The organism is Mucilaginibacter galii (assembly GCF_014635825.1).
Lineage (GTDB): Bacteria > Bacteroidota > Bacteroidia > Sphingobacteriales > Sphingobacteriaceae > Mucilaginibacter > Mucilaginibacter galii.
The window spans coordinates 1-57671 of sequence record NZ_BMDO01000005.1 but is presented as its reverse complement, the minus strand read 5'-3'; the positions used below and the strand labels follow the sequence as shown (position 1 = coordinate 57671).

Here is a 57671-nt window from a genome sequence, read left to right as displayed (position 1 = left end):
GCTTTTACAAATTGTTGAACTTTTTTCATGGTGTAAAATTTTTAGTATTATAGATATCCATACGTAAGTGCTAACTAAAACGCTACTACCGGTTAAAGAAATTAACTAAATATTTTTATTTTGGTTGATTGGGAAGTCTCGGACACCATTAAAAAAACAATTTAACAATAACGTTGCTTGTTATCATCAAACCTTTACAACATGAAGATCCTCGGAATTGTATTCATCATTTTAGGCGCCGTCATGCTGGTATGGACCGGCTTTACTTACACTAAAAAGGAAAAAATTGTGGATGCGGGCCCTATCCAAATTTCGGCCGACCGCGAAAAATCGGTTAACTGGCCGCCCTATGCGGGTGGTATACTACTGATAGGCGGCATAGCACTGGTAGCGCTCGATAAAAGAAAATAACCAGTAGATCAATTAGTTATGAGCAATAATAACACTATAGGATTTTCGTACAAAGTAGAAAACGTAACCCTGCAAACCATAGACGATACCCTGCGCACCACCACCAGCTTTGTAACCAAAGACATTATTGAAGAGATCAACCAAAAACTGAAAATCCAGAACTTTAAAGTAGACGAAGCCTCGCTCCGGTCGAAGTATACCGACGATCAGTTGTACATTGAGGGCTTTGCCGTAGAGATCAAAGAACCTAAAAGTATGGGCTTTATGACGGGCAGATAAGTACCTTTTTCTTCAGCATTTTACCATAAAACTTCATATTTCTTCATTTTTCTACAAAAAATGAAATTTATAGTTAACTGCTCGCAACGTATTTTGAAAGATAACCCAGGTGAAGTAAACTTTAATCTTTGCCCCATTTGTAATAAGCTTGCCCTCAAGCCACAAGCAAAGCAGTGCCGGTAGTATGGTTACGATTGGCATTGATTGGAAATTTATTGATAAATATAAATGAAGGAGCAACAACCGGCAGGTGCGTATTGGGACTCGAACCCGGATTCATGTATTACTACATGTTTTCAACCAGCGAAGTATCACCCGCCTACGGCATCTTTCATTTGTATTTGAAAAAGGGCAAAAAGCAATGGGTGTGTTTTTTTCTGAATTACTTGTGAAATTAATCACTGGCTGGATTTGAACCAACGACCTTCCGCCAGCGGCGGATGTTCTAACCGATGTAACACCTGTTTACGGCACCTTTTTATATTTAAAGAAGAGCAATATTCAACCAGCATTTATATAAAGCTTGACAGGCGAAGTAACGCTGATCTACGGCATCTTCTTTATTTCTTAAGGGCGATGAGCAATATGCGCAGAGCCAAAAGGCTAACTGCTCTACCAACTGAGCTACAATGGATTGCTCCAAAGACCGGGATCGAACCGGCGACACGAAGTAGCGCATATCTACGGCACCTTAATATTTTAGTTTATTTTAAAAAGGGTAACAGGCTATAAGTGAAATACACCTTGCGGTGTTCCTGCTCTAACCAACTGAGCTACACTGGCCAAAACCAATGGCCGGAATCGAACCGGCGACCTGGGCGGTGGATGCGAAGTAACACTTATTAACGACACCTTTTTTAAAGAGGGGCAACTATCTCAAAGTTACTTTACCCTGCGTTTTATTTAAACTACCCTACGGGGCCGGATTGAACCGGCATTTCAGACCTGAAACGAAGCAATACTTTAATACGGCACCCTCTTATTTCAATTTCTTTAAAAAAGAAGGGTAAAAAGCAATAAGCCAATCTGCGCTGTGCTCTATCCCGTTGAGCTACCCTTGCGGGGGCGGATTCGAACCGCCAACCTCAGCGTCCAATCGAAGTAAGACTTATTTACGACACCTTCTTTGTGATAAGGAGCAACAGGCGAACGCGGGACGGGGGCTCGCTTGTGAGGACTCGAACCTCCAGCATAACTTGCGCTACACTGCCCACCCCCTTCATGAGCGAAGTAACCCGTTTCTACGGCATCCTTATTTTTTTAAAAGTATGGGGCGTTAGCTTCCCCATACTTGGTTTTACAGTTCTATGTTATTGATAGCATCCAAAGCCGAGCCTCCGTTTTCCAAAGCAGCTAACACTTCGAAAACTTTATCGCTCCAGCCGGCCACCAGGTGAACATCGTTGCGTAATATTTGCAATGGCGCTTGTCCGTAACCTTTCAGGTCGAACAGGTAGAGCTTTGCATTTGGCGATACCTCTCCCTTGTAGCGCAACCATAAGGTTTGGATATGGTCGGCTGTATTATTGCTGTTCCATAACTGGGCATCGGTAAATAGAAACACCTTGTCCATTTGTACCTTACGCTGCAATATATCCTGAATAACCAGGTAGCCATTGGTGCTGTAACCCACCTCGCCCTCGCGGCGATAAAACGCCTGAACGTTACCTAAGATATTATTACGCGGTACCGTTATCGTTCTCCAGATATCGCCAAACATACCTACCTCCACATTTTTACAACGCGATTGCAGCAGCATGGCCAGCATCAAGCCTACATCGTATAGTAAGATCTTACTCTTAGCCGATACCGGTGTTTGCATCGATCCTGAAACGTCGCACGCTAACAGCACACGGGTTTCATGACCGAAGCCTTTTATATTGGTAGCGCTTGCCTGTACTGCTTTTTCCAAAGCATCCAGCAACTCGCCGGTGTAACCTTTGTTTTGACCGTGCACTAAAGCGGTTAGCTTTTTAACCAAGCTTTGGGCAGGAACTTTGGTAACTACCGGATTCATTAACTCGCGGTAAGCCGCCAGATAACGGAATGGGAACTGCTTTGCCTTTGCTACTTCAGCGGCATCGGCTAAACGGGCACATACTTTTTCAAAGTGCGCATAGCTTACGCCGGCTTCCTGTATGTTTCGCAGGTTACGTAGCAGGGCCATGTAGCCCAGTTTGCCGCTATCTATCAGTTCTTCCCACTTAGCGCGGAATGCTGTGGCCTTAGCCTCGTCACTGTCAAAATTAAGCTGACCTAAAGCCGACAGCTCAGTTTCCCAGGTGTAAGGCATTTGCAGGTTGCCGTTCACAATTTTGTTGAACAGTAGTTGCTGCAATTCGTCTTTTGCTTTTGGGTGAACCAAAAACAAGGCATCGCGCAGTTTAATGGCACCATCGCGATTGTATTTGCCAAACTGGTACTCGTCGAACCGGTTAAAGGCTGTGCTCAAACCTTTTTGTAATTGCTTGCTCAGGCGGTTAAGCTTTTTAGTGCCGGTACGCTTGTTCAGCGTTTCATAGCAGGCCAGCAGCTCGGTGATCTCATCGGCGCGGTTAATTACGCCATCTGTAACGCGGGCTACCAAATTATCGCCGGAGTGCAGCGCAGCCAGTTCGGTAACTAATACCAGCGGTACCGAACGCATGTACATTTTGGTACGGGCATATACAGCCAGCTTACCCACAAACTCAGGTTTGCATTCGTATATCAGTTTGCGCAAACGTACTAAACGCGCTTCGTCTTTTTCATAAAAGGAATCGTTTAAGCTCCAGGTAACTACGGCAGTATACAATTCCATTTCTGGGGATAGCCTAAATGCTTTGGCACCTGCGTGGTTAATGGTCTGGTTTCTTGATTTGCTTAACAGGTTGAATTTCATGGTGAACCTCCTTTTTTCTTTATGTTGATACAAAGAAATAGGGCTCCTGCGCAGTGTATTTGCGCAGTGAAAAATTTTTTAATTTTTTTTCACAAGTAGAAGTTTTATTCAACAAACTACAAATAAGCAGCTACAATGATGAATACCGCATAAACTAATCAGGCAAAGCTTAAATTACTGGTCATCACCCTGATCACAAGCTGTGCGCAGGGTGCGGTAATAGTAAACCCATATGGCTACAGAAATAACGGCAAAGCTGCCCAGCACTATAAAGGCCGAATGATAGCCTGTGCTTTGCGCCAGCCATCCCCCTATAGCCGGACTAAGTGCTGCACCTATTCCCTGCACCGTCATTACCGCGCCCTGGCCTACGTTAATGCGGCCCGTGCCGTTTAAAATGTGGGCCACCAGTCCCGGTACGGCCACGCTTTGCAGCCCGGCGCCAATTCCGTCTAAGGCTTGCACGGGGTATAAGCCTAAATGGTAGTTCATGCTGGCGGCAATAATACCGCGCAGGGGCAACGCTAAAAACGACAATAGCAGCACTAACCAATACCCGTTCTTATCTACCATACGCATGGCTATAAGCGATGCACCTATCATTACCAGTTGTGCTATTACAATGGTCATGGCTACAAATATTTCGGCACTGCCGGTGCCCTTTGTGGCGGCGCCTAAGCCGTAAAGGGGCAGCATGGCGCCGTTGCCCAAATGGAAACAGGCCAGTGCCGCAGCAAGTAGCAGCAGTGGTTTACATTCGAGCAATGCTTTAAAGCTGCTGGCGTTGCTTGTGGTGTCATCATCTTTCATTCCGCGCGAGGCACGGTCGTCAATAGCCGAAGAGGGGATCATGCTTACCGAGATGATGGAAAAGACCCCGAAAAGTGCAGAAAGATAAAATATAGCGGGCATCCCAAACTTCATTCCCAAAAAGCCCGATAAGCCTGCACCCACCAAATTGCCGGCATGGTTCCAGGCCTGGTTTCGTCCGTTTTGCCGATTAAAGCCTTTTTGCCCAACCATGCCCAGCGTTATGCCCATTACGGCCGGTACGATGGCTGCGCCCGCAATGGCCGTTGCCACCTGCGATATGCCCACCACCCAAAACTGCTGTGAAAACAAGATAACGGCCGAGGCCAGCACGGTACATATGCCGGGGATGATTACATATAGCTTCTTGCGTTTGGTTTGATCTATAAGTGCACCTGCCGGCACGGTAACCAGCACACCGGCAATGCCGCCAAGTGTCATTACCGTACCTATGGCTCCGCTTTTCCACTGGTGTGCAAGCAAAAAAATGCCTAAGAACGGGCCTATACCGGCCTGCATATCGGCCATAAAAAAATTTAAAGCCTCAAGCGGGCGTTTAAAATCTTTACCAGGAACTTTAACAGGGTTATCGGCTATGTTTAACATCGGCATATCGTCAAAACACTTATAACCCGTTTTAACTTAAATTGTTAGCTTGCAGCTTTACAACCATTTGGAGTTGTGCAATAAACTGTATGCGTTATGTTGTTTGGTGTTTTTATGATCATTAGCACCCAAACAAGCCCCGGTAAAACAGGGAGTTGTAAAACAAAAATGGTTTAAACAGGTTGAAATAAGATATTTAACCTGTTCAATCACCTTATATTCACTTCGTTGCCATGATCATTATTATCATTCTTGTTATTGCCGTATTGGTGTTTGTTGTAGGCATGTCGCTTTACAACGGTTTGGTTAAAAAGCGGAATATGATGCAGGAGGCCTGGAGCGGTATTGATGTGTTCCTGAAAAAACGGTACGACCTTATCCCTAACCTGGTCAATACCGTTAAAGGCTATGCCAGCCACGAAAAGCAACTGCTGGAACAGGTAACCACTTTGCGCACGCAGGCCATGCAATCGGGCAGTGTGGAGCAAAAGATCAGTGCCGAAAAAGAATTGGGCCCGGCTTTAGGCAGACTCATGGTATCGGTAGAAGCCTATCCAGATTTAAAAGCCAACCAAAACTTCCGCGATTTGCAAGCGCAGCTTACCACCATTGAAACCGAACTGGAAATGGCCCGTCGCTATTACAACGGCACCGTGAGAGAAAATAACATTGCGGTAGAAAGCTTTCCAGGTAACATCGTAGCCGGTTCGTTTAAGTTCGAAAAAGGCACGTTCTTCGAGATTGATAATGCACAACAGCGCGAAACCCCTAACGTTTCCTTTTAAAACCTTGTCTCATGATGCGTAAATTTTTATGGTTACTATGCAGTATAGTTAGCCTTAGTGCCGCCGCGCAAGATACCGGCCATATTAACCAAGGGTTGATAGCCCAGGAACCGCAGTACACCGAGCGCATTATTAACTTTGCCTCGGACATACGGATAGACAGCAGCGGACTGGTTACCGTAACCGAACACATTAAAATATATGCCAATAACGATAAATTTGTACACGGCCTGCTGCGCTTTATCCCCATGTACCGTTCCGATATTTACGGAAGCCACAAAAAGGTGGACTTTGAAATTGTAGCCGTAGAAAAGAACGGCCAGCCTGAAGAGTACAAAGCCGAGAAAGATGGCGACAACCGCAAGATATACATAGGCAGCGGTTCTACCACGCTGGAACCCGGCACTTACACTTACGATATTACTTACCGTAGCCGCGGCCACGTTGGCTTTTTTGATACTTACGATGAGTTGTACTGGAACGTAACGGGCAACGAGTGGGATTTTGAGATAGAAAAGGCTTCGGCCACTATTCACTTCCCGGTGGGTGCACAACTGGGTAACACCTCGTGTTATACCGGCCCGGCGGGTTCTAAAAATCAGGCGTGCAGCCATGTGGTCAATAACGATCAGTCGGTTACGTTTACGGCCAACGGCAGCCTGCAGCCCAGTGAGGGGTTCACGGTGGCGGCCGCCTTTACGCCCTTTATTATTAAGCGCCCCGGCATGGCCGAACGCCTGTTGAACGAGTATAGCAGTATAACGGCGGGTATAGCTTTAATTGGCTTTTTTGCCCTGCTGTATTACCTGCTATGGCGCAAGTATGGCCGCGACCCTGAAATGCCGGTAGTAGTGCCTACTTTTCATGTGCCCAACAACTGGTCGCCCGCGGTGCTGCGTTACTTTTATAAAAAGTATTATGATGATAAAGCTACGGCTGCCGCCCTTATTAATATGGGGGTGAAGCGGGCTATCAAAATTACCTCGCCCGAAGCGGAGCGCAAGGCCTACCAGTTTGACAAGCTAAATGCCGATACCGGCAACCTGGCCGCAGAAGAGCAGGCGCTGTTTGAGCAATTGTTAGGCAAGCGCGACTCTATTAAAACCACTGAAACCAATGCCGAAACCTTTGTAAAAGCACGACGTAAGTTTGAGGCGAGCATTAAGTCGCAGCTTAAAATTTCCGACTATTACAAAAAGAACCTCGGCCTTGCCATTTGGACAAGCGTTCTCAGTTTTATAGGGCTGGTGGCGTACCTCATCATCGTGGGCGATCCTCATTACATTGCCTTCTTTTTCATGTTGCCCTTTATAGCCATTGGCATAAGTTTGCTCGTAGGGAGCTTTAAAAAGTTTAAAAAAGCAGCCATTGGTGCAGGTATCTTGATGCTTATTTTTGGAGGGCTGGCTACCGTAATGCCGCTCATCGTAGCCATAGTGGTGCTTAAGTCGGCATCGTTTGTAAGTATTGTGGTGATGGGCGTTATGGTAGCGTTGTACATGGTTTTCATCCTCAGTATTACAGCATATACACAAGCCGGTATTCAAATTCAAAGCCAGGTTGAAGGCTTTAAACTTTACCTGAACACGGCCGAAGAGCATAGGCTTAACCTGCTTAACCCGCCCGAGCTTACCCCACAGGTATTTGAAAAGTTTTTACCCTACGCCATCGCCTTAGACCTGGAAAACGCCTGGGGACAAAAATTTGAAGAGATACTGCGTGAAAGTGATTACGAACCCGATTGGTACAACGGCGATAAAATACCTTACCGCACCTTTGCCACCAGTATGCCCAGTACCTTTTACAGCTCGGTTAGCGTATCGCCAACACCTAAAGATACGTCTTCGGGTTCCTCCTCAGGCTCGTCCGGAAGTTCGAGCTGGAGCAGTGGCAGCAGCGGTGGAGGTTCGTCTGGCGGTGGCGGCGGCGGAGGAGGCGGCGGCGGCTGGTAGCCGCTTGCCACGTTTAAGCCGCGACTTGATACAATATTTGAGCACAGGAAGCGTATTTCTGTGCTTTTTTTTATTACATGATGAAGTATGACACAGGCGGCTCTATCTGGTTAACCGGCGGTTCGCCTACAATTTCCATCAGGGTGTTTTCAATGGTTTTGGCTAACTGCGTCATCGGGGTATCGGTAGGGCGGTTCTCAAACGGATCCTGCATCAGGATGGCGGTTTGCTCAATGGCAATAAACAGCGCGGGGATGATGATAGTTAATGAGATCTCTACCAGTTTGCTTTGATCTTCGAGACCGAAGGGTAGCAGGGTCATGAGTACGTAGATCAAAAAGTGGATTAACACGCTGTATGCCCGCGGGAACACCGTATTCTTGATCCGCTCACATTTCCCCATCGAATCGCACAGGCGGGCCAGCGTGGCATCTATCTGTACCTGTTTGTTGGGGTCGAGCTTAAACTGCTCGGTGGCGGCGGCCAGCGCATCAGAGTGATGGTTAATGATCATGTTGGGCTTGTTGCCGCTATCGGTGCCGCTTTTGGCAAAATACGACGTTACCTTATCGCTATGGTCTAACTTACGCAACGATTCGCCCAGGGCAAAGCACCATACGCCCTGACGGCGGGCAAACTCTTTGGCTACGGCCAGTCCTTCGGCAGTTTGAGGCATAAACAGTTTTACCTGGCGCACCAGCGTGCGGCTATCGTTCACAATAGCGCCCCACACCACCCGGGCTTCCCACCACCGCTCGTACGATTGCGAAGTGCGGAACGCCAGCAGGAGCGACAATACCGTACCCGCAAATGAGGTTAACGCCAGCGGAATGGAAACCTGGCTCAAAATGCCATAATGGTCAAACGAGCCGGCCAGCAGCGCGTAACAAATAATAGCCAGCATATCCCACCTAACGGTGCGGAGAAAGTATATGATCGAAATTCTTTTCTTTATAAGCATAGTAGTAAAACCTAACACGTAAATGGTTTTACTGTTCGGTTACAGCAAAAATAATGGAATTGTGCAGGTTATAGCCTTGCCCATAAAATATTGTGGTGGAAGGTTAGTAAAACTGTGGCAGGTTCGGCGCCATTACATTCAATTTATCATTATATCGCTTTTTAGTATAGAAGGATGATTCCTACAGTCCAAAGAAATTTTACAATGATAAAAGCCAGGATTGCTGCCAGTACCTTTCCAATGGTAGAAGATAAAAACTCTTTTTGGGGCGGGGGTGGCATCCGGTTAACATAGAACCTGTGAAAAAGCAGGTAAATTATGGCAGCCGGAACTACATAGGCTATAAAGGGTATGAAAACGCTGTAATATAAAGAGGTAAGCATAGTTAAACCTACAACGTACATACCCCCTTAGTGTTCGGCTAATGATGAAATGATGGTTAGACTAATACGAATTTGAACCATGACCGCAGTGCTTTAAGCCATACGGTCATGGTGAATTACTTAGCTGCGGTCTACCTGTTTCAATTGTGCTTCGCTGTAGCGGTTGCCGGTGTTGGGGTATCGGGCCAGCAGTTCGTCTATGCTTTTGAGGTCGGCAGCGGTTAACTCAACGTCTACACTGCCGGCGTTGTCTTCCAAATACTTGCGCCTTTTGGTGCCGGGGATAGGGATAATATGCTCCCCCTGTGCCAGTACCCAGGCCAGGGCCAGTTGCGATGGCGTACATTGCTTTTGCGCGGCCAGTTGGGCAAAACCTGCGGTAAGCTTGCTATTATTATCCTGGTACTCCTGCTGGTAGCGGGGCAGGCCTTTTCTAAAATCGCCCTCTTTAAGCTCGTCAATGTTTAGCGTATTGGTTACCAGTCCGCGCGCCAGCGGACTAAACGGCACAAAGCTAATGCCCAGCTCTTTACACAGCGGCAATACGTTTTGCTCGGGCTCGCGGGTAAGCAGCGAGTACTCGCTCTGCAAGGCGCTGATGGGGTGCACTGCATGTGCCTTTTTAACCGAATTGGCCGATGCTTCTGACAAACCCAGGAAACGCACCTTGCCTTCGGTAACCAATTGGGCCATGGCGCCCACCATTTCTTCTACGGGTATGTTTGGGTCAATGCGGTGAGCGTAGTACAGGTCTATCACGTCTACGTTCAGGCGTTTAAGGCTGGCTTCTACGGCGGTTTTCATATAAGCGGGCGAGCCGTTGAACACCATGCCCTTGCCATCGGTACCCTGGGTAAAACCAAATTTAGTGGCAATGAATACCTTGTTGCGGTTTTGGGTGAGTACTTTGGAGATCAGTTCTTCGTTCTTACCGTTGCCGTACACATCGGCCGTATCCCAAAAGTTAACGCCTAAATCGAGCGCGCGGTGCAGGGTAGCCACCGATTCCTCATCATTAGGCTCGCCATAGGCATGGCTCATACTCATACACCCCAAACCCACGGCCGAAAGTTCCACACCGGTACTGCCCAATATTCTATATTTCATGTCTGTTTATATTTTTAATGTTGCCGTTTAATAATAGCTTTATAAGCTACAAACGGGGATGGTGAGGGTTTGAGGATGTGTGCAAAGAATTTGTGACGGGATGGTTACTCACGGGAGTTAGCATATTACCTGTTAAAATAATAATAGAACAAGGCTTTAACTATCTGGCTCATGGGCCTTAACCCATTTATCCAAGCAGAAAGGTCGGTGCGGTCAATGCCGGTGTCAAAAGCGATCTGCTTAATTCTTATTTCTTTCTCCAGCATTTTTTTGTTGATCCAGTCGGGCGTAACCGTAGCCGCCGGCGATTCGAGATATTCGGTAGGCTGCACCTCCAGCTTAACGGATGAGGGCAGGAAGTTATCGAACACTTCATGCGTGCGTTTAACAAGTGTTTTTAAATTGGCATATTTACCGGAGCTGGTTTTTCCCTGCTCGGTTGCAACGGTTAGCACGTTATCTTCAACCGAAAGTATGTTAAACTCAATAGCAGACTGCTTTTTGTGCACCAATGCGCCTGCATCCAGTTTGGTTATTGCAGTTTCGTCGATAATGTTTTGCAATTTTTCAATATTTAAAATAGTACTCATGCTGATGTTTCAAGGAGAGGATTTGCACGCTCCTATTAGTTAAAGAAACTTTAGCCGGTTTGTTTGGATAATGTGAGATGACAAGCCGATTTAGCCGTTTGGCTGATGCACGCCTGTGGCTTGTGCCATATTAATTCAGTATTGTTATTCAATATGCAAGTATTGTGCGGCTTAGATAAGCACACGCCACAGGCGTGCGCCAGCACTGGGGAAGGATAACAACATAGCTCCTATAGCTAGCGCACGCCTGTTGCGTGTGATATATTAACCCATTGCTGTTATCTATACTTAAGTAAGATTGTTAAGGCTTAAGCAAGCACACGCAACAGGCGTGCGCCAGCAGTGGGGAATTTGGGGCATTCAACTTGGAGTAGTTTTAGTAGACTGCGTTATAAGCAGATTAGTCAGTATTCGGAAATTACAATCTACTCAAATGAGATTGATACGATAGCACAAGCTTACAAAGCATGTCAAGATGTTCTATTTGCTTTTATTAATGCCTCTATACTTCCAGAACGCAAACTTTCCAACTTGTCAAGGCGACTAATCATCGAGTTCATATGTGAAGAAATTTTTTCATCATCTAATTCATTTTTGCTAGCTCGAAATTCTAAACTTTTTGATATTATAGAGATTATCAAGCCTATTAAAGCGGTGGTCACCATTCCTAGAACTATTACTCTTTCCGTTGTATCAAATTTGGTAAGGAATTTAGTTGCGAAAGTAACAGCTGTTCCAAAAGCTACTACAACTATAGCCATATTAGAAATATTTGAAAACATACTTTTTCTATAGCTTAACTTTTGAGCTTCTAACTTCTGTTTTTGAAGCATTTCTAAATTAGTTTTCAAATCATTTATTTGTATATCAATTGGCTCCCTCAAAGATGCAGACTTTTCGGATAGCCAGCTGCTAACTTCTTTTTCGATTTCGTCACCTAGTAATCCACGCATTGTTTGTACTATAGATAGTGTGAAATCATTTCCGTTTTCCATATCCAAAGCCAACTTTTTCTTAGCGTACGACCTCACAACGTCAGCGTCCCAAGGTACAGGACTTAAATATTTTGCAACTTCTAAAAATGAACTAAATGACTGAACAAAATCAGGCAACATTTTATTGAGCAGTATCCAAGTTCGTCCATAATTTAAATCTTCTCTAAATAAAGCCTTTAATCTCTCAATCCCAGCTGCTGAAAGTGGGTCATATTCACTAACGATAATAACTTGATCTGAAATATTTCTGCTCATAGAAACAGCAGCAAAATTGTCTGAACCCGCTTGTGCATCTAAAAAGATATAATCAGCATACTTACTATAGATATGAATTAAATTTTTTAGAGTACTTCGAAACTGTTCGAGATTAGCGGCCTCGGTATTGGTGAATCTAAAAGCCGCTGGAAGAAATAATACACCATTGGGTAATGTAACTAATCCAATGTAATCAGGACTGTGTTTTGTTGCATCAAACTCGAAGGTCCCCAAAGGTTGTTTGCTTTTACCAATAAATACTTCTTCGGTTAAAAGCACCTCCTTAAGATACATAAGCGTTAGACCATTTGTAGAAGCGTCAGTATCTATAACTATTACTTTCTTTCCTAAGGCGGTTAAGAATGATGCAAAAGTAGCTGTTAAAATCGTTTTACCAGCTCCCCCTTTAGCACTAGCCATACAAATAGTTTTAGCCATTTTGACCTCCATCTATCCAACTATGAGCATTTTGTGTATTATTTTTAATTTCAATTTGCGCTATTGTAGCATCGTCAAACCCTGAGATCTTGCCGATTATTTTTATATATATTGGCATAACAGTTGTTAGATCGTTTCCGCACAACTGAGCTAATGTAGTTAGGCCGTTTATTTGCATTCTTAATTCTTGAAGCTGATTTTGTTTATGAATAGTGGTTTCTATTTGACGCTTAAGAAAACTGCCGTTCCCACAAGGATCTGATATAAAAGCCAAATATGTAGTACGAAAGTTAAGCATTAAGCTTTCATTCTCATCACTCAACCGGTAAAGTATATTGGATACTTTAGTTTGATAATCAACAGATATCTTTGCAGCAGCTAATTTTTCTGCTTTAATATCTGAATCAATCTTTGACTTTGCATCACGAATAGCTAAAGGGAAAGCTTCATTTATGTCTTTATATATTGTACGCGTAGTGCCGTCTGGACATTTAAAGGTATAGCTTTTCGCACCAGGCCACCACTTCATAATATTAAACATGTTTAATTTAATTAGTTTAGGGCTTAAATATAAATAGTTAATAGTAATTAATATCTCTCGTTGGTTACTTAGTTTAAAATACTATAAAAACTAGTACTAAATAATTTTATAATAGTGCCGGCGCTTCGGAAAAGTTCTATATAATCAATGTCAGATTTTATTTAATCATGTATTATTAATCATCGACAAGCTCTTTGAAACTTCCAGATTCTCTATCTTTATAATACTTGCTGATATTATATTGTGCGAGGTCGTCGTTATTGCATAATTAACTATAAGAAAAAGAACTATTGCGGTAAATCAAAAAAACTGCCAGCACATGACATTCGTCACCTCCATTTAATGATAAAAAGCAACCCTAACTTCCTTAAAGGCTGCTACATTTGAAGGAAACACAACACAAAGAAAATGGAAACTACACCAAAGCTTTTAGAAGATAGTTTACTGGTTATTTGGAACGACAGGGATGCGGCAAGGCGGTTGGCGGCTATGGAAAATGTGTATGCGGCCAACATGGTGTTTTACGAGTCGAACGATGGTGCGGCCATTACGGGTTACCAGGCCATTAACGATTTGATTACTACCCTGCAGTCGCAATGGGCACCCGAGTTCAGGTTTGAGCTGAGCCACCCGGCGCAGGTAAACCACCAGGTGCAGCACATTTCATGGACGCTGGGTTTACCGGGGCAACCACCCGTGGCATCGGGCATGGATATTGCCGTTATCGAAGACAGCAAAATTAAATTGCTCCATCTTTTTCTCGACGCGGCCGGCAAGTAACAATACAGCTGAGCCAACCGCTGTTTGGTGTAAACGCGACAATTTGCAGGCCTAAACTGCAATGTTCTTTGTTTTGTGTTAAAAGCTGCCTATATTTAGTTCATGAATAACAAGTTAAGCCTGCGCCAAAAGCTCATTGTCCCTTTCCTCATTTTTACGGGGATGATTGTGGTAGGTATACGCAGTATGTATAAAGGCATGCTGCTGCACCAAAACTGGCGTGTGGCCCTGGCCGCGCTGGGCGTGGTGTGTTTTACTACCCTGTTATGCTTTTTGGTGGTTACGGTATTTAAGCAGGAAAAGCAAAAGGCTTAAACTAAGCATTAGCTAAATGCCTCGCGGTAGGCAACCATAATGGCCAGCCGGGTGGTGCGGTCTAGATCAAAATCTTCGGGCATATCGGGCCGTTGAGGTATATCGTTCTTAAACTCAATAGGAAAGAGCGCTATAAAGCCCGACAGGTCTATCTCGTACTGGATCCATTCCGTTTGGTTATAGATCTCGGCCAGCTTTAATTCAAATAATCTTAATTGGTGCGAATCCATACCCCCTAACCCCCAAAGGGGGAATTAATTAATACATCAAAGATAATAACGGCGTAGTATACTTCGGCAATGTGTAGCTTACCGAAAAAAAATTTCATCCTCCCCCTTCAGGGGGTTGAGGGGTTTTCCTTAATTTCGCCCCCTGCAAAAGCATAGTGTACATGATAGATCATCATATTAAAATAGCCCAGGAACTGGCTGTGGCCTCTAAACAAGTAGCCGCTACCGTTAGCCTGTTAGATGAAGGCGCTACCGTTCCCTTTATTTCCCGTTACCGTAAAGAACTCACCGGTAGTTTGGATGAGGTGCAAATTACCAGCATCCGCGACCGCATACAGCAACTGCGCGATCTGGATAAGCGCCGCGAGGCCATCCTGAAATCAATGACCGATATGGGCAAGCTTACGCCCGAATTGCAGCAGCAAATTAACGAGGCCGAAACCATGGTGAACCTCGAAGATATTTACCTGCCTTACCGCCCCAAACGTACCACCCGTGCCACCAAAGCCCGCGAAAAAGGGTTGCAACCACTGGCCGATCTTATTTTTACGCAAAACAAGGTAGACCTTTCTGCCGAGGCTGAAAAATACCTGGATGCCGAAAAAGGGGTGAACAGCGCCGAAGAAGCCCTGGCCGGTGCCCGCGATATAATAGCCGAAACCATAAGCGAAAATGCCGAGATCCGTGCGCAACTGCGCGACATGTTTATTAATAAAGGCACCTTTCAATCTAAAGTGGCACCGGGTAAAGAAGAAGCTGGTATTAAATATAAAGACTATTTCGATTGGACCGAGCCCGTTAAAACTGCCCCTTCTCACCGCATACTGGCCATGCGTCGTGGCGAAAAAGAAGAGATATTATACCTCGACATACTACCACCCGAGGATGACGCCATTGCCTTGTTAGACCGCACTTTTGTAACGTCTAACAATTCAACCAGCAATCAAATTCGTTTGGCCATAGCCGATGGCTATAAGCGCCTGCTCAAACCATCCATGGAAACCGAAGCCCGCTTGCTCACCAAAAAGAAAGCCGACGAAGAAGCCATCCGCGTGTTTGCGGAAAATGCCCGCCAGTTATTGCTGGCTGCACCGCTGGGACAAAAACGGGTAATGGCCATTGACCCTGGTTTCCGCACCGGCTGTAAAGTGGTTTGTTTGGATGAACAAGGCAAGCTGTTAGAATATACCGCTATTTTTCCGCATACCGGCGCAGGGCAGGCACGCGAGGCAGAAAAAACAGTGAAACATTTATTTGAAACCTATAAGATAGAGGCTATTGCTATTGGCAACGGTACCGCCGGCCGCGAAACCGAAACCTTTATCCGTAACCTACAATTACCAGGCGTTACCATTGTGATGGTGAACGAGAGCGGCGCGTCTATCTATTCTGCATCCGAAGTAGCCCGCGAGGAGTTCCCCGATAAAGATGTGACCGTGCGTGGTGCGGTGTCTATTGGTCGCCGTTTGATGGACCCATTGGCCGAATTGGTGAAGATAGACCCAAAATCAATAGGAGTAGGCCAGTACCAGCATGATGTGGATCAGAATAAGCTGCAAACTTCTTTAGATGATACGGTAATCAGTTGCGTAAACGCCGTTGGTGTGGAGTTAAACACCGCATCTAAGCAAGTATTAGCATATGTATCTGGCTTAGGGCCGCAACTGGCACAAAACATTGTAGATTACCGCAACCAAAACGGAGCCTTTAAACGCCGTGAGCAGTTAAAGAAAGTGCCGCGCCTGGGCGATAAAGCCTTTGAGCAGGCGGCAGGTTTCTTGCGCATCCAGGGTTCCGACAACCCTTTAGAGGCCAGCGGTGTGCACCCCGAGCGTTATAGCTTGGTAGAGCAAATAGCCAAAGACAGCAATGCCACCATCCGCGATTTGATGACCAACGACAAGCTGCGCAAGAGCATCCCGTTGCAAAAATACACGTCGGACAAAGTGGGCTTGCCTACCCTAAACGATATTATGGCCGAGCTGGCCAAACCCGGCCGCGATCCGCGCGAACAGTTTGAAGCCTTTAGCTTTACCGAAGGTGTGAACGAAATCAAAGACTTAAAGGTAGGTATGAAGTTACCGGGCATCGTCACCAATATTACGGCTTTTGGTGCCTTTGTTGATATTGGCGTTCACCAGGATGGTTTGGTGCATTTAAGCCAAATTACCAACCGGTTTATCAAAGACCCTAACGAAGTGCTGAAAGTACACCAGCACGTAGAGGTAACCGTTACCGAGGTTGATGCCAGCCGTAAGCGTATCTCGTTAAGTATGAAGGGTGAAGAAAAGGAAAGAAGCAATAACAACCCGGTTCGTAAACCGCAGCCATCGGCATCAGGCAATCAAACGCCTAACCGCAATAAGAGAGAGCCCGAAACCGATATGCAGAGTAAACTGGCAGCGTTAAAGGCGAAGTTTAAGTAAAAACCCCTCCCCAGCCCTCCCCGGAAGGGAGGGAGCCCAAATCAAAGTCCTCCCTCCCGGGGAGGATTTAGGTGGGGCTTCTTATGCTTTATTAATCTAAACTGATCTGGCGTTTAATAGATTCTTCCAGTGAAATGAAAGTCTCGGTACGTTGTATGCCCGGCACGCTTTGGATGTGCTCGTTCAGCACTTCGCGCAGGTGGTTAGTGTCATGACATACAATTTTGGCAAAAATACTGTAGCTGCCTGTGGTGTAATGTAACTCCACTATTTCGTTAACGGTCTTCAGTTTTTCAACTGCTGCGTTATACTGTGAACCTTTTTCTAAGAATATGCCTAGGAATGCAGTAACGTCAAAACCCAGTTTTTGCGGGTTTACTTCTAAACTTGCACCTTTTATCACACCCATCTCTTCCAGCTTCTTCATTCTCACGTGAATGGTACCGCCCGATACAATAAGGTCTTTTGCAATCTCGGTATATGGCGTGGTAGCGTTTTTCATTAAAATAGACAAAATTTGGATATCCAAATTATCAATTTCTAAATTTTGGGCTTTTCTGTGCGGCATAAATTTGTATTTATATATTTATACACAAGGATAATTAAAATTTGAATAAAAATGCAAATATTTTGTTGAAATATTTGCAAGAAAACGACTTAGCCTTTATGTTTGTAATAAGCAAATGAGAAAATTGCTTGTCGTTCTTTTTAAAAAAAACAATGTTGGGTGGTGAAACTTTGGCAGACACACCTCCTTGTCCCGGTGGCGGAGATCATAGGAAATTGGCTTCGGCTAACTAACTACTCTGTGGAGGTTCGAATCCTTCCCCAACAGCTCTTCTCATAATTTAGGTTTATAATTGGTTAGTAAAAGTCCCCCTGCCCATCAGGGGGCTTTGCTTTTTACAGGGTTTTTATTTTTCTACCTTTACATTTACATAATTTTTAAGCGCTTAAATTCCTGCTTATATGCCGATTCATATTTCTTTAAATGCTATTAATGTGCATTGAGCACCATATGATAAGATAATCAGCTTGAATAGGGGTAAACACAGGGCTTTTTAAGCGCCACTCAAGTTGGTTGTAAGCTTATATGGGGATAATACATTGTTGTACACATTAATTAGTTGTACATTGTAGGTATCTTATTTGCAGTTCCTGATGATACCTAACCTACGCTCGCTTAACATCCCTCTTTTTAGGTGGTGGATAAGTTACAGTAACCATATACTGAGTTATTATAAGCTTGATACCCCGGTAGACGTTAAAGATACCTGCTACTGGCGCGAAAAAATATTTACCACTTTTACCATCTACCTTCTTCCTGTAAGTTTAATAGCACTCATACCCAGCGTTCTGATTTCCGTTATAGAAAAAAAGTATGGCATTGCCATTTTTGATATTACTGCCGAACTTGTTATAGCAGGAGTAATATTTAACAGGTTTGTGAAGGTTTTTTATAAAAAGGCGTTTATTGTAGGTGTACTTTATGCGCTTGCAATTTTTCTTATCGCTGCGCTGGGTGTTTTTGAACCAGGCATTATTTATCTGCTTACCCTTACGGTACTTACTTCGTTAATTTTTCCTCACAAAGCGGCGCTGTGGTCGGTGGCGGCAAATACACTTATATGTATAGCATTTGGTGTTATTATTCATTATGAGCTGTTTAATTCGCCGCTTATAGCACAATATAATTCGGGTGCTTGGGCGGCTTTCTCATCAAACCTTGTGTTTTTAAGTTATATTCTTGCCATACTCATTAATCGCCTTATTAACGGGCTTGATGCTACCATTAACAGGCTTGCCATGAGCGAGGCCCGGCAGCGCAGTATATTTGAATCGCAAACTAATTATGTGATCCGTACTGACTTGAAAGGCCTCTTTAGCTATGTGAACGATAAGTTTAAAAAGGACTTAGCCTGGGTTTATGGTGATGAATTTTTAATAGGCCAAAACAGCATGCTGAGCATAGCCGATTATCATTACCAAAGGGTATACGATGTGGTCAACCAGTGTAAAAGCCACAAAAATGAAGTATTTCAGTTAGAAGTTGATCGGCCAGTTAGTAACGACCGGATGATCACCACCTACTGGGACTGTGTTTGCCTGACCGACGAGAAAGGCGAAGCTACCGAAATACAATGTGTTGGCGTAGATATAACCGACCGCATTAAAAGCGAGCAGGAATTAAAGCGCCTGGCCGATGATTTGTATAAGCGTAACCGCGAACTACAAACCTTTAGCTATGTGGTATCGCACAACCTGCGGCTGCCTGTAGCCAACATAGCCGGGCTGGTTAGTTTACTTGAGATGGATAAGGACGATCCGGAAACCTTCGACGAAAGTTTGCTAAAGCTCAGGGCTTCTACCAATAGCCTCGATAACGTGATCACCGACTTGAGTAAGATTGTTTCCATCGGCGATTCGGCCATTGAGCTTACCCGCGAATGTATAGACATTGTACAGGTAATTGCCTCTGTAGAGGCCGATCTGGCTCCTGTTATTGAACATTCAGGGACTACCATCAAATATATAGATAAGCCCTTTCGTATTCTATCGCACAAGGCATACATGTACAGCATTTTTTATAACCTGGTATATAATGCCATAAAGTATAAGGGCAATAAGGCGCCGGAGATCAGCATTAATATTATTACCAACGCACAATCGGCTATTATTACCGTGACCGATAATGGTGTGGGCATTGACCTGGATAAGCACCTCGACGATCTGTTTAAACCCTACAAAAAATTTAGCTCCGAAATATCAGGGAAGGGCCTGGGGCTGTTCCTGGTTAAAAACCACGTAGAGGCACTCAATGGCATTATACTGGTAGAAAGCGAGTTAGGTTTAGGCACCACTTTCTCTATTATACTGCCTACCAATTAGGTGGCTGACTGATAAAATAGCTTTGCGAGGCTGACGGGCCTATTGTTTTTTGTGCTGAAAGTCATTTACTTAGCTAAAACTTATACCATAAACCGCAACCCGGCCGTTAAAACAACAAACCATGAAAAAAATCAGCTGTTTAATGCTTCCGGCTGCTTTACTTTGCAGCTTTTGCTACGCACAATCTATGAATACATCTCCTGTAAAATACCCGCAAACTAAAAAAGGCGAGGTAACCGATACATATTTTAACACTGTAGTGCCCGATCCTTACCGCTGGCTGGAAGATGACCAGGCTGCCGATACCAAAGCTTGGGTTGTAGAACAAAACAAGGTAACCCAAGGCTACCTGTCGCAAATACCTTACCGCGATGCCATCCGCAAACGGCTGGAAACGCTATGGAACTATGAAAAATACAGCGCCCCTTTTAAAGAAGGGAGCTACACTTATTTTTATAAGAACGATGGCTTGCAAAGCCAGTCGGTGTTGTACCGCCAAACAGCAGGCGGCCAGCCCGAGGTGTTCTTAGACCCCAACAAGTTCAGTAAAGACGGTACGACCTCACTGGCCGGCATCAGTTTTACGCAAGATGGTAGTTTGGCTGCTTACCAGCTCTCTACCGGCGGTTCTGACTGGACCAATGCCGTAATTATTAAAGCCTCGGATAAAAGCGTGGTGGGCGATACACTGAAAGATATTAAGTTCTCTGGCATTGCCTGGAAAGGTAACGAGGGCTTTTATTACAGCAGTTACGATAAGCCTAAAGATGGCAGCCAGCTTTCGGGCATGACACAGTACCACAAGCTGTACTATCATCAGTTGGGCACGCCACAAAGCCAGGACAAGCTTATTTTTGGCGGCGAACAAACACCACGTCGTTACATAGGTGCTTATTTAACAGAGGATGAACGCTACCTGGTTATTACCGCCGCCAATTCTACCACCGGCAACGAGTTGTACTTTCAGGATTTGAGCAAGCCGGAAAGTGCCATTGTTAATATTGTGAACAACATGGATAATGTACATTCCATTGTTGATAACGTGGGCAGCAAACTCTACATCTACACCAACCTGTATGCGCCCACCTATAAACTGGTTACCGTTGATGCAGGCAACCCGCAGCCGGGTAACTGGAAAGACCTGATAGCGCGCTCAGAAAATGTGCTGGAGGTATCTACCGCAGGAGTCAAACTGTTTGCCCATTACCTGAAAGACGCTACCACGCTTATACAGCAATACGATATGAACGGAAAGCTGGAACATGCGGTGGCTTTACCATCGGTAGGTACGGCATCGGGTTTTAGCGCTAAAAAGAATGAAACGGAAATTTATTATTCGTTCACTTCTTACACGTATCCATCAACCATTTTTAAATACGATTTAGGTAGCGGCAAATCAGAGGTGTACAAAAAATCGGGGGTGCAGTTTAATCCCGAATTGTTCGAAAGCAAGCAGGTATTTTATAAATCTAAAGATGGTACGAAAGTGCCCATGATCATCACCTACAAAAAAGGTACGGTGCTTAACGGGCGTAATCCTACTTTGCTGTATGCTTATGGAGGGTTTGGCGTGAGTTTAACCCCGGCTTTTAGTACCTCTAATATTGTGTTGTTAGAGCAAGGTGGTATTTATGCCGTAGCCAATTTGCGCGGTGGTGGCGAATACGGCGAAACCTGGCATAAAGCAGGCACCAAACTGCGCAAGCAAAACGTGTTCGACGATTTTATTGCGGCTGCCGAGTACCTCATCAAAAGTAAATACACGTCTAAAGACTTTTTGGCCATTGCCGGCGGCTCTAACGGTGGATTGCTGGTAGGTGCTACCATGACCCAGCGCCCCGATCTATGTAAGGTAGCTTTCCCGGCTGTTGGGGTGATGGATATGCTGCGCTACAACAAGTTTACTGCAGGCGCTGGGTGGGCTTATGACTATGGTACCGCCGAAGACAGCGAAGGCATGTTCACTTACTTATACCATTACTCGCCTTACCATGCCCTTAAACCGGCCAGTTACCCGGCTACCATGGTTACCACCGCCGATCATGACGACCGTGTGGTGCCGGCACACTCCTTTAAGTTTGCCGCCCGTTTGCAGGAATATCAAAAAGGTACAGCCCCGGTACTCATCCGCATTGAAACCAATGCCGGCCACGGCGCAGGCCGCTCCACCGCACAAGTTATTGGACAGGAAACTGATAAATGGGCTTTTATGTTATTTAATATGGGGGTTGGGTATAAATAAGCTAACACATTGTACTATATAAACAGAGAAAGCCGCTCCATGAAGCGGCTTTCTCTGTTTATATAAGGATTAAATATTATCTGTGGCCTCTGCCATGGCCATGGCCTTTGTCATTTTTATAATGACCGAAGGCATTGCCGTTGTTGCCTCTTTTTACCACAGTACGGGTTCTGGTGGTAGTATAATGGTTTTTATACTTCACATCCTTACTGTTGCGAATAATCACCTGGTCATGACGTCCTTTATAGTTGGCATAACGGGTGCGGTATACGGTGTTGCGTTCCCATGGATTACGCTCGTTGATAACTACTTTATAATTGTTATAAACATTATAGTTACGGTAGCGGGCAGGCAAGCTGGCAGAACGTACCCAACGGTTATCGTTTAAATATACATACTGGTGAGCGGGTACATCATAGTAAGTATCAATGTCGGGCATATAATAATAATCGGCACGGTCATAACCTACAGGGCCCCAATCTGGTTGGCTGCCAATATTAATACTTACCCCTATTTGTGCTTCGGCTTTGTTATTGAAGGCAAGGCCACTTACTAAAATGGCGGCTGCGATGATGATCTTTTTCATACTATCTTAAAATTTGATAGTATGACAAGCACCGCCGGCTTAAAGTTTAAAATTACTGATGTATCTCTTTAGTTACAATTAAAAGTTAATTATAGCTAAATTAATTGTTGTCTGCGTTGTTTTCGGGCTTATTGGCAGCCAGGGTTAGTTGGGGTTTGCCAATTACTTTATAGTTGCCTTCGCCTTTTAATATAGAGGCTACCTGCGGCCTGTCTTGTAAAACTTTAACCGCCTGTCCCATTTCTTTATCGTACTTGAAGTTTACCTCGTAACGACCTTTTTCAAAGTAATAGCGCGAGGCAATCTCGTTTTCGAGCACTTGTTTAATTTCGGTTTTGTGTACCTGCAAATCGTTCTTTTTAGTGCTCGAGAGTTTATTTTTCAGGGCTTCCAGTTCGGGCTGTAACTCGGCAAACTGCTTATCTTTAGAAGCCTCATTTTTGAGGGCACCTAATATTTTTTCGCTGGCTGTGCTGTAGGTATAATTCTTTCCGGCCAGGTATTTTACAAAGTCGTTATAATCTGCATCGCTCAGGGTAAAGGCTTTGGCATTGTCTATTTTAGCGTGGTTGTTACGATAGGTGTTGGCATAATCAAATACTAACAGTTTGCCAATAAGTGTTTGTGTAATATCGGCAAAAGTTTCTTTCTTCACCATTAAATCGGGGTAAACGCCGCTGCCGTCGTAAACCGAACGTCCCGAACGGGTTTTGTATTCATGTAAAGATGAATCGGCCACTTTAACCACGCTGCCATCATCTTTACGGTGTGTATAATCTAATGCCTGCACACAACGGCCCGATGGGATAAAGTATTTAGCAATAGTAATTTTAACCAGGCTATTGTAAGGGAGGCTAAAGGTTTGCTGCACCAGTCCTTTGCCATAACTCCGCTGACCGATAATTACAGCCCTGTCCAGGTCTTGCAATGCGCCAGCCACAATTTCTGATGCCGAAGCCGAGCGGCCGTTCACCAGCACGGCCATAGGCAGGTTAGGTTCTAATGGGGCAGTTGCCGTACGATAAGTAAAGTTTTTTTCCTTGATCTTACCTTTTTGCGATACCACTTCAATGTCTCTTTGAACAAATAGGTTTACAATTTTTACAGCCTCCTGCAAAATACCGCCACCGTTAGAGCGCAGATCAAGCACTATACCCGATGGATTGTTCTTTTTTAAATTAACCAGTGCGTTGGTCACTTCATCGGCCGAATTTTCGAGGAATTTATCCAGTTTAATGTAACCCACGTTGCCATCTATCATGCCGTAATAAGATACGTTAGGCTGCTTAATTTCTTCGCGGATGAGGCTTTTTTCGAAAGGGGCGGCATCGCCGCGTTTAATAAGCAATTTAACGCCGGCGCCCTTGCTGCCTTTCAACAGCTGGCTTACCTGGTCGCTGTTGCGGGCATTCAACTCAATATCATTGATCTTCATGATCTGATCGCCGGCACGTACATCGGCTTTTTGGGCCGGGAAACCTTCAAAAATTTCGGACACGTACACTTTGCCATTGCGCGAAAATATACTGGTGCCAATACCCCCGTACTGGGTGCTTACGTAGTGCAGCTTATAATCTTCAATCTCCGATTCTGGTACAAACTCAGTGTAAGGGTCTAAGCCATCGAGCATGGCATCCACGCCGGTTTTTACCATTTTGGCCGAGTTTATATCGTCTACATAATTAAGGTTAACCTCTTTATATACCGATGCAAAAACATCCAGATTTTTGGATATCTGGAACAGGTCATCACTAAAACTCCAAATGGTAGTAGCCAGCAGGGCTGCGCCGGTTATAATGCCGGCCTTACGGTAAATATTCTTCACGCTCATTTCCTTCAAAACACTGTTACGTAGCTCGATATACTAAGATACAAAAAAGCCCTTCTGTTTTAAACGAAGGGCTTAAATATTTTTAGAGCCGGTTGTTATCAATGTTTACCAGCGCTTTTTTAAGCGTAAACACCACATAAGTGCGGTCGCGGTTTACCAATTGGGCCAGCTTGTTTATTAAGCTGTCTTCCTGGCCTTCGCTATATTGTAGGTCATCATTGGTGAGATGATTATATTTGCGCTGGAGTTTAATTTTAACCCGGGGCCAGTCTTTGTTACTGATACTGATTTCTGCCATGGATACAAAAATATAAAAAAAGCGCATCGGCACCAGCGGCAACAAAAATTCTGTTTCCTTTGGTTAAACTATTGAACTTAATAAACATCATACCCTTTAACCTTAAATTTTAAAAAGCATGAAAAAGTACATTTTGAGTATAGCATTGCTGGTAGCAACTATTGCAGGAGCTAAAGCACAGGCTATGTTAGGCGTAAAAGCCGGCATCAATTTTTCCAAGATCAATACCGATAACCTGAGCGAATCATCAGTTACGGGTTACCAGGCCGGCTTATTTGCCCGTGTGGGTAACGCATGGTACTTACAGCCCGAGGTTTACTTAGGCAGCCGTGGCGGTAAATTTGAAGGCAGCAGCAGCGGCAATACTACAACCGCCAATGGTAAAGTTACCTTTACCACTTTAAATGTTCCGTTATTATTAGGCCGTAAATTGCTAAGCGCAGGCTCCATTAACGTACGTGCTATGGCTGGCCCTGTTTACTCATATAATTTAAGTAAGAATAATGATGTTAAAACGGTGATAGCCGATTTTGGTAACTACAAGAACAGTACTTTAGGTTTTCAGGCCGGTGCCGGTGTGGATATAGGCAACATTACCGCCGATTTACGTTATGAAGGTGGCTTAACTAAAATTAACGAAAGTTACGGCCAGCGTGCTAACCTTTGGGCATTGAGCATTGGCTTTAAGATATTGTAAAGAAGATTTCAAGATAGCCGTTGTTGCGAAGTACGAAGCAATCGCACACGAAAGGTAATTGCTTGATTAGTCTACGCAGAGATTGCTTCGTACCTCGCAATGACGTTTTTAGATAGCTTAGAATAACCCTGGCAGGCCAACCTGCGGGGTTTTTTTGTTGAAAGGGTAACCCGAACCCCGCTCTCTAATACCTCGCACCTTTATAACCCCGATCCCAAACTACCTCATTCCCCGCACTTCGCTCCCCAACACCCCGCACCTTACCACTCCGCTTCCTCCTTTCAACCTAAAAGCCTATTTTTGAGCCATACATGACCGCTCGTAATAAAATCTATTTTGCATCCGATATCCACCTGGGCGCTTTAAGCTATACCAGCTCCCGCGAGCGCGAAGCGCGCTTTGTGCGCTGGCTGGATACCATTAAGCACGATGCCAGCGAGCTTTTTTTAGTGGGCGATGTGTTTGATTTTTGGTTTGAGTATAAAACCGTAGTACCCAAAGGCTATATCCGCTTTTTGGGTAAGCTGGCCGAATTGGTTGACCTTGGCATTAAGCTCTACCTGTTTAAAGGTAACCACGATATGTGGATGTTCGACTATTTTGTGCAGGAGCTGGATGCCACCATTATTAACGACGAACTGGTGCTTGAGCGGCAGGGTAAAAAGCTGTACCTGCACCATGGCGACGGCCTGGGCCCTGGCGACGGTAAGTACAAGGTGCTTAAGAAAGTATTCCGTAGCAGGCTTTGCCAATGGCTTTTTGAGCGACTGCATCCCAATTTTGGTGTTGGTGTAGCCAACTACTGGTCGAGGCATAGCCGCCTTGCCCAAAAAGACAACGAGCAGCGTAAAAGCGACGAACAGGAATGGCTGGTAAGCTATTGCAAAGACATGCTGAAAACGGAATATTATGATTACCTCATATTTGGCCACCGCCATTTGCCGTTAGATATTGCGCTAAACGGCGGCAGTCGCTACATTAACCTGGGTGAGTGGATCCACTATAATTCTTACGCAACATTGGAGAACAGCGTTGTGGAGTTGCGGTATTTTGAGCCTAAGGAATAAAATCGATCATTAACAACAACCAACAAGCCTGTTTAACTACGGTCCAAGTTTTTCGCTTATAACACACGGCTTTTGCCACAGGGCTGTTACCTGCTTCAACTACTAATGGAGAAAGCGGGCAGTACATTGCACCGGCTGATTTTACTTTGCCGTTACCGGGTAACCTTATTTTGTAGCTGCATATGTATCTGAAAATGCGTACTTTTGTTAGCTTTTTGCATAAGCCTGTGTTAACTAAACCCGATTGCAGCGTAAAGCTTTTTGCGGGTAGGAATCAAGGGCTGTGGCAAAAACTTGCAGCGTAAAGCGGGACTACCGTGCCCTATAAAGCACTGCAACTGATTTTCCAGAAAAGAGAGAATAACAAACCATGTTAGAGAAATTAGAACTTATACGCGACCGCTGGCAAACGGTTGAAGAAGAATTAAGCAGCCCGGATGCCATGGCTGATATGAAGCGTTTTGCGCAGCTAAGTAAAGAGTATAAAGACTTAACCGTTATTGTAGAGCAATACAAGATCTACAAGAATATAATGAGTAACATTGATGCCAACAAAGAAATCTTAGCTACTGAGAAGGATGCTGATTTTAGGGAAATGGCCAAAATAGAGCTTGATGAACTGATTGAGCAGCGCGATTTAAAAGAGGAAGAAATACGCCTCATGCTGGTACCTAAAGATCCTGAAGACGCCAAGCATGCCATTATTGAAATTCGTGGTGGTACCGGTGGTGATGAGGCTGCCCTTTTTGCCGGCGATCTTTACCGTATGTATATGCGCTACTGTGAGCGCCGTGGCTGGAAAACCGAACTGGTGGATTTTACCGAGGGCACCAGTGGTGGTTATAAAGAGGTTGTGCTAAACATACTGGCCGATGATGCTTATGGTACACTCAAGTTTGAATCGGGCGTACACCGCGTACAACGCGTTCCTGACACAGAAACACAAGGGCGTGTGCATACTTCGGCTGCTACCGTGGTGGTATTGCCTGAAGTGGATGAATTTGATATAGATTTACAGGTTAGTGATATTCGTAAAGATTTGTTCTGTGCTTCAGGTCCGGGTGGTCAGTCGGTAAACACTACTTACTCTGCCGTGCGCTTAACCCACGTACCTACGGGTATTGTGGCCCAGTGCCAGGATCAGAAATCGCAGTTGAAGAATTACGATAAAGCTTTACAGGTACTGCGTTCGCGCGTTTACGAAATGGAATTGCAGAAACACCTCGAAGAAGTTTCAAAGAAACGGAAGACCATGGTGTCTACCGGTGACCGTTCGGCCAAGGTACGTACCTATAATTACCCCCAAGGCCGTGTTACCGAGCACCGCATAGGTTTAACCATTTACAACCTGCCAAACGTAATGAATGGTGATTTACAAGAGATTATGGAATCGTTACAATTTGCAGAAAATGCAGAAAAGCTTAAAGAAGGCACTGTGGCATAATTTTTTTAAAATAATTTTGGGATTGCACATACTAGTTCCTATATTTGCAGTCCCAAACGGGAGGAGTGGTAGTTCAGCTGGTTAGAATGCCTGCCTGTCACGCAGGAGGTCGCGGGTTCGAGTCCCGTCCATTCCGCTAAAAAGGTGACAAAACCTATCTAAAGCGCTTAAATCAATGATTTAGGCGCTTTTTTTATGCCATAAGCGCCCGTTTCATACCAAGAAAAATGGATCATTCGGTTACCTATTCGGTTACCTATTGTGATTCACTAAATTTGAGGTAACCGAATAGGTCATAATTGGTTGATTTTGAATGAATTGCAAAGCAAATCAAAGTAGTTCAAAACGTATTAATTCGGTCACTAAAAATTCATGGTTTTATGAAGAATTCTAAAAGTTTTTCGGTCCTTTTCTGGACGAACAAAGCAAAAGCAGACAACAATGGCCTTGTACCCTTATACGCAAGGGTTACGGTGGAGGGTAAAAGAGCAGAGATCTCCCTAAAAAAAAAACTGAATCTCAAGAAATGGGATGTGCGAACAGGTTTTATGAAAGGCAGCGGAGAGGATGTACGTATCACTAACAAGTATATCAATGAGGTTAGTAACGACCTGTTCGAGATTTACATGGAATTCAATCGTAACGGTAAGACGGCTAGCGCAGACGACATCAAAATTAAGTTTACTGGTCAAATGGAGGTTGATGCGCCGGGCAGGAGTTTATTGGAGGTGTTTGATGAACACAACCGGGAAATCGAAAGCCTGGTAGGCAAGGACTATGTTAAAGCCACCGTAACTAAATATAAGACAATAAGAAGCAAGGTGGGCGACTTCATCATCAAGAAGTACAAAAAACAAGATCTATTACTTGACGGGCTTGATTTTACTTTTATTAGCAATTTTGAAAAACATCTTAAAATTCATGAAGGCATTGAGCATAATACGGCGATGAGTTACATCAAACGGTTAAAACGAATTCTGACCATTGCCGTAAATAACAAATGGATCGCTCATAATCCATTCTTGGCCTTTAAATGCACCACACGTAAGGTATCCCGGACACATTTATTGGAACATGAGCTATCCATACTTTCGCTAAAAGAGTTTAAAATTAAGCGACTGGAAGAGGTAAGGGATTGCTTTCTTTTCAGCTGTTACACTGGTTATGCCTTCGTTGATGCACAAAAACTGACACCGGCACATGTCCAAAAAAGAAATGATGGTGAATTATGGATTGAGACCAGCAGAACCAAAACTGAAATCGTCGCAAACGTGCCATTGCTCCCCCAAGCAATAGCCATCTTAGAAAAATACAAAGACGATCATGGATGCATCGCCACAAACAGATTGCTTCCAATTAAAAGCAATCAAAAGATGAATGCCTATTTAAAGGAGATTGCAGATCTCTGTGGTATCGAAAAAAATTTAACCACCCATATAGCGAGGCATACGTTTGCCACAACAGTTACACTGGGCAATGACGTGCCGATTGAGACGGTTAGTAAAATGTTGGGACATACTAAAATAACGACAACTCAAATTTATGCGCGAGTTCAGGAGAACAAGATAAGCCGAGATATGGCCTCACTGAAGCGAAAATTGACATGTTTACAATCCTGACAATCTGCAACTCAACAATTGAAATAGCTATTTTTATTTCAGATAACTTAGTTGATATTTGCTTAACGAAATATAGGCTTAAATAATTGCTAATATTATTAGCAATTATTACCTTTGATTTTAATAATTATTAGTATAGTCCATATATGTTACTAACTCCTTCAATAACTGTAAAAAATACCTTCTCTGGACATGAAAGCTTCCATTGCAGACTTTTATGGTTAAAGAAAGGCTATGACTTCATTCAAAACGGCCATTCATTTTCAGCAAGCGATGCTGTTGTAACATTAGGTGTTGGTAAGAATATGGTTACCGCAATAAAATTTTGGCTTAAAGCATTTGATATCATTGGCCTTGATGAACAACCCACCGATTTTGCACATTTTTTGTTTAAAGATCACACAGGTTTTGATCCATATTTAGAGGACGACCAAAGTCTTTGGCTTTTACATTACAAATTAGTCAAAACGAACTTTGCATCGATTTACGCATTGATATTCAATGAGTTCAGAAAAGAAAAAATTCAGTTTTCTAAAGAGAATTTCCAAGCCTTCATATCCCGCAAACTTGAAACGAGCAATATAAAAACGGTTGGAGATGATTTTGATGTGTTCAAAAAAATGTATCTTAATAAATCAGAAGATAACAAATTGACTGAGGATTCATTCCTAGGTCTTTTGTCAGAACTTCAACTACTTAAGTTTAAACAGAAGGGTATTTATTATATAAATAATGCTGAACGTCCAACGCTCACGCCTCAGGTTTTTTTATATAGTATATTAGATAATGAGCAGTTTGGTTCATCTATTAGTTTGCATGCATTAGAGAACGATGAAAATAGCCCAGGAGCCATTTTTGCGTTAAGCCGACACGCTTTGTTAGAATTGATCGAGCAAATCGCAGAAAAAGATTGGATTACCTATAGTGACCAAGCTGGCATTAAAGAACTTCAATTTAAGCACAAGCCGGAATCTCCTTTTACTTTATTTAAAAGATCTGAAGCATGAGCAAGCAATTTTCACCATCTATAAACATCCTGCGAGACGAATCGAGGGAGTTTAAATATATTGCTACCCCGAATACCAAAAGAGTAGTAGACCAGATTCAAGATGACATAACTATAGGTTTAAGGTCATTTAATTTAATTGGATCCTATGGCACTGGAAAGTCATCGTTCCTGTTAGCCTTGGAGCAAACTCTAATAGGGCAAGCACAGCATTTTGATACCAAATTATTTGCTAATTCTAATTGCAGTTTTTTAAAAATTGTAGGCAGCTATCAATCTATTATAGATGTATTTGCTGAACATTTAGGCGTTAATGAAGCAAAGCACCGAATAGATCACATCCTTGCTGAATTGTTTGCTGTTTATCAAGCGGCCGGTTCAAAGAACCAGGTTTTGGTTATCGTAATCGATGAGTTCGGTAAATTTTTAGAGTATGCTGCAAAAAATAGACCCGAAAAGGAACTTTATTTTGTTCAACAGTTAGCGGAGTTTGCCAATAACTCTAAATATAATATCGTTTTGATCACATCAGTTCATCAAAGCTTTGATACCTACGCATACGATCTTAATAAAAGCTTACGTCATGAATGGATAAAAGTGAAAGGGCGTTTTAAGGAGATCACTTTTAACGAACCAGTTGAGCAACTGCTTTATCTTGCGGCGGAACACATTTCGGCAGCAACAACATTGGTTCCACTAAAAAGAACGGTGAAGGTTGCATTATCTCTGTTTGAAACTTCCAAGGGCTTTAAAGCGGAGTATAGTAAGGAAATAGCCGCAAAGTTATTCCCTCTCGATTTGCTGGCAGCCAATGTACTTACTATCTCCCTGCAACGGTATGGCCAAAACGAGCGTTCATTATTTTCATTTTTGGAGTCTACGGACAGCGCCAGCTTATCTAAATTTAAACTTGGCGATAGTGATCCATTTTATAACCTGGCGAATGTTTTCGATTATCTCACTAATAACTTTTTTTCATTCTTAAATTCTAAATACAACCCTGACGCTGCATCGTGGTCTGCCATTAAAGTTGCCATAGAACAGGTTGAAAACACGTTTGATAAAAACCTAAATGGCTATTTAAAGATCATCAAAACGATTGGCCTATTAAACAATTTTTCAAATGCCGGGTCGATATTGGACGAAGATTTTTTGACCGGCTATGCTAAATACTGCTTAGGAATCAATAATGCTGAGGAGTTGGTAAAAGATTTGGTTTCTAAGAGTATCATTCGCTACAGGAAGCACAGCAAAAGATATGTTCTTACTGAAGAAACAGAAATAGATATCGAGCTAGCACTGATTGAGGCTAATCAATCTGTTTCGGCAATTACGGATGTGCCTACTGTATTAAAAAAATACTTTGAGTTTTCACCGGTGCTTGCAAAAGAATATAGCTATATCAATGGAACCAGCCGTTATTTTCAATTTGAAATCACAGAGTATCCGACAATTATAAAGCCTATTGGTGAAATTGATGGTTATATACAGCTGATTTTTAATGATCAGTTGGATGAAGATATTATTAAGCAACTTTCAGTTAATAAGGCCGCCAATATTTTCGTCTATTACAAAAATGCGAAAAAGATCAAAGCACTGCTATATGACCTGGAAAAAACCCAAAAGGTATTAACAGAGAATCAGCACGATAGAGTTGCTAGAAAAGAGTTGGAGAGCATTATAGTACACGAAAAAACACTACTTAATCACTATATATTAACTAATCTTTACAAAGGTTCAACGGATATCGTCTGGTTTTGGAATAACGACAGCGAGGCCATAAGTTCTAAGAAGGAATTTAACCAGTTGCTAACTCAGGTATGTAAAGACGTCTATTGTGATGCACCTAAGTTTAAAAACGAATTAGTTAACAAACATAAAATTTCTTCAGCTATACACACAGCAAAGCGCTCTTATTTTAAAGGCCTGGTAAACCATTGGGATAAACCAGATCTTGGTATTCCTGAAAATAAGTTTCCGCCAGAAAAAATGATTTTTAAGTCATTGTTGAAAGATAACGGCCTTGCTCCCTACCGTGATGAAACTTATGCGGGTTTTGAGTTAAAACCTGGAGATAGTTTTTATAAACTATGGAAAGAAAGTGTTAAATTTCTTAACAGTACCAAGAGTAACCGTAAGCCATTAACGGAATTTTTTGAATTACTATCTACCGAGCCATTTAAGTTAAAGCAGGGGTTTATTGATTTTTGGGTTCCTTCGTTTCTTTTCTTGAAAAGAGACGATTTTGCTTTGTATGTAGACAATGCGTTCATTCCTTATATTACGGAAGAAACCTTGGAGTTAATGGTCAAAAAGCCAAAGGACTTTGAGGTTAAAGCATTTGATATTGATGGTGTGAAACTGGATATTTTTAATAGTTACAGGGTCATTCTTGACCAGGAAATTAAAGAACGCATAGGCAATGTGTCCTTCATTGAGACTATCAAGCCATTCTTAATATTCTATAGATCTTTGCCGGACTATGCAAAAAACACCTTGCGTTTGAGTAAGCCGGCCTTGGCAATTCGGGATGCCATTTCCAAATCTAAAGATCCTGAGTACACTTTCTTTGAATCGTTCCCAACAGCACTTGGTACGACGCTAAAAGATTTGAATGAACATTCGAATGAACTGGTAACGTATACCGATACTTTGCAAAATGCCATCCGGGAAATACGTACTTGCTTTGATTCGTTAATTGATCGTTTTGAAAATTATATAAAACAGGATATTCTATTTGAAGAGACCACACTTGGCTTCGAGGAAATGAAATCAAAGATTCAGCATCGCTACCAGCATTTAAAACGCCATCTCCTACTTCAAAAGCAAAAATCATTTGTGCAGCGTATTGATTCATTACTTGATGACAATAGAGCTTGGCTAAGTTCAGTTTGCCAAGCTATTGTCGGAAAATCGTTGGAGAATTTACGTGATGAAGATGAGTATGTGTTATACGAGTCGTTTAAATCTATGGTGCAGGATCTTGACGGATTAACGGAATTGTCAGCAATTGAAATTGATGAATCAAAAGAACAGGTCTATAATATACAGTTCAACACCTTTGGTAGTATGTCTCTAAAAAGTATTGTCCGTGTACCAAAGGTTAAATCAGAGCAACTTGATCAATATGTCACCGAATTAGAAAACAAATTGACGGGTGATGCTGACATTAATAAATTAGTATTAACCACACTTTTGCAAAAACTGTTATCCCATGAGTAAAGTAAGGCACGTATTAGGCATTTCGGGGGGTAAGGACAGTGCGGCCCTTGCTATTTATTTAAAAATGTTGTATCCGTTAATGGAGGTAGACTATTACTCCAGTGATACCGGTAAAGAACTTGATGAGACATACCAGCTCATAAGTAATTTAGAAGTTTATCTTGGTAAAAGCATTACTATTTTAAAGGCCGCAGAGAATAGTCATGAAGATCCCTTTGACCATTTTTTAAAGATGTATGGCGGCTTTTTGCCATCTTCAAATACCAGGTGGTGCACAAAGAAATTAAAGTTAGAGCCTTTTGAGAAATATGTCGGTAACGACTTAGTTGTATCTTACGTAGGTATTCGGGGTGATGAAGACAGAGAGGGATATATTTCTCGTAAAACTAATATACAATCTATTTTCCCTTTCCGTAGAAATATTTGGAGTGAGGATGTAATAGAAAAGTTCTTGGCTAATGACATTATCGAGCAAACGATCGCATCACTTGACCAATTGGATTTTGGATCTGCTAAAACCCGAATTATGCAGGTATTGTTGAAGCCAATAAGTCCTAGTTACCACATGCATAACAAGCTAAATCAATTATTGGAATTAGGTGTCAAAGAAACCAACTATCTTATATATGACTATCTGAAAACGACTGCTTACCCTCTTGCACAGGATACTGCTTACTTTCCATTATTAGATAATGAAGATAACTTGGTACGCGATGACATTTTTAAAATATTAGAAGACTCAGGCGTTGGTGTTCCGGCTTATTATAAGAAAATTGATTTTGATGTTGACGGAAGACAATCGTCTTATGCCAGAAGCCGCTCTGGGTGTTTCTTTTGCTTCTATCAACAAAAAATTGAATGGGTATGGTTGTATGAACAACATCCGGAGCTGTTTAAAAAAGCGATGGCGTACGAAAAGGATGGTTATACTTGGATGCAAAATGAAAGTTTGGAGCAATTGACTGCCGCAGACAGAATACATCAGATTAAAAATGAGTATGCTAAACGAATAGAACGGTCTAAAAATAAGTCTAAATTTTTAGTTGATATTTTAGATGAAGAAGAAGGCGTTGGTTGCGCCTCTTGCTTTATTTAACTTTATAAAAATATGGAAGGTGTGAAGTCTTTTTTTGAATCGTTTAAAGAATTTGTTTGGGATATTATTGGATATTTTATCCCTGGGCTTTACCTGTTGCTGATTCTGTCCGTGTGTATCAATCCTAAATATTTCTATCATAGTAATTTAATCTCGAGCACGACAAATGAGATGTCACCTGTAGTGTGTTTTTTAGCTTATATCCTAGGCTACATAATTTATGGCTATAGCGAATTGAAGGAGCGTAAAATGGGGAAGCGGTCTTATTTGAAACTAAAAGAGAATGAGGCAAAAGTTCGTAAAACATACATTAACGCACTTGACATTTTAAAAAACAAACCATTGCCTCCAGGTATGACTGCCATAGATTTCGACTCACTTAGGGAGGTTAGAAATATTATGATGAGCTTATCCCCAGAAGCGGATCAAAAAATTTATACGTTCATGTTTCGCTCCGAACTATCAAGACATATTGGCAACGTATCGATTACAATAGGATGTTTTGGATTGCTGCATTCTATTGCGAAGCATTGTTTTGTACAGTTAGATTTTTTCAAATCAGGCAGTCATTTCTGGATACTATACCTGGCTCTGATTGGTAGCTACTTTTTGCTTAGAGAAACGCGAAACCGCTTTTACGCTATTGCCTTGAGCCTACCTTTTTCGATATATTTGTCCAAACAGTTAACAAATGGGGCAACAACCTAAAGTTTTTTTATCCGGCGGTTTCCGTAGCAACTGGCAAAAAACAGTTATAGAACAGTTGGGTGATGGTTTTATTTTTTTTAATCCCAGGGAACATGGACTTGATAATCCGGTAGATTATACTACTTGGGACATACATTTTGTTAAGGAATGTGATATTCTTTTCGCTTATATGGAAAAGTCGAATCCTTCCGGTTATGGTTTGGCATTTGAAGCGGGTTTAGCTTTAGGCCTCAATAAAACAATTATTTTGGTTGATGAACGCTCAGTTTCAGAACCCTCTTTTGCCAACTATTTTAACATCGTGCGGTATGCTTCGAATTCGCATTTTTCTAGTCTAGAAGCCGGTATAAATTTCCTACAGCGGTTTGCTACAGCAAATAAAACGATACCTCTTGATAGGTATTGACCGGTATCGCCAACCAAGGTATTTCAGGAGTAAATAAAATAATCATTAACTTCCCCAATATTTACTAATCTTCCAGACCTTAATTTTCTAATGATAAACATAGACAATGCTTTTAACACTGAGAACCGAAGTGTTTTCGAGTATTACCAACGGCCTGGAGTAGGCTTCTACATTCCGCTGTATCAACGCGAATACAGTTGGGATAGTGATAATATCGAACAATTATTGGAAGATATTTCAAAAGGTGTAGAGAATGTTATTGAGGATGAAGACAGTGATGAAAATGAGATTCGTTTTTTAGGAACAATAATTACCGTAACGGAAGCAGACAAAAACAAAGTCCAGCCTCAAGACACCCGGGCGCTGCCATCATCAATAGAGAAAGTTATTGATGGGCAACAACGCCTATCCACTATTTCTTTATTAGCAGCACTACTATTTAAGCATATTGATCTTGCTCAGGAGCGGTTAATTAAGTCTATCAAAAAATTCGATGATGCGCAAAGAGAAGAACTAACAAATCAAATCAACGAAATAACCCAATACTGGAAGGATAAACTAAAAGATGTATTTTCTGTCGACTTGAAAAGAGGCACTCCCACACTCAAACCGAAAATAATACGCGGCAGCGTTGACAAGTGGGTTATGGCAGAAGCTCATAATGAAAGCTATAAGTCATCGGTATCTCAATATTTATCTGAGTTTATAGATCACTTTTTTAGAAATAAGGAATATCCAAAATTTGAAAAGGATAGTAATGCAGGTAAGAACTTGTTTATTGCCAATGCCTGGTTATCTCGGACAGTAACTGAAGCACATATTAATGATAGTGGTTTTTGTTCCGGCCTCGATATTATCAAAAACATAAGTCAGGAAAATATTTGGCAATATGACCGCACACCTTTAATTGAGCTGATCGATATAGAGGAATTTACTGATAAAGGATCGTTCAGTTTTCAATTGTCTTCGCTGATTCAAATACTTTCTGTTTGCCATTATTTATTGGATCGTTGTTGCTTTACCATTATCCAACCTGTAAATGATGACTGGGCATTTGATATGTTCCAGTCCTTAAACGCTACAGGTACACCATTAACTGCTATTGAAACATTCAAGCCTTTGGTAGTGAACACAGCTAACTTAGATGGTGGTGAATTTAAAGGGTCAGTAGAACAAAAATATTTCAGCAAAATAGAACATGCCTTTGACGATCTAAAAAGTGCTGCACAGAAAAGCAAGTTGACCAACGAATTGCTTACCTCCTTCGCGTTACCAATAGAAGGTACTAAGCTGGCAACACACTTTAGTTCTCAGCGAAAATGGCTTGAGAAAATTTATCAGAAAAAGCTTGCAGGCACAGAGGCAAAGCGCGACTTCATCAAATTCTTCGGCAACTATTCAGAGTTTTATGATGAAATATGGAATAACTATAAAGGTGAGAATAACATGCCGATAGATGTGCTAATAGGCTCATCGGATGCGGACATTGTGTCACTGCTTATGTTATTCCTGAAAGACAGTAACCATAAGATGTCCATTACCATACTGGCTAGCTTTTACAGTAATGTTGTTGAGGGTAAACCGGATTCTGTAAAGAACTTTGTTAATGTAGTTAAAGCAATTACAGCCTTTTATATTATTTGGAGGTCTTCCTATTCAAATGGTGGCCTTGACGATGCTTATAGAAGCTTTTTTAAGGGCCTGACAAAATCTGGTATTGAACCGCACCAATGGGTAGACCACAGGGATTTTAAAATTTCTGATGTAAAAAAATACCTTGCCGGCACATTAAAGGCTAAAGGTATATCAACTAAAGAAGAATGGCTTGAAAAGGCTATTGTATTTTGCAGGTATGATAATTCTGCTTCTGTTACAAAGTTTGCATTATATAATAGTGCGCATGACACAATTCCAGATCCATCAAACCCCGGGTTAATGAAAGCAGCCACCCCAAACTCTTCTCCTTTCCTTAAACTAGAAAAATGGAAATCATCCGACTTTCAAACAATAGAGCATATTGCGCCGGAAAGTTCCAATGGTAGGTGGAGCGAAACTTTATATGAACTGGATAAGCTTTACCACTCAATAGGTAATTTAACTTTGCTACCAACGGCGGTGAATAGCAGCGCCAGCAACAAGGGCTGGAAAGAGAAAGTGCTTTACTATAAGCACTTGAGCGAACAAGACCCTGGTAAACTAATTGAGTTAGCTAATAAGGCAAAATCCGAAGGAGTTGTGTTATCTGAATCTACTATAAAAATGTTGCAAAATTCAAATTACTCATCACATATAAACCATATCTTAAATGGAGAAGATTTGGAATGGAATGATTTGATGGTTAAACGTAGAGCTAAGAAAATACTTGAGTTGCTTTGGGATCGCGTTGCCCCTTGGATATTTTGAGTTTAAAAGCCTATTCTGCGCTAATTATACATCTTTTCAAATAATAAAAAACCCATGTTTTCGACAAACATGGGTTTTTTATTTATTTGTTTAGGAAATACAGGTTATTAGTTTTACGTTTGTCTCAGGCAAACAAGTTAATATTTTGACAAAGTTTGCGACAAACATAGATGACGTTATGGCAATAGTATCACCAGCATTAAGAGGTAAAATGGGAAATACAGTGTATTTTCTATCAAAGATGGTTGTCCGTGAGTTTCTTCAAGGCGTAAGCCCGGCTGAAGCATATAAAGAGTGGTGGAAAGATCTACCACCTCATGAACGGATGCAGCGCGATGCAAACTTAAAAAGAGTAAAAGATCAGATAGCCCCTTATCTAGCTAATTCACCTGATCGGTTTTTTGGTTCGATCATAGTATTAGTTTACGATGGTGAGTTAATATTTGAAAGCTTAGTAAAGGACTTTAAAATGAACTTACCGCGGGCTTACAAGAGTCAAGCTGAAGATATTGGCTTCATTACTATTGATGGCGGTAAACTACTAGTTTTAGATGGGCAACATAGGTGGTATGGTTTAAAAAGCGTAATGCAGGGAGAAGTGGAAGGTACTGAAAGTGAAAAAATAGCCAATGATGAAGTTAGTGTGATCTTCATTAACCATGAGAGCGACGAAAAAACCAGAAGAATATTCAATAAAGTAAACCGGTATGCAAAATCAACAAGCCGTGGTGATAATATTTTAACTAGCGAAGACGATGGATTTGCAATTGTTACCCGCAGGCTGGTTTATGACGAAGATGCCCCATTTTATTCAGATGTTAAACTGAGCGAAGAGGGTTTGGTAAGCTGGCGTAATAATACCTTGTCAGCTCGTAGCGGTAGCTTTACCACGCTAAGCGCGCTATATGAAATGACTCAAACCATACTGAAGAAAGAAGAAAGGTTCCGAGAATTTAGTGAAAAAGATACCATAAACCGGCCATCTGCCGAAGAATTAACAGAGGCCGGTAACATTGTAAATAACTTCTGGAATACCCTTTTTTCGAAATTTACTCCCTTCAAAGATGTTAAAGATAAGGAAAGTGGTGAGACGGTTTCGGATATGCGCAAGGAGTCTCATAAATACAGTTTATTGTTTAAGCCCGCCGGCCAGATAGCGTTTATTGAAGGCTTAGTTGGCGCGATGAAAAAATCAACATTGTCCCTTGATAAACTGATAGAACGTGCAAACACCCTTACCTGGAGTATGAATGATCCGCATTGGGTTAACATTATTATTAACCTTAACAAATCAATAATAGCAAGTCCTGATGCGCGTGAACGTGCAGCGTCATTAACAACCTATTTGTTGATTGGCGATAAAATGAAAAAACAGGAAATACGTGACGTTGAAAAAATGTTCAACGCTGTAAGCGGATTTGATATCGATAATTTGGAACCTGGAGAAAAGCAGTTACAGCTACCAGTCGTAAAATATGTACTATGATAATATAAAAGAAAAAACCTGAAAGGGGTCGAGGCCGATCAGGTTTTAAGTGTGTCAAAGTAAACAGGTGAACCGTTAGGTTCTGACATGCTAGTATGACAACGGTATTTTAGTAACGCAGCAAACATACAAAAATTTTAAACTGTCGTGGTTTATAAGCTGTAGGCTATCATTTCATACTTCTCTCCTGTTACCGGAGCGTTCCTGCCGATTTAAATGGATTTTATTGAACACCAAAAAAGGTGCACGTAAAGTGTACAGGAGAAGAACTGCAATGAAGTTAACAAACAGTGAATTGAAAAATTTTGTCCATCGTATCAAACTTAAACAAGAGAATATGGGCAAGTATCGCGATCAGCTAACCCATTTAAAGGATAAGCTGCAAGACAAAATTAAAAACGACGAACGCAACGCCATTAGGGTAACGAAGTTTTTAATTGCAGGATCTTGGAAAAAACACACTATCCTGCGTCACACAGGTGAGCATCCGATAGATATCGACCTGATACTCTATGTTGAAGGTGATGCGAACCTGGCTAAGGATTTAAAGAAACTACACGACTTTGTGTATGATTATTTGGCCAGTATTTACCCAACTAAGGATATCGAAAGAGATGTAGATATGGAAGGTAATACCAAATCCATTAAAATTAAATTTATCAGTTCAGGGCTCGAAATTGATATTGTTCCAGTTGTACCATTAGCTTCACCTGCCGGTTATGTTTTGCAGCCGCAAAGAGGTGGTGGTGGTAAGTATACAACTAGCGTCGAGGGGCAGCTTGCCTTTGCTAAAAACAGATACCAGGCCAACAACTCATTCAACGCAATAGTACGCTGTTTAAAATGGTGGCGTAATTACAAGGAGCTTAAACCTGAGTTAACATCCTTTATGATTGAACTCATCGTAGCTTACCTTGATGTTAATGAAGGTATAGAAACCAATATCGAAGAAGGTATTATCCGTTTTTTTAGGTTTGTGAGTGGCCCTAACTTCCCGGTAATAAAGTTTAAAGAGGCTATAAATCAAATACCAGTTTATAGTACACCCGTATTTATTGGCGATCCAACTAATAATGAAAATAATGCCGGCAAAAAAACAGACACCATAACCTGGGCTGATATTGCTAAAGAAGCTGACTTTGCTTTCGAGGCTTTGAATTATGCCCAATCTATAAACACCGGCGGGAGTACAAACGAAGAGTGGAAGTCGGTGTTCGGTCCAAGTTTCAACATTAATCAAGATTAATCATGAGCCAATATAATACAACAACAAATACCAAGACCTATACCGTAATTGATATCCGAAAAACGTTTGAAGGGTTTGAAGCAGATTTACGCATGATTGCGCGAAGGACTGATAAGTGGACAATGGAGTATGCAGAACGGCTGATACACGATGTGTTGAAACTGGCTGAAAGTAAATATCTTAAAAAAGTTAGTATAACCTTACTTAATAGCAGCGATGTTGTGATAAGGGCCGTAAAGTATACCATAAACGAAGAGGGTAAGGCACAAAGCGGTGAACGTCCTGGAAGTAATGATTGGAACAACATAGTAGGAACACGATTAAGCATGGTATTGGAATACCAAACTGCCTGGGGCCAATTAACAGCAGATCAACAAGCTGCATACATGCTGGTAAATGATTTTAAGATTGGTTGGTCTGCTAGCTCAATTGATACTTCGTTCCGACACCTTGTAAACCAAAGTGCTCAACTTTATGGAAGTAATGGATATGAACTTAAAAAAGAAAATTATAAATAACAGCCATGTCAATATTTGATAATACCATCGAGCTGCCCAGCGCAGACATCAGAGAAAAAACCAAATCGTTGATAGGTTTTCAGAGTAAGTTCAACCGTATCTATACAAATCTTAAATTGTTGCTTGACCAGGAGGGTTTAAAAAAGTGGAGTGAAAAACACCATAAAACAACACTGCCTGCAATTGCCCATTTGACCGACAAATACCCGCTCATCATCCTTGAAGGTGATGCGGGTACCGGCAAAACTGCATCGGCGATTGCGATAGCCGATGCCATGACAAGAGATTTGGGTAAGGAAGGTTATTTTTTAAAACTAAGTACACGTGTAAGAGGTGAAGGCCTGCACGGCGAGATGGGACAATTAGTAAACAATGCTTTTCAGGAGTTGAAAAATCAAGCTGGTAAAAAGCGTATTGCTTTTCTATTAATAGATGAGGCCGATGCCATAGCAACCACCCGCTCAACCAGTCAAATGCACCAGGAGGAAAAAGCAGCTGTCAATACGCTAATACAAAAGATCGATGAAATAAGAGATTTGCAAGGGCGGGCGATAGTTTTCATGTCTACTAACAGACTTCATTTTATAGATGAAGCGATTATAAGGAGGGCTGCGATAGTTTTAACCTTTGACAGGCCCAATGATGATGAGCGCTATCAACTCTTTGCCAACGACCTGCAAGGCGTATCATTAAGTAAAACTGAGTTACATGAATTGGCAAGGTTAACAGGGCCGGAAGCGAACAATGGTTTGGGCTTTTCTTTTTCTGATTTACGTTTAAAGGTAATACCAGAAGCCATAGCCAAGTGTTACCCTGACAAAGCTTTAGATTTTAAGGCTTTAGTTGATACTATTACCGATATTAAACCAAGCCCTAAAATTATTTAGCCATGAGAGAAAATTTAATTAAATTTCTGGTTTTTATTACAAGCATAGGCTTGATCGCTTGGATTTTAATAACACAGAACGCATCCCTACCGATATGGGCAATTGCCACCGGTATTCTTGTAAATATTGTATCTTCTCCCATTTATTTTGGAATTGTAGAAGGGCTGTACAGTCTTAAGCATTTAGGCCTTTTTTGGAAAACAAAGTTTAGGTATAGGAACCAAGAGGTACGGCTATCTATATCGTATTTATTTAGAATTAAAGTTAAGGGTAAGTATTTGCTGGTGAAAAACCGTAAAAACAACTACTACCAACTGGTCGGCGGTGCTTATAAAACACTACCAGGAGTTGAAACGGTTTTCAAAAAATTTAATGTAAAACCTGATAGGAGATTCCTAACCGATAACGGTATTGCCAAAAATGATTTGAGGTTTACCTTGCCAGGCAAAAATGTAATTAGTATAATAAAGTGGTTTCACTCACGCGAAGATCGCGAAATCTCACAATGGCGAGAGTTCTGTGAAGAACTGTTAACTCCCGCTTTTGTTGACAAGCATATTTTTAGGTATATCGATTACAAATATGCTACTACCTTACAAACACCCGTAAAAAAAGCAAAAAAATTAGATTGCCAGGAAATCTTAATTTTTGAAATTTTTGATTTGGTGCCGGATACTGACCAGCTTCATGCTTTAGAGGCATTGTGCGATTCGGGCGATACTGAATATGTTAAATGGGCTGATCCAATTTTAATTGATAAACTTGGGTTTGATGAACGTACCAAGGAAATAGAATACGAAATTGGCGCCCACACTAAATGGGCAATAACTGAGCGTTGGACAGATGATTGATAATTTCTCTTATCAATAACTTTAAAATATTAAGGAAAAGTTCAGTGTGAACTTTTCCTTTTTTAGGGAATAATATGTTGATTTAAAAAAATAGGGCATCCATCTTGCGCAATGCCCCTAAAAAACTTTCCACAAGGCAGTTTGGGTTGATCTGGCTATTAACCGTTCATTACAACGGAGGGAGTTTAAAAACCTACCTTTTCTTCCTTCTCTTAGCCTTACGGCGAATCTTTCTCAATGTCAAAAAGATCCACAACGCATAGTAAACTATGGTTATTAGAGCAACGATGGTTGCCATTGTTGCAAAATTAAAAATTAATGGCTATCAAAGGTCGATCTCACTTAAAAGGGGGACTTTTATTTAATTAGCACTCCCTAAGCCAAATTTAACGTTAAATAGACGCTGCAAATAGCATAAGCAAGGCATGTTTTTGTGTTACAAAAACGCCTTGCCGGGTATATACCCGGACCCGCTATACTTCACTTTGTTCAGCACAGCCAAGAAAGTTTTTTGGAGATAAATAATAAAATAACTAACTTAGGTGTTAGTATATAAAGCCTTAAGGTAAAGGCTGATCATAATATGTGGAGGGTGACTTCGCAGCCCCCCTGGGGGGTTATCATTAGAAGCTGACCAAAGTCTTGGCAGCACTTACAAACCAACTAATTTTTTGGAATTTATGGCAAGGCCAAAAATTTCTACAACGGAAAAAAAGACTTCCTTTTTTACTTTCCGCGTTACCCAGGCGCAGCGTGATGCGCTTCAAACAATGGCCGATCAAACCGGCTGTACACCAGGCGACCTGATCCGTACAAAACTCTTTAACGGCAGGTTTTCCAGGGTGAAGATGGCAAGGGTCGACCTGGCATCCTACGCCGAATTGAAAAAGATCGGTGTCAATATTAACCAATTGGCTAAACATGCTAACGGCGGTAAGTTTCCTTATGGTATCAGGGATCTGTTAATAGACCTTAAACGCCAGGAGCATCAAATCATTAATCTTTTGCTTACCCATGATAGCCAGTCAGAAGATCGGTAAAAGCTTCATGGGTGCCTTAAAGTATAATTGGAATAAGTTAATGCACCCTGATCCAAATCTAAGGGCTAAGCTGTTATCGACCAACTTTACATCAATGGATTTGGCGATGATCAAACTTGAGGTTGACCTCGTGCGCAGTCTAAGGCCAAAGCTTAACAGGTATGTTTACCATACCAGCCTGAACTTTCACAAGGACGATGTACTGGACAACAAAACACTGTTAGCCATTGCAGAAGATTACCTGCGGCTGAGCGGCTATACCAGTAACCAGTATTTTATCTTCCGGCACCACGATGCCGATCATCCGCACCTGCACTTATTGGTTAACCGCATCACCTTTGATGGAGAGGTCGTTTCAGATAGCAACAATTATAAAAAGAGTGATGCTATCGCGGTTCAATTAGAGCAGCAGTATAACCTTGTACGAGTGAAGCACCGAATCCATGTACCGGTAGAACTAAGTAGCCATATATCTGAGCATCAAGATAGCCGTATAACTGTAGAACAAGACAGCACTCTAGGTGATGAACAGCATAACCGTATAACAACAGAGCAAGGTAACTTTATAACAGGCGAGCAATATACCAGTGTAACAGCCGATCGGGGTAACAATGTACCTGTAGAGCAAGGTAACGCTGTACCTCATGATCAAGATAGCGGTATAACCGTAGAGCCAGACAGCAAGGTACCCAAATTACAGTATAACAGATCACCATTGAGGGCACCTACCAATAACGAACTGGAAATGGTTAAACGAACGCGCAAGGGTTCGGATAAAATGGTGCTTCAGGATAAGCTTTTACGCTTGGTGTCTAAACCGGGTATATCCTTACAAGACTTTATAAATAAATGTAACGCAGAGGGCATTCATTTACTTTTTAACCAGGCATCGACCGGGAGAGTTAGTGGAATCACGTACTTCCATGGAGAATTCAAGATCAAGGGGCAGGCATTAGGCAACCGCTTTAAATGGGCGGAACTCATTAAGACAGTAGACTATGAACAAGGTAGAGATGGCCAGGCAATACGCCAGGCAAACGAACGAACAAGAAACAAATACGGAGACGAAACCGCCGCAAGCCTGGCAGCTTTCACAACGGAGTTGGACAACAATGAAAGATCTCCTACAGATGCTACAGGACGACTATACGGACCAACTTCAACGGCTGGAGCAGATCGAAGAGACGCAGCGCGATCAGACGAAGCAGCTTACAGCAATGAAGCAAGAACTGATGGGTCAGCGGATGCTATACCAGAAAATGCTGAAGTGGATAACGGTACTGGCCGCTATAATGATTGGCGGGATTCTGGTGTCGGGTATATACCTGATATTGAAATAAGCGATGACATAGACGATGAGGCAATCTTAGGTAGAAACCGTAGGAGGCAAAAACAGGCAAGAACAAATACGCGGTAGAGTAATGATTAGATATGTTTCCTTGGCCGCTTGGGGCGTTCAGAAGTTTGGCTGATATTACTACGGATATTGGACTGGTTGGTGCGGGAAGTATTGCTGAACCGTTTGGACTGCGCTGCAATAACCGGCTTGTCTTCGGAGATTTTAATAGTAAGCTCCCTGTCCAGCATCGGGGTGCCGTTCAAGGCTTCACAGGCTTGTTCTGCACCCTCTTTGGTTTCCATTTCTACAAACGCATAGCCCTTACAGATACGGGTTTTCTTGTCGCGTACTATTTTGAGTGTAGCAATATCGCCGTGCGGGGCAATCAGTTTAGCCAGTTCTATTTCGGTGATGTCAAGGGGAAAGCCGCTGACGAATAGTTTGATCATTTATCTTAGGACCGCCGGAGGGCAAGCAATTATTGCTTGCCTTTTAGCAGTTCAACTTTGTCACGCTCACTGGCTAAAAGGCGTTCTAATAATTCGACCTTTTCCTTGTAGAGTCTTTTATTTTCCTCAATTACTTCCAACCATTTATCGATGGGATTGAAGTTACAGCTAAAAGCATTATAAGCACCATTAGTAAAACTGTTATCGTTAAAAGTGTTGAAGTAATTGATAACAGCCTCTTCGTTAAAATTTTTAATAGCCTCGGGCGCAACACCTAAAGCTTTGGCAATTTTTTCTAAAACCTCATCTTCTATCTTTTCACTTTTTTCAAAGTTGGAAACAGTCTGTTGCGAAACGTTAAGGTCAATTGCAAGGGCTTCCTGCTTAATGCCTTTTAACTCCCGTATCCTTGCGATCTTGCGTCCGATATGTAATGTCTCTGCCATAGGTCAAATGTATTGCTTATTGGTAAAGGTACAAAACAAGCACCGCTTTGTAAAGTACAAGTGTATTTGGTACGGTACGTTATAGCCAGCCTTCAACTTTGAGTATTCAAAGTTGAACAATTATGGAAACACATGCAATCACCCTACCCGCCAGCCATTACCGTGCGCTGGAAAAGATCGTTACCGCCTTAATAGAAAAGTGGGACACACAGTACATCATTTGTTTTGGAAGCGTTGAGGAATGCCGAACGACAACCAGCTGTTTCGGTAGCAGTAATGATCATAATGCAGTACGCTATTATCTGCTGATGATCACTACAGAAACCCAGCGGATGGAGCACCAGGTGCAGGACTTCATCAACACCCATCATCCCGATGTGAATGTCACCATTGCCGTACATGGGTTGGAGTCAGTTACACATGCGGTTAACCAGGGCAGCCGGTTTTATGCAACGGCCTGCCAGTATAGTATGCAGCTCTATTCCAAATCCGGCTTGCGGCTTGACCTAAATTATCACAGCATCAATCCGGCAACTAAGCTTGCCAAAGCAGAAAAGAGCTACCATCATTATTATGAGATGGCCTTGGGCTTTTGGCAAGGTACCGAAAACAGCTTTGAAACGCGTTATTATGCCGTTTGCGTATTCATGCTGCATCAGGCGGTCGAACAAGCCTGCAAGACACTAATTAGGGTATTCACTGCCTACCAGTGCGATATGCACAACATCAGCCGCCTGCTTGACCACTGCGCTTTGTTTTCTGACAAGCTTGCCTATGCACTTCCACGCCGGACAGACGAGGATAAACGGCTTTTCGCCTTGCTCAGGGATGGTTATAGCGAAACGCGCTATAACGTGAATTATGTCGTTAAGGACGCGGATGCAGATACCCTGCTTACCCGCGTGAAAGAATTGCTTAACGTGACCGAAGAATTAGGATTAGCTAAGATTTTGCAATACCAGAACGAGGCCGACCAGGCAGCACCAACAATCCATATCACCTCTGAAATCAATAACCCACTTCCTTATGCCGGCTAAAAAGAAAATCCAACCGACCATTCTGCCTGTGGATACCTTTTTTTATGCCATTCCGCTTAATGAGGGACAACTGCACCTGACAAGGACAATGCTGGAGCAGCATTACCTGTTGCCAAAAGGGAGAAAGCTCTACTACGGTAACAAGGTGGAGTATATCAGCTATCAGCATGGAATTATCACCGTAATGGCACAACTATCCGGCAGGTCTGCTGAGACCTTACATTTACATACGGAACCGGAAACCCTTCATATTGCCTGTAGCTGCGGAATGCCCGATAGAACGATGTGCATACATGCTTATATCGGGCATTATAATATGGCATGGACGAACACACTCAACCTAAAAGAGTTCTACTGGCTAGGTTATGATACGAATGAGCAGTTACAGCGTAAGTACCTGGATGTATTGGTCAGCAAGCGTTTCATTCACGTGGAGCCACAGCCACAGTTCGGCAACCTATTTAGGCCTGGGGTAGGATTCAGGGGCAGCAGTACGTTCAGTTTGCCTGCATCAGCAACGCCCAAGGCCGACCTGTTGCAAGGCAACCGCCAGGTGATGGCCTTTTGCATCGGGTATGGCAGGATGGATCACTTGCTTTGCCAGTTGCCGGTGTTAATACCGTGTTTGGCGACTACCGGTTCGGATAATTCATCATTGGTGAGTTTTGAGGAACATCCGCTTGATTGTCGTTTCGTGCCTGCAGATGTTACCGCAAGTCAATTGCAACTGATCAATATCGCAGCTGAACTGTATGGTTTAATTAATGTGCGTGGCAGGAGATCATACCACCCAGAGGTAGCAGATAATCGTGCGCTCAAAGCGGTTGTTTTGCAGCTTTGGGAAAAGGCACTGCCTTTATTAGCTTTCGAAGCTTACACTTGTGCTTATACGCCGATACGGCTGAGGTTCAGGGGAGGCAAAGCCGGTATTCAAAAAAGAGATATCAAGCCGTGCCGGTTCTCCACTTCACGGCCTGAACTGTACTTTGTATTGAAAGAACAGAAAGATCATTATTACCTGTCTGCTGCATTGGCTCTGAACGGTGCAGCTTTCCCATTTGATTGTAAGACGCAATTGTTTGCTATGGACAGGGCGAGTAGTTTTTATCTGATGAACACAGTGGACGCCGACGACCTGCTGAACTGGATATATACAAGCAACAATCGGCTGACCGTTTTAAAGGAGCATTTTTCTCTATTTGAAGATAGCTTCCTAAAGCAGTTAGCTGAACATTATCCTATTTATGTCAGGCATACGGGTAAGGGCAAGCCGGTACTTTACACGTATCAAGATCTAATTAAGATTACAGGCCAACCATCAGGCGCTTAAAAAGGCAGGCCGCTTCACTGCACCACGCGCTATCGCGCAGGGTTCCGTTGCACGGCCAGCCTTTTTAAGCAGTTGTGCAGGAATGAAACTCGCGATGTTCGTAACATACCTGCTCTTGGGAGTGTCTAATTAACTACCTGTAATTTGAATGAATGGGCATCTTTGAATGGTTCTTGCTATTAGTGATCTTGCTGTATGGGGTAAAAACTTACCGGCGGCAGGAATATCCTTTGGATAAATGGATAGCCCGTTTTGTTGGCCGCATCAAATCCCGGTTACGCCGCAAGTGACATATCCTATAACCAGGAGTTATATTTTAGATTAGGTTTTGTCACTATTCGAGGTTTGATTAAAATCCACCATATTGCTATCAGTGACAATTCCTATAACCACAGGTTATATTTTAAAAGGAACAGTTGTAGGTATTAAGCCCTTTAACTTAACTACCTCACACCGCAGTCACAAAGATAGCGCCGCAGGATGATCGTCAAGGGTACATGAATGGTGCCTTTGTTTGTTTTTGGCAGCACCACCCTTGACAATCAACCTGCTCTAAGCTCCCGGTTGTTTAAGCGGCGCAATGACTCATCCTGTTCAACCATCTACTAAACCCACCTCATTTTTTCCCTTCCAAAAGACGATGAATATCCTCTTGCTTATAATACAAGATCCCACCGATCTTAGTATAACGTATGGTGCCGTTTACTCGGAGGTTTTGTAATGTACCCGGTGAGATCTTCAGCATATTTTTTACCTGGTAGCTTTTGAGCCACTTGGCATTTTCCTGCGGGTTTTTGCCTTGCAATAAGGCCTTAAAGTCATTGAGTAGTAACTCCCGAAATTCGTTTAGGTCGTCTTTGGTTATAATTTCTGCTGCCATAATTTTATTTGATTGTGTTCTGCAAATTTTGGAAGCTTTTGGCAGGTTTTATCGGTAGTTCATCGGTACTACCGATGAATAAATATTAATCTGATTTGAGGAATTTAAGGTCTATAAAGCTGGCTGTTCAATATGATTGGGGTATTCTTCATCCTATTTATTATGATTTATCCGCTTTTTACGGCCATTGACCCAGGTTGGAGGCATTTCATATGAACTGTGAGGTTTTATCGGTAGTTCTTCGGTACTACCGATAAACATACAAGGATAGATATCTTGTAGATTACAACCAGAATTTAGGTAAAGTACAACCTTTGATGGTTCGGTACGCTAACACGATAGCGCAATTTTGGAGATACCAAATTGAACGTTATGGAAACACATATAATAAACACTACCAGAGTTACACTGCCTTTACTTACGGAGACCTGCTCACGAACATCAAGCATTTCGGCTGTATTCAAAAACGAGCGTCGGCCACATCGCCGAATACCGCTTCATTGCAGATGCACACCTTGAAAATTATTTAGGAGTAAATCTTTTGATGATGTTCCCGGAGCTGGCAAAAAAGAAAAATATCGTGGCAAACCCGATTTAGGCTAGCGCTTTGCGGCCATCTACACATATATAAATTAACCTATTAAACATCTGATCATTTGTGAGTCCTGACGAGTTATTAACTAAAAAAGACCTGGAAAATTTCAAGAAGGAATTGTTCGATTTCTTTAAGCCCTTAATGGGGGTGCAGGGATTGTCCAAACAAAAATGGCTGCGAAGCAGGGATGTTTGTACGATGCTGCAAATTTCGTCCGGAACTCTGCAAACACTTCGTATTACCGGAAAGCTTACGGCGCATAAGGCGGGTAATATCTTTTTTTACAAGCCGGAAGACATTGAAAAAATGCTGGCCGGGGATCAAAAAAAAAGCCCGAAGCGGAACTGATTACGCCAGCCATTTCCCAAACATTTAAAGTGTTGCTCTATTTGAAACACCGCACCGGTAAACATGAAGACATCATCCCCATTTATATCCGGCTAACCGTTAACGGCACCCGCGAGGAATGGTCAACAGGACGGCGCTGCCGTCCCGAGGACTGGGATAATAAATTAAAAAGAGTCAAGGGCAACAAGGAGGAGGCGCGTTCCATCAACCACTGGCTTGACCTGCTTAGTGCCCGTGCGTATGCCTGCAAGCAGGATCTTTATGCATCGGGTAAACAGCTCCATGGCGTTCAGATCCGTAAACTCATGCAGGGCGAGGAACTTGATCCCCCTAAAATGTTGTCGCAGGTTTGGACTTACCATACTAACCAAATTGCTGGTCTGGTCGGTAAGAGCTATACACCCGGTACCCTGCAAAAGTACACATCGGTATTCCGAATACTTAAAAAATACCTGATGTTGAAAATTCAGGCGGATGATATTCGCCTTGATCAGATCGATTTCCGGTTTATACGGGACTTTGACTATTACCTGAAAACGGATTACGGTGTTAAGATTAATACGGCCATTCATATGGTTAAAAAGCTGCGGACGATCATGAAGGTCGCCCAGGAGATCGGCTGGATCAGCCGCGACCCTTTCGTCGCTTACCGGGCTAAAAAAGAAGAGGTGTTCCGGGAGTACCTGACCAGTTTGGAACTTCATGAGCTGGCCACTAAAAAGCTGTCGGGAAAAAGGCTTCGGCGTGTGCGTGATCTGTTTTTATTCAGTTGCTACACCGGTTTGTCCTATGCAGATACGGTTAAGCTTAGATCTGCCGATATTATAAAAGGTGAAGACGGTGGTATATGGTTACAAACCCACCGGGTAAAGAATAACAACCGGGTACGGGTTCCGCTGCTAAGCCCGGCACTTCGGTTGATCAATTACTACAAAGACTACCCGCGTATTCTGGATGAGGATTTTCTGTTGCCCAAGATCAGCAATGTGACGGCTAATAAATTACTTAAAACTATCGCAGCTGAAATGGGCTGGAGCAAGCACCTGACCTATCACTGTGCCAGGCATACGTTTGCGACGACTGTGACCCTGACCAATGGTGTTCCTATAGAAACCGTTGGGCAGATGCTTGGGCACAAGGATATTCGTTCTACCCAGATTTATGCAAGAGTAACGGACACTAAGGTCAGCAAGGACATGCGGGAATTAAAGAAGAAATATCAGGGTCAGCAGCTCTTCTTAGCTGATCACTAACGGCAATGGAGACTCAAATTAATTCAGCCAACTTATAAACGGTCATGCATGTTAACTTTTTAAATCACTTTTTAAACTTGTAACTTTTACAAAATGAAACACCTTATTATTGGAGACCTGCACGGTAAAGATGTATGGCAGAAAATAGACATCAACCGCTATGACAAAATTGTGTTCGTTGGAGACTATGTTGATCACTGGAACTTGCCGGACAGTACCATCCGGCTAAACTTAGAAAATATTATCAAATTGAAACGTCAGTATACGGAGAAGTTTGAGTTGCTGCTGGGAAATCACGACATTCAATACCTCCATTATCCACACTACCTGTGTTCCGGGTTCCGGCCCAGCATGCAAAAATCACTAAGCTTTTTGTTTAGACGAAACAGTGATATTTTCAAGGTGGCTTATCAGCGGGGAAACACGATCATATCCCATGCAGGCATTACCAACAAATGGTACAGCGAATTTAGTAAACACCGGATTATTAAAGGGATGAACGATGAAAACTGGACAATTGCCGATCTGTTTAACAAAGTTGAAAGCACGGTACACCGCTGGTTGCTTCATCAGGCAGGAAGTACCCGGGGCGGTGAAGGCCTGGGTGGCATCACCTGGGCGGATCGAAAAGAACTAATCGCAGACATGCTCGATGGTTACCATCAAATTGTTGGTCATACAGTAGTTCCCCAACCGGAGTCCGTACAGCAAGAGGACAGGTCAGCGACATTTATTGATGTACTGGATACAATGACTTATTTTCATGAGATAAATATTTAATATTATGCTGCATCATAAGGATTTAATTAATTTGATCACAGCTAATATTAAAAATCTTCATTTAGTGCAAATTGCGAATATGGTCATAATATGCAAAGTCGCAAGGGACATAACATCCTGAGCCCTAAAGATAGTTAATGATGAAAATTTAATAGCTCAAACATGAGGGTAATTAAGTTTATAAAATTGGCTGACTGTTGCAGGTTTATATTAAAGATTCTTTACCATTGAGCGGGTTAAATGTAGCCCATATTTGTGGGCCAAGCTATGTTCATTAAACACCGCTTTGACCAAAAAGGTCTGTTGGCTGCAACGTTTAAGATTTAGTAAGATCTAACGCTACAGTTTCGTCCCGGCAGCTGTATTTCCTAAATGCTTAATCATATTGTAATATTGTATACACCTTATCAATTATTTAATGGCATTAACACCTGGAACAATCAAGATAATAGAATCAAGGAATGATTTATCACCTTATCTATTTCATTTTACAAAGAATGCAAATGCATTTGCTACATTACAACAAATCTTAAAAGATGGCAAGTTGCTGGACATGAGTAAGTCAGGACACATTTGCTTCTCCGAAGCTCCCTTGACATCAATGGGAAACTTATTCGACATCTTCAATCGCCACTCAAACCCAACATACGCCCCATTCGGTGTGGCAATTAATCGCGCAAAACTTTTTGATATGGGTGCCCGCCCCGTAATATACGGTGGGTCAGATGAGCATCTATTACTTGATGAAAGTATCCGATGGCGATTTCAGTATTTTAACCCTAATATAACAGATTTCACTTGGCTGCGTGGGTGGCGTATTCAATTGCCTGAATTGAACCTCAGTTTTGATGACATGTTTATAATCACACAAACTGAAGATCAGTTGTTGGAACTTACTACTGAAGAGGATGTGTTAATTGATACGAACTCTATGGATGGTCAACATTACATGGCTGCAAGTTCTTTTAACGCTCGTACTTACAAAGCAATAGCATTGGACGAAATGCTTAAACTATCACTACTGTCAGATCACGATCTCCGCTTAATAATAGAGAAGCAGAAGATTGGAGACGACGCCCAAAATCAGCGTTAATTTTTAAAGTCAACTATTAGAACTCATTTACAAATGAGTATGTCTTTAGAAACTGATTTTTAGCGTTGGAATAGATAGTTATAGGTAAAAGTTATCAACTTAAACTTTGATCGATCAAACAAGTCGTTAAAACAGTAATCATAAAACTATCTATATGTTATATCTTTGAAGATACGATACCTAATCATAAATGAGCTACAATCCTCCTATATCTGTAAAACAGGCAATTGAGAAAATAGACTACAACCAATATTTGTTACCAGCAATTCAAAGAGAGTTTGTTTGGGAATCTGTTGACATAGAATTATTGTTTGATAGCCTAATGCGTAATTATCCGATTGGATCATTATTGATGTGGAAAGTGCAGGGGGAAAATAAAGTAAATCATCGTTTCTATAGCGTTTTGAAAACTTTTAGAGAAAAATATAATACACATTGTAAAGAAGTAAACACAAATTCCATCGCTGATTTCGAAGCAATTTTAGATGGACAGCAGCGGCTTACAGCGTTGTACATTGGACTTAAAGGGTCTTATGCCCATAAAAAGAAAAATTTCGCTTGGAAGGACAATGAGCACTCAATACCCACGCGAAAATTGCATCTGTGCCTTACAGAAGGATCAATTGATGAGGATGATAATGAGGATGGCCGGGTTTATGATTTTAAATTTCTCACAAATGAAGATTTAGCTGTCTCCGAAAGCACTTGGTTTGAAGTTGGTAAGATTTTAGAAATAACTGGTACATTTGAATTAAATCAATATTTGAAAAGAGAAGGTTTTGATAATGATGAATTTATAAGCAGCACCCTATTTAAGCTTTTTGATGTCGTTCACGTAAAAAATTTTATTAATTACTATTTAGAGACTGATCAAGACTATGACAAGGCTCTGAATATTTTTATTAGAATTAATAGTGGGGGTGAAAAATTATCGTATTCAGATTTAATAATGTCAACAATCATTTCAGTTTGGAGTTCAAAAACCATATCTGCAAGGGAGGAATTCAATAACTTGATTGATGAAATTTGGCAGTCGACAGAAATTGTTATTGACAAAGATTTAATAATTAGGACCTATCTACTGATTTTTAGCCAAAAGGATATTAAGTTTAGAGTGACAAACTTTTCAGTTGAGAATGCTATTGAGTTTAAAAATAATTGGCTAGCAATTAGAGAAGCAATTGCTGAATCAATTGAATTAGTAAAAAGTTTCGGATATGTGGAGCAAACTATAACTTCTAAGAATGCATTACTTCCAATTATTCACTATTTGTTCATAAGTGGTAAGTCTAAACAGTTTAAAAATAAAGTAGCATACAAAGAAGATAGAGATTTGATAAAAAGATGGTTTCATACCGTTTTATTAAAGCGAATATTTGGTGGTCAGGCTGATACTGTTCTGAAAATTATTCGGGATGTCGTTCAAGAAGAGATAAAAAGGGGTGCACTATTATTCCCTGCAACAAAGATAGCCAAAACACTATCTAAGACAAGAAAGTCGATAACAATGGATGATGAAGCAATTGAAAATCTTTTGTATACAACGTACGAAGATAGATACGCATTTCCAATTTTAGCTTTACTGTATCCGCACCTTGATTATAAGAATAATGACTTTAACAAAGATCACATCTTTCCAAAGAGTCAGTTCAATAGTAAAAGTTTAAAGAAGCATGGCATTGATTTATCCCAAGAAAAAGGGAATTATTACACAGATAATTGGTGTTATAATGGCATTGTAAACTTGCAAATGTTTGATAGTAACGAGAACAAATCAAAAAGTGATAAGACATTTGAAGACTGGATAAAATCATATCCTGTAGATTTTAATAAGCAAATCTTACCTAGAATCACAGAATTTTCAAAATTTATAGAATTTGTTGACATAAGGTGGGATATGCTTAAAGAAAAATTAAAACTGGAGCTGACATTTTAAGTAGTGTAAATCGAAGGATTTTAGATAAGCTGTAGACTGAGTCCTTGACTTCTTTAAATACATGCTGATAAACCTATTAAGAAGCCAAATATTGTCATGCTTTGATAAGAGAAATTTCAAAGCTGAGTATCTTAGCCGATTTTAATCGTGATTGAACGTTACTAATTTCATAGCAAACTAATTAATAAAATCACATGGCTATATTCGGTGCTGGATCAAATTGGGATGGGCTTGAAAAGAAAAATGATTTTTTCAGAGATGAAAACTTCGTAATAGGGTGGAATTACTCCAATGCAAAAGATTTATATGTTGCAACTGCAGCATTAAAGGTAGGCGACATTATATATCTTAAGGCAAATGCACCGGGCTCAAGGCAGTTACGTGTTAAGGGTATTGGTATTGTGACAAAGAACTTCATGACCAGCATAATTGATGAAGATTTAACGTTGTCCAATTTTACTACGTGGAAAAGCCTCTCAATACGTGTTAAGTGGATAGTAAAATCCGAATTCGTGATTCAAATACCTAATAATGAAGGTAGACTAACTAATATTAGAGCTGCCACATTTTATGAAGAATCCTTACCAACTGTCCAAACTTCCATTATCTTGGAAATCTTAAATAGAATGCAATAACTATTTCTAATAACGTTAAGAATCAAATCCAGTTGTATTCAAGCCACCGAGATAACAGCCTTTCAGTATCTGGTTGCTGCCCGTCGATTCTTGGCAAAATTTTACGACCAGCCAAATCTTGATATACTGTTGATTCAAGCTTTGGATGGACAAATACAGTTAAATTTTCAGGATGTATTGCTAACATATCCAAATCAAATAATGTATGTATATCCGCCCGTAGTAAAAAGGCATTTGTTGACTCATTAATACCTTGGACAGCGTGTGGCTCGATATGCGCAGCTTCAAGTACATAGGACGGGCCGACACCGGTAATGCTGCATCTTTCTTGGTATTGTATTAACAAAATTTCCCTTAACTTCTTCTGCCCCCGCCGTACTAGACGTGCAAACTGCTGAATTTGGCCATCGTCATCATCTGCTTCAGTTATAGCCCTTAATACACCACCGATCTCTTGCCTGAAAATGCTTAAAGATAAGTGTTTCACATATATTTGAGAAAAATCATCACTCCAATAGAGATCTGGATGCAGAAACGTAACAGCACTTTCCCAGGCGACGTTATCTAAAAGTTTTGTTCTTGCTACCATTCCAGCACTACTATTTAAACGCAATACCGCATTCCGTACAGATTTATTACTTAGTTTGGCAACAGTCTTAGTGCTTGAGCGAAAAACTTCTATATGGTTACGATAAACTCCACTCACCCGGTAAACATAGCCACGAATAGGGCTCTTCCACTTCAAGTTATGTTCCATGGCATTTTGAGCAGCTTTTACAACTGCCGACCAACTGTTTGCCGTTTCCAATCTTGGATACATTCGCTTATCTATTAGAATTTTTGAAAAATACAGAACTGAAAATTTGAAATCAAACTTTAACATAGAAATTTTTTAGCAAGGCAGATAAGCCATTAACAACCAGTTAAACGTCTAAAAAAATATTTTGAAACTTTCGCCTATATTTTTTATATTTGATTTAGTTATTTTTCAAACTCAATCAAAACAGACTTAAACATTCGGTTACCTAATCGGTTACCTTTTGAATATTTAGAAACACATATCATTGATTATCATTTAGATAACGGCATTGTTCGAGTCCCGTCCATTCCGCCAAAAAGGTGACAAAACCTGTCTAAAGTGGATATACCGCTGATATTGACCACCTGATTCCGGCGGAATGTGACCATTGATTCCGCGTCAAATTGACCACCCCATTCCGGGGCAAACTGACCAGGCATTCCGGGCCAAATTGACCACCCCGA

Annotated in this window: 52 protein-coding genes and 1 tRNA gene (1 of these 53 running past the window's edge); 36 read left to right on the top strand and 17 right to left on the bottom strand. The window is 41.8% G+C overall.

Going from position 1 to position 57671, the window contains the following annotated elements:
- Positions 1-29: the 5' end (the start) of a DUF4397 domain-containing protein gene (locus tag IEV61_RS10350; protein WP_188416337.1), read on the bottom strand. 691 nt of this gene lie to the left of the window's left edge; the window shows 29 of its 720 coding nt (coding positions 1-29); it begins with the start codon at positions 27-29; its stop codon lies beyond the left edge, outside the window.
- A gap of 172 nt (positions 30-201) precedes the next feature.
- Between IEV61_RS10350 and IEV61_RS10345 the strand changes: the two genes are divergently transcribed.
- Together IEV61_RS10345 and IEV61_RS10340 are read left to right on the top strand one after the other, a co-directional pair.
- Positions 202-411 (top strand): YidH family protein, encoded by a 210-nt coding sequence (locus IEV61_RS10345; protein ID WP_188416335.1) that lies wholly within the window; start codon positions 202-204, stop codon positions 409-411.
- A gap of 18 nt (positions 412-429) precedes the next feature.
- Entirely contained in the window at positions 430-690 is a 261-nt protein-coding gene (locus tag IEV61_RS10340; protein ID WP_188416333.1) for a hypothetical protein, read from the top strand.
- 1297 nt (positions 691-1987) lie between these two features.
- Here IEV61_RS10340 and IEV61_RS10335 read toward each other — a convergent pair.
- Both IEV61_RS10335 and IEV61_RS10330 read right to left on the bottom strand, forming a co-directional pair.
- Entirely contained in the window at positions 1988-3571 is a 1584-nt protein-coding gene (locus IEV61_RS10335) for a TROVE domain-containing protein (RefSeq protein WP_188416331.1), read from the bottom strand.
- A gap of 174 nt (positions 3572-3745) precedes the next feature.
- Positions 3746-4993, bottom strand: coding sequence for an MFS transporter (locus IEV61_RS10330; protein ID WP_229747094.1), 1248 nt, complete (start codon positions 4991-4993; stop codon positions 3746-3748).
- Positions 4994-5220: 227 nt separating this feature from the next.
- Here IEV61_RS10330 and IEV61_RS10325 point away from each other — a divergent pair, with 227 nt between their 5' ends.
- Both IEV61_RS10325 and IEV61_RS10320 read left to right on the top strand, forming a co-directional pair.
- On the top strand, positions 5221-5772 hold the full coding sequence (locus IEV61_RS10325; RefSeq protein ID WP_229747093.1) for a LemA family protein: 552 nt from the start codon (positions 5221-5223) through the stop codon (positions 5770-5772).
- Between the two features lie 11 nt (positions 5773-5783).
- Positions 5784-7724, top strand: coding sequence for a DUF2207 domain-containing protein (locus tag IEV61_RS10320; RefSeq protein WP_188416330.1), 1941 nt, complete (start codon positions 5784-5786; stop codon positions 7722-7724).
- A 73-nt stretch (positions 7725-7797) separates the two neighbouring features.
- On the opposite strand, the gene IEV61_RS10315 is transcribed toward IEV61_RS10320, so the two are convergent.
- The 5 genes from IEV61_RS10315 to IEV61_RS10295 all read right to left on the bottom strand — a co-directional run bounded on the left by IEV61_RS10315 (position 7798) and on the right by IEV61_RS10295 (position 12982).
- Positions 7798-8685, bottom strand: a complete 888-nt coding sequence (locus tag IEV61_RS10315; RefSeq protein ID WP_188416328.1) for a bestrophin family protein — start codon at positions 8683-8685, stop codon at positions 7798-7800.
- 503 nt (positions 8686-9188) lie between these two features.
- Complete coding sequence (locus tag IEV61_RS10310) at positions 9189-10175, bottom strand: aldo/keto reductase (protein WP_188416326.1); 987 nt, start codon at positions 10173-10175, stop codon at positions 9189-9191.
- A 125-nt stretch (positions 10176-10300) separates the two neighbouring features.
- Positions 10301-10765, bottom strand: coding sequence for an XRE family transcriptional regulator (locus IEV61_RS10305; protein ID WP_188416324.1), 465 nt, complete (start codon positions 10763-10765; stop codon positions 10301-10303).
- A 470-nt stretch (positions 10766-11235) separates the two neighbouring features.
- Positions 11236-12453 (bottom strand): ParA family protein, encoded by a 1218-nt coding sequence (locus tag IEV61_RS10300; RefSeq protein ID WP_188416322.1) that lies wholly within the window; start codon positions 12451-12453, stop codon positions 11236-11238.
- Positions 12446-12982 (bottom strand): hypothetical protein, encoded by a 537-nt coding sequence (locus tag IEV61_RS10295; RefSeq protein ID WP_188416320.1) that lies wholly within the window; start codon positions 12980-12982, stop codon positions 12446-12448. The genes IEV61_RS10300 and IEV61_RS10295 overlap by 8 nt, the downstream gene beginning before the upstream one ends.
- A 420-nt stretch (positions 12983-13402) precedes the next feature.
- Between IEV61_RS10295 and IEV61_RS10290 the strand changes: the two genes are divergently transcribed.
- Positions 13403-13774 carry a nuclear transport factor 2 family protein gene (locus tag IEV61_RS10290; protein WP_188416318.1) on the top strand — a complete coding sequence of 124 codons (372 nt, stop codon included), beginning with the start codon at positions 13403-13405 and terminating at the stop codon, positions 13772-13774.
- Between the two features lie 102 nt (positions 13775-13876).
- Positions 13877-14089, top strand: coding sequence for a hypothetical protein (locus IEV61_RS10285; RefSeq protein WP_188416316.1), 213 nt, complete (start codon positions 13877-13879; stop codon positions 14087-14089).
- Positions 14090-14097: 8 nt separating this feature from the next.
- On the opposite strand, the gene IEV61_RS10280 is transcribed toward IEV61_RS10285, so the two are convergent.
- Complete coding sequence (locus IEV61_RS10280) at positions 14098-14319, bottom strand: hypothetical protein (protein ID WP_188416314.1); 222 nt, start codon at positions 14317-14319, stop codon at positions 14098-14100.
- A 161-nt stretch (positions 14320-14480) separates the two neighbouring features.
- Here IEV61_RS10280 and IEV61_RS10275 point away from each other — a divergent pair, with 161 nt between their 5' ends.
- Entirely contained in the window at positions 14481-16745 is a 2265-nt protein-coding gene (locus IEV61_RS10275; protein WP_188416313.1) for a Tex family protein, read from the top strand.
- A gap of 91 nt (positions 16746-16836) precedes the next feature.
- Here IEV61_RS10275 and IEV61_RS10270 read toward each other — a convergent pair whose 3' ends face one another.
- On the bottom strand, positions 16837-17313 hold the full coding sequence (locus tag IEV61_RS10270; RefSeq protein ID WP_188416311.1) for an Lrp/AsnC ligand binding domain-containing protein: 477 nt from the start codon (positions 17311-17313) through the stop codon (positions 16837-16839).
- Positions 17314-17906: 593 nt separating this feature from the next.
- Here IEV61_RS10270 and IEV61_RS10265 point away from each other — a divergent pair.
- The gene (locus IEV61_RS10265; protein ID WP_188416309.1) at positions 17907-19634 is read left to right on the top strand and encodes a sensor histidine kinase; all 1728 of its coding nucleotides are present in this window, start codon (positions 17907-17909) and stop codon (positions 19632-19634) included.
- A 121-nt stretch (positions 19635-19755) separates the two neighbouring features.
- Positions 19756-21876, top strand: a complete 2121-nt coding sequence (locus IEV61_RS10260) for a prolyl oligopeptidase family serine peptidase (RefSeq protein WP_188416307.1) — start codon at positions 19756-19758, stop codon at positions 21874-21876.
- A gap of 76 nt (positions 21877-21952) precedes the next feature.
- On the opposite strand, the gene IEV61_RS10255 is transcribed toward IEV61_RS10260, so the two are convergent.
- The 3 genes from IEV61_RS10255 to IEV61_RS10245 all read right to left on the bottom strand — a co-directional run bounded on the left by IEV61_RS10255 (position 21953) and on the right by IEV61_RS10245 (position 24591).
- On the bottom strand, positions 21953-22462 hold the full coding sequence (locus IEV61_RS10255; RefSeq protein ID WP_188416305.1) for a hypothetical protein: 510 nt from the start codon (positions 22460-22462) through the stop codon (positions 21953-21955).
- A gap of 100 nt (positions 22463-22562) precedes the next feature.
- Positions 22563-24293 carry a S41 family peptidase gene (locus IEV61_RS10250; protein ID WP_188416303.1) on the bottom strand — a complete coding sequence of 577 codons (1731 nt, stop codon included), beginning with the start codon at positions 24291-24293 and terminating at the stop codon, positions 22563-22565.
- An 82-nt stretch (positions 24294-24375) separates the two neighbouring features.
- Positions 24376-24591, bottom strand: coding sequence for a hypothetical protein (locus IEV61_RS10245; protein WP_188416301.1), 216 nt, complete (start codon positions 24589-24591; stop codon positions 24376-24378).
- Between the two features lie 118 nt (positions 24592-24709).
- Between IEV61_RS10245 and IEV61_RS10240 the strand changes: the two genes are divergently transcribed.
- From IEV61_RS10240 to IEV61_RS10155, 18 genes are all read left to right on the top strand, one after another.
- Positions 24710-25288, top strand: a complete 579-nt coding sequence (locus IEV61_RS10240) for a porin family protein (protein ID WP_188416299.1) — start codon at positions 24710-24712, stop codon at positions 25286-25288.
- A 311-nt stretch (positions 25289-25599) separates the two neighbouring features.
- On the top strand, positions 25600-26355 hold the full coding sequence (locus tag IEV61_RS10235) for a UDP-2,3-diacylglucosamine diphosphatase (RefSeq protein WP_188416297.1): 756 nt from the start codon (positions 25600-25602) through the stop codon (positions 26353-26355).
- 370 nt (positions 26356-26725) lie between these two features.
- On the top strand, positions 26726-27799 hold the full coding sequence (gene prfA / locus IEV61_RS10230; RefSeq protein ID WP_188416295.1) for a peptide chain release factor 1: 1074 nt from the start codon (positions 26726-26728) through the stop codon (positions 27797-27799).
- Between the two features lie 62 nt (positions 27800-27861).
- Positions 27862-27935: transfer RNA gene (locus tag IEV61_RS10225), tRNA-Asp, on the top strand.
- Positions 27936-28179: 244 nt separating this feature from the next.
- Positions 28180-29418 (top strand): site-specific integrase, encoded by a 1239-nt coding sequence (locus IEV61_RS10220; RefSeq protein WP_188416293.1) that lies wholly within the window; start codon positions 28180-28182, stop codon positions 29416-29418.
- A 146-nt stretch (positions 29419-29564) separates the two neighbouring features.
- Positions 29565-30425 (top strand): DUF4007 family protein, encoded by an 861-nt coding sequence (locus IEV61_RS10215; protein ID WP_188416291.1) that lies wholly within the window; start codon positions 29565-29567, stop codon positions 30423-30425.
- Entirely contained in the window at positions 30422-33646 is a 3225-nt protein-coding gene (locus IEV61_RS10210) for a hypothetical protein (RefSeq protein ID WP_188416289.1), read from the top strand. Before IEV61_RS10215 ends, IEV61_RS10210 begins: the two co-directional genes overlap by 4 nt.
- Positions 33639-34742, top strand: coding sequence for a phosphoadenosine phosphosulfate reductase family protein (locus IEV61_RS10205; protein WP_188416287.1), 1104 nt, complete (start codon positions 33639-33641; stop codon positions 34740-34742). Before IEV61_RS10210 ends, IEV61_RS10205 begins: the two co-directional genes overlap by 8 nt.
- Before the next feature lie 12 nt (positions 34743-34754).
- The gene (locus IEV61_RS10200) at positions 34755-35450 is read left to right on the top strand and encodes a hypothetical protein (RefSeq protein WP_188416285.1); all 696 of its coding nucleotides are present in this window, start codon (positions 34755-34757) and stop codon (positions 35448-35450) included.
- Entirely contained in the window at positions 35434-35856 is a 423-nt protein-coding gene (locus IEV61_RS10195) for a nucleoside 2-deoxyribosyltransferase domain-containing protein (RefSeq protein ID WP_188416283.1), read from the top strand. The genes IEV61_RS10200 and IEV61_RS10195 overlap by 17 nt, the downstream gene beginning before the upstream one ends.
- A 90-nt stretch (positions 35857-35946) precedes the next feature.
- Entirely contained in the window at positions 35947-38259 is a 2313-nt protein-coding gene (locus IEV61_RS10190) for a DUF262 domain-containing HNH endonuclease family protein (RefSeq protein WP_188416281.1), read from the top strand.
- A 178-nt stretch (positions 38260-38437) separates the two neighbouring features.
- Complete coding sequence (locus tag IEV61_RS10185; protein ID WP_188416279.1) at positions 38438-39745, top strand: DGQHR domain-containing protein; 1308 nt, start codon at positions 38438-38440, stop codon at positions 39743-39745.
- A 226-nt stretch (positions 39746-39971) separates the two neighbouring features.
- Positions 39972-40991, top strand: a complete 1020-nt coding sequence (locus tag IEV61_RS10180; protein WP_229747092.1) for a CBASS oligonucleotide cyclase — start codon at positions 39972-39974, stop codon at positions 40989-40991.
- A gap of 2 nt (positions 40992-40993) precedes the next feature.
- Positions 40994-41509, top strand: coding sequence for an HORMA-1 domain-containing protein (locus IEV61_RS10175; protein ID WP_188416277.1), 516 nt, complete (start codon positions 40994-40996; stop codon positions 41507-41509).
- Positions 41510-41514: 5 nt separating this feature from the next.
- Complete coding sequence (locus tag IEV61_RS10170) at positions 41515-42396, top strand: AAA family ATPase (RefSeq protein ID WP_188416275.1); 882 nt, start codon at positions 41515-41517, stop codon at positions 42394-42396.
- A 2-nt stretch (positions 42397-42398) separates the two neighbouring features.
- Positions 42399-43247, top strand: a complete 849-nt coding sequence (locus tag IEV61_RS10165) for an SMODS-associated NUDIX domain-containing protein (protein WP_188416273.1) — start codon at positions 42399-42401, stop codon at positions 43245-43247.
- A gap of 680 nt (positions 43248-43927) precedes the next feature.
- Entirely contained in the window at positions 43928-44287 is a 360-nt protein-coding gene (locus IEV61_RS10160) for a plasmid mobilization protein (RefSeq protein WP_188416271.1), read from the top strand.
- Positions 44262-45704 (top strand): relaxase/mobilization nuclease domain-containing protein, encoded by a 1443-nt coding sequence (locus IEV61_RS10155; RefSeq protein WP_188416270.1) that lies wholly within the window; start codon positions 44262-44264, stop codon positions 45702-45704. The genes IEV61_RS10160 and IEV61_RS10155 overlap by 26 nt, the downstream gene beginning before the upstream one ends.
- An 8-nt stretch (positions 45705-45712) precedes the next feature.
- Here IEV61_RS10155 and IEV61_RS10150 read toward each other — a convergent pair whose 3' ends face one another.
- Both IEV61_RS10150 and IEV61_RS10145 read right to left on the bottom strand, forming a co-directional pair.
- Positions 45713-46075: an RNA recognition motif domain-containing protein gene (locus IEV61_RS10150; protein ID WP_188416268.1), complete on the bottom strand. Its 363-nt coding sequence runs from the start codon at positions 46073-46075 to the stop codon at positions 45713-45715.
- 29 nt (positions 46076-46104) lie between these two features.
- Positions 46105-46521, bottom strand: coding sequence for a helix-turn-helix domain-containing protein (locus IEV61_RS10145; RefSeq protein WP_188416266.1), 417 nt, complete (start codon positions 46519-46521; stop codon positions 46105-46107).
- Between the two features lie 122 nt (positions 46522-46643).
- Here IEV61_RS10145 and IEV61_RS10140 point away from each other — a divergent pair, with 122 nt between their 5' ends.
- The 3 genes from IEV61_RS10140 to IEV61_RS10130 all read left to right on the top strand — a co-directional run bounded on the left by IEV61_RS10140 (position 46644) and on the right by IEV61_RS10130 (position 49178).
- Positions 46644-47558, top strand: coding sequence for a HEPN domain-containing protein (locus tag IEV61_RS10140; protein ID WP_188416264.1), 915 nt, complete (start codon positions 46644-46646; stop codon positions 47556-47558).
- Positions 47548-48888, top strand: coding sequence for a hypothetical protein (locus IEV61_RS10135; protein ID WP_188416261.1), 1341 nt, complete (start codon positions 47548-47550; stop codon positions 48886-48888). Before IEV61_RS10140 ends, IEV61_RS10135 begins: the two co-directional genes overlap by 11 nt.
- Positions 48889-49040: 152 nt before the next feature.
- Positions 49041-49178, top strand: coding sequence for a hypothetical protein (locus tag IEV61_RS10130; protein ID WP_188416259.1), 138 nt, complete (start codon positions 49041-49043; stop codon positions 49176-49178).
- Between the two features lie 326 nt (positions 49179-49504).
- On the opposite strand, the gene IEV61_RS10125 is transcribed toward IEV61_RS10130, so the two are convergent.
- Positions 49505-49768, bottom strand: a complete 264-nt coding sequence (locus tag IEV61_RS10125; protein WP_188416257.1) for a helix-turn-helix domain-containing protein — start codon at positions 49766-49768, stop codon at positions 49505-49507.
- 658 nt (positions 49769-50426) lie between these two features.
- Here IEV61_RS10125 and IEV61_RS10120 point away from each other — a divergent pair.
- The 6 genes from IEV61_RS10120 to IEV61_RS10095 all read left to right on the top strand — a co-directional run bounded on the left by IEV61_RS10120 (position 50427) and on the right by IEV61_RS10095 (position 56408).
- Complete coding sequence (locus IEV61_RS10120; protein WP_188416255.1) at positions 50427-50711, top strand: helix-turn-helix domain-containing protein; 285 nt, start codon at positions 50427-50429, stop codon at positions 50709-50711.
- Between the two features lie 41 nt (positions 50712-50752).
- On the top strand, positions 50753-51964 hold the full coding sequence (locus IEV61_RS10115; protein WP_188416253.1) for a site-specific integrase: 1212 nt from the start codon (positions 50753-50755) through the stop codon (positions 51962-51964).
- A 93-nt stretch (positions 51965-52057) separates the two neighbouring features.
- Positions 52058-52744 carry a metallophosphoesterase gene (locus IEV61_RS10110; protein WP_188416251.1) on the top strand — a complete coding sequence of 229 codons (687 nt, stop codon included), beginning with the start codon at positions 52058-52060 and terminating at the stop codon, positions 52742-52744.
- A gap of 418 nt (positions 52745-53162) precedes the next feature.
- On the top strand, positions 53163-53837 hold the full coding sequence (locus IEV61_RS10105) for a hypothetical protein (protein ID WP_188416249.1): 675 nt from the start codon (positions 53163-53165) through the stop codon (positions 53835-53837).
- A 190-nt stretch (positions 53838-54027) separates the two neighbouring features.
- Positions 54028-55773, top strand: coding sequence for a DUF262 domain-containing protein (locus IEV61_RS10100; protein WP_188416247.1), 1746 nt, complete (start codon positions 54028-54030; stop codon positions 55771-55773).
- Positions 55774-55967: 194 nt separating this feature from the next.
- A complete protein-coding gene (locus tag IEV61_RS10095) occupies positions 55968-56408 on the top strand; it encodes a hypothetical protein (RefSeq protein ID WP_188416245.1) in 441 nt (146 codons plus the stop codon).
- 22 nt (positions 56409-56430) lie between these two features.
- On the opposite strand, the gene IEV61_RS10090 is transcribed toward IEV61_RS10095, so the two are convergent.
- Positions 56431-57291, bottom strand: a complete 861-nt coding sequence (locus IEV61_RS10090) for an HNH endonuclease (protein ID WP_188416244.1) — start codon at positions 57289-57291, stop codon at positions 56431-56433.
- Positions 57292-57671: the final 380 nt, after the last annotated feature.

Bases quoted from the DNA above. Each gene is read 5' to 3' on its own strand.
- IEV61_RS10345 (WP_188416335.1), top strand. From the start codon at position 202: ATGAAGATCCTCGGAATTGTATTCATCATTTTAGGCGCCGTCATGCTG.
- IEV61_RS10340 (WP_188416333.1), top strand. From the start codon at position 430: ATGAGCAATAATAACACTATAGGATTTTCGTACAAAGTAGAAAACGTA.
- IEV61_RS10335 (WP_188416331.1), bottom strand. From the start codon at position 3,571: ATGAAATTCAACCTGTTAAGCAAATCAAGAAACCAGACCATTAACCAC.
- IEV61_RS10330 (WP_229747094.1), bottom strand. From the start codon at position 4,993: ATGCCGATGTTAAACATAGCCGATAACCCTGTTAAAGTTCCTGGTAAA.
- IEV61_RS10325 (WP_229747093.1), top strand. From the start codon at position 5,221: ATGATCATTATTATCATTCTTGTTATTGCCGTATTGGTGTTTGTTGTA.
- IEV61_RS10320 (WP_188416330.1), top strand. From the start codon at position 5,784: ATGATGCGTAAATTTTTATGGTTACTATGCAGTATAGTTAGCCTTAGT.
- IEV61_RS10315 (WP_188416328.1), bottom strand. From the start codon at position 8,685: ATGCTTATAAAGAAAAGAATTTCGATCATATACTTTCTCCGCACCGTT.
- IEV61_RS10310 (WP_188416326.1), bottom strand. From the start codon at position 10,175: ATGAAATATAGAATATTGGGCAGTACCGGTGTGGAACTTTCGGCCGTG.
- IEV61_RS10305 (WP_188416324.1), bottom strand. From the start codon at position 10,765: ATGAGTACTATTTTAAATATTGAAAAATTGCAAAACATTATCGACGAA.
- IEV61_RS10300 (WP_188416322.1), bottom strand. From the start codon at position 12,453: ATGGCTAAAACTATTTGTATGGCTAGTGCTAAAGGGGGAGCTGGTAAA.
- IEV61_RS10295 (WP_188416320.1), bottom strand. From the start codon at position 12,982: ATGAAGTGGTGGCCTGGTGCGAAAAGCTATACCTTTAAATGTCCAGAC.
- IEV61_RS10290 (WP_188416318.1), top strand. From the start codon at position 13,403: ATGGAAACTACACCAAAGCTTTTAGAAGATAGTTTACTGGTTATTTGG.
- IEV61_RS10285 (WP_188416316.1), top strand. From the start codon at position 13,877: ATGAATAACAAGTTAAGCCTGCGCCAAAAGCTCATTGTCCCTTTCCTC.
- IEV61_RS10280 (WP_188416314.1), bottom strand. From the start codon at position 14,319: ATGGATTCGCACCAATTAAGATTATTTGAATTAAAGCTGGCCGAGATC.
- IEV61_RS10275 (WP_188416313.1), top strand. From the start codon at position 14,481: ATGATAGATCATCATATTAAAATAGCCCAGGAACTGGCTGTGGCCTCT.
- IEV61_RS10270 (WP_188416311.1), bottom strand. From the start codon at position 17,313: ATGCCGCACAGAAAAGCCCAAAATTTAGAAATTGATAATTTGGATATC.
- IEV61_RS10265 (WP_188416309.1), top strand. From the start codon at position 17,907: ATGATACCTAACCTACGCTCGCTTAACATCCCTCTTTTTAGGTGGTGG.
- IEV61_RS10260 (WP_188416307.1), top strand. From the start codon at position 19,756: ATGAAAAAAATCAGCTGTTTAATGCTTCCGGCTGCTTTACTTTGCAGC.
- IEV61_RS10255 (WP_188416305.1), bottom strand. From the start codon at position 22,462: ATGAAAAAGATCATCATCGCAGCCGCCATTTTAGTAAGTGGCCTTGCC.
- IEV61_RS10250 (WP_188416303.1), bottom strand. From the start codon at position 24,293: ATGAGCGTGAAGAATATTTACCGTAAGGCCGGCATTATAACCGGCGCA.
- IEV61_RS10245 (WP_188416301.1), bottom strand. From the start codon at position 24,591: ATGGCAGAAATCAGTATCAGTAACAAAGACTGGCCCCGGGTTAAAATT.
- IEV61_RS10240 (WP_188416299.1), top strand. From the start codon at position 24,710: ATGAAAAAGTACATTTTGAGTATAGCATTGCTGGTAGCAACTATTGCA.
- IEV61_RS10235 (WP_188416297.1), top strand. From the start codon at position 25,600: ATGACCGCTCGTAATAAAATCTATTTTGCATCCGATATCCACCTGGGC.
- prfA (WP_188416295.1), top strand. From the start codon at position 26,726: ATGTTAGAGAAATTAGAACTTATACGCGACCGCTGGCAAACGGTTGAA.
- IEV61_RS10220 (WP_188416293.1), top strand. From the start codon at position 28,180: ATGAAGAATTCTAAAAGTTTTTCGGTCCTTTTCTGGACGAACAAAGCA.
- IEV61_RS10215 (WP_188416291.1), top strand. From the start codon at position 29,565: ATGTTACTAACTCCTTCAATAACTGTAAAAAATACCTTCTCTGGACAT.
- IEV61_RS10210 (WP_188416289.1), top strand. From the start codon at position 30,422: ATGAGCAAGCAATTTTCACCATCTATAAACATCCTGCGAGACGAATCG.
- IEV61_RS10205 (WP_188416287.1), top strand. From the start codon at position 33,639: ATGAGTAAAGTAAGGCACGTATTAGGCATTTCGGGGGGTAAGGACAGT.
- IEV61_RS10200 (WP_188416285.1), top strand. From the start codon at position 34,755: ATGGAAGGTGTGAAGTCTTTTTTTGAATCGTTTAAAGAATTTGTTTGG.
- IEV61_RS10195 (WP_188416283.1), top strand. From the start codon at position 35,434: ATGGGGCAACAACCTAAAGTTTTTTTATCCGGCGGTTTCCGTAGCAAC.
- IEV61_RS10190 (WP_188416281.1), top strand. From the start codon at position 35,947: ATGATAAACATAGACAATGCTTTTAACACTGAGAACCGAAGTGTTTTC.
- IEV61_RS10185 (WP_188416279.1), top strand. From the start codon at position 38,438: ATGGCAATAGTATCACCAGCATTAAGAGGTAAAATGGGAAATACAGTG.
- IEV61_RS10175 (WP_188416277.1), top strand. From the start codon at position 40,994: ATGAGCCAATATAATACAACAACAAATACCAAGACCTATACCGTAATT.
- IEV61_RS10170 (WP_188416275.1), top strand. From the start codon at position 41,515: ATGTCAATATTTGATAATACCATCGAGCTGCCCAGCGCAGACATCAGA.
- IEV61_RS10165 (WP_188416273.1), top strand. From the start codon at position 42,399: ATGAGAGAAAATTTAATTAAATTTCTGGTTTTTATTACAAGCATAGGC.
- IEV61_RS10160 (WP_188416271.1), top strand. From the start codon at position 43,928: ATGGCAAGGCCAAAAATTTCTACAACGGAAAAAAAGACTTCCTTTTTT.
- IEV61_RS10155 (WP_188416270.1), top strand. From the start codon at position 44,262: ATGATAGCCAGTCAGAAGATCGGTAAAAGCTTCATGGGTGCCTTAAAG.
- IEV61_RS10150 (WP_188416268.1), bottom strand. From the start codon at position 46,075: ATGATCAAACTATTCGTCAGCGGCTTTCCCCTTGACATCACCGAAATA.
- IEV61_RS10145 (WP_188416266.1), bottom strand. From the start codon at position 46,521: ATGGCAGAGACATTACATATCGGACGCAAGATCGCAAGGATACGGGAG.
- IEV61_RS10140 (WP_188416264.1), top strand. From the start codon at position 46,644: ATGGAAACACATGCAATCACCCTACCCGCCAGCCATTACCGTGCGCTG.
- IEV61_RS10135 (WP_188416261.1), top strand. From the start codon at position 47,548: ATGCCGGCTAAAAAGAAAATCCAACCGACCATTCTGCCTGTGGATACC.
- IEV61_RS10130 (WP_188416259.1), top strand. From the start codon at position 49,041: ATGGGCATCTTTGAATGGTTCTTGCTATTAGTGATCTTGCTGTATGGG.
- IEV61_RS10125 (WP_188416257.1), bottom strand. From the start codon at position 49,768: ATGGCAGCAGAAATTATAACCAAAGACGACCTAAACGAATTTCGGGAG.
- IEV61_RS10110 (WP_188416251.1), top strand. From the start codon at position 52,058: ATGAAACACCTTATTATTGGAGACCTGCACGGTAAAGATGTATGGCAG.
- IEV61_RS10105 (WP_188416249.1), top strand. From the start codon at position 53,163: ATGGCATTAACACCTGGAACAATCAAGATAATAGAATCAAGGAATGAT.
- IEV61_RS10100 (WP_188416247.1), top strand. From the start codon at position 54,028: ATGAGCTACAATCCTCCTATATCTGTAAAACAGGCAATTGAGAAAATA.
- IEV61_RS10095 (WP_188416245.1), top strand. From the start codon at position 55,968: ATGGCTATATTCGGTGCTGGATCAAATTGGGATGGGCTTGAAAAGAAA.
- IEV61_RS10090 (WP_188416244.1), bottom strand. From the start codon at position 57,291: ATGTTAAAGTTTGATTTCAAATTTTCAGTTCTGTATTTTTCAAAAATT.